This window comes from Streptomyces sp. NPDC002835 (assembly GCF_053591995.1).
In genome coordinates this window covers 55,981-112,264 of record NZ_JBSFUW010000004.1, presented here as the reverse complement: position 1 = coordinate 112,264, position 56,284 = coordinate 55,981, and the positions used below count along the sequence as shown (strand labels likewise).

General features: G+C 70.4%; 55 protein-coding genes and 1 pseudogene (1 of these 56 cut by a window edge). 24 read left to right on the top strand and 32 right to left on the bottom strand.

The features are described from left to right. The gene (locus ACWD01_RS06130; RefSeq protein WP_451158586.1) at positions 1–534 is read left to right on the top strand and encodes an alkyl hydroperoxide reductase; all 534 of its coding nucleotides are present in this window, start codon (positions 1–3) and stop codon (positions 532–534) included. A 67-nt stretch (positions 535–601) separates the two neighbouring features. Here ACWD01_RS06130 and ACWD01_RS06125 read toward each other — a convergent pair whose 3' ends face one another. From ACWD01_RS06125 to ACWD01_RS06105, 5 genes are all read right to left on the bottom strand, one after another. After that, positions 602–1,372, bottom strand: coding sequence for a hypothetical protein (locus ACWD01_RS06125; protein WP_451158584.1), 771 nt, complete (start codon positions 1,370–1,372; stop codon positions 602–604). Then, on the bottom strand, positions 1,369–2,736 hold the full coding sequence (locus tag ACWD01_RS06120; protein WP_451158582.1) for an AI-2E family transporter: 1,368 nt from the start codon (positions 2,734–2,736) through the stop codon (positions 1,369–1,371). The genes ACWD01_RS06125 and ACWD01_RS06120 overlap by 4 nt, the downstream gene beginning before the upstream one ends. Before the next feature lie 160 nt (positions 2,737–2,896). Continuing rightward, positions 2,897–3,598, bottom strand: coding sequence for an aggregation-promoting factor C-terminal-like domain-containing protein (locus ACWD01_RS06115; RefSeq protein ID WP_451158580.1), 702 nt, complete (start codon positions 3,596–3,598; stop codon positions 2,897–2,899). Positions 3,599–4,016: 418 nt separating this feature from the next. Next, the gene (locus tag ACWD01_RS06110; protein ID WP_451158578.1) at positions 4,017–5,339 is read right to left on the bottom strand and encodes a PhoH family protein; all 1,323 of its coding nucleotides are present in this window, start codon (positions 5,337–5,339) and stop codon (positions 4,017–4,019) included. Positions 5,340–6,062: 723 nt separating this feature from the next. Further along, positions 6,063–6,824: an isoprenyl transferase gene (locus tag ACWD01_RS06105; protein WP_451158576.1), complete on the bottom strand. Its 762-nt coding sequence runs from the start codon at positions 6,822–6,824 to the stop codon at positions 6,063–6,065. A gap of 109 nt (positions 6,825–6,933) precedes the next feature. Here ACWD01_RS06105 and mgrA point away from each other — a divergent pair, with 109 nt between their 5' ends. Together mgrA and ACWD01_RS06095 are read left to right on the top strand one after the other, a co-directional pair. After that, entirely contained in the window at positions 6,934–7,971 is a 1,038-nt protein-coding gene (gene mgrA, locus ACWD01_RS06100) for an L-glyceraldehyde 3-phosphate reductase (RefSeq protein WP_451158574.1), read from the top strand. Positions 7,972–8,325: 354 nt separating this feature from the next. Further along, a complete protein-coding gene (locus ACWD01_RS06095; protein WP_451158572.1) occupies positions 8,326–9,495 on the top strand; it encodes a winged helix DNA-binding domain-containing protein in 1,170 nt (389 codons plus the stop codon). A gap of 31 nt (positions 9,496–9,526) precedes the next feature. Here ACWD01_RS06095 and ACWD01_RS06090 read toward each other — a convergent pair whose 3' ends face one another. Beyond that, positions 9,527–10,243, bottom strand: a complete 717-nt coding sequence (locus ACWD01_RS06090; RefSeq protein ID WP_451158570.1) for a prepilin peptidase — start codon at positions 10,241–10,243, stop codon at positions 9,527–9,529. Between the two features lie 40 nt (positions 10,244–10,283). On the opposite strand from ACWD01_RS06090, the gene ACWD01_RS06085 reads away from it, so the two are divergent. After that, entirely contained in the window at positions 10,284–10,664 is a 381-nt protein-coding gene (locus ACWD01_RS06085) for a DUF192 domain-containing protein (protein WP_451158568.1), read from the top strand. Positions 10,665–10,727: 63 nt separating this feature from the next. Then, positions 10,728–11,456, top strand: coding sequence for a hypothetical protein (locus ACWD01_RS06080; RefSeq protein WP_451158566.1), 729 nt, complete (start codon positions 10,728–10,730; stop codon positions 11,454–11,456). On the opposite strand, the gene ACWD01_RS06075 is transcribed toward ACWD01_RS06080, so the two are convergent. The 4 genes from ACWD01_RS06075 to ACWD01_RS06060 all read right to left on the bottom strand — a co-directional run bounded on the left by ACWD01_RS06075 (position 11,457) and on the right by ACWD01_RS06060 (position 14,084). After that, the gene (locus ACWD01_RS06075; protein ID WP_451158564.1) at positions 11,457–12,533 is read right to left on the bottom strand and encodes a hypothetical protein; all 1,077 of its coding nucleotides are present in this window, start codon (positions 12,531–12,533) and stop codon (positions 11,457–11,459) included. Between the two features lie 645 nt (positions 12,534–13,178). Beyond that, on the bottom strand, positions 13,179–13,562 hold the full coding sequence (locus tag ACWD01_RS06070; RefSeq protein WP_451158562.1) for a hypothetical protein: 384 nt from the start codon (positions 13,560–13,562) through the stop codon (positions 13,179–13,181). Positions 13,563–13,595: 33 nt separating this feature from the next. Beyond that, positions 13,596–13,769 carry a hypothetical protein gene (locus ACWD01_RS06065; protein WP_451158560.1) on the bottom strand — a complete coding sequence of 58 codons (174 nt, stop codon included), beginning with the start codon at positions 13,767–13,769 and terminating at the stop codon, positions 13,596–13,598. Positions 13,770–13,847: 78 nt separating this feature from the next. Then, complete coding sequence (locus ACWD01_RS06060) at positions 13,848–14,084, bottom strand: hypothetical protein (protein WP_451158558.1); 237 nt, start codon at positions 14,082–14,084, stop codon at positions 13,848–13,850. Positions 14,085–14,235: 151 nt separating this feature from the next. On the opposite strand from ACWD01_RS06060, the gene ACWD01_RS06055 reads away from it, so the two are divergent. From ACWD01_RS06055 to ACWD01_RS06045, 3 genes are all read left to right on the top strand, one after another. After that, positions 14,236–15,177, top strand: coding sequence for an endonuclease domain-containing protein (locus ACWD01_RS06055; protein WP_451158556.1), 942 nt, complete (start codon positions 14,236–14,238; stop codon positions 15,175–15,177). A 1,956-nt stretch (positions 15,178–17,133) separates the two neighbouring features. Next, on the top strand, positions 17,134–17,976 hold the full coding sequence (locus ACWD01_RS06050; RefSeq protein ID WP_451158554.1) for a helix-turn-helix domain-containing protein: 843 nt from the start codon (positions 17,134–17,136) through the stop codon (positions 17,974–17,976). Positions 17,977–17,986: 10 nt separating this feature from the next. Continuing rightward, on the top strand, positions 17,987–18,178 hold the full coding sequence (locus ACWD01_RS06045; RefSeq protein WP_451158552.1) for a hypothetical protein: 192 nt from the start codon (positions 17,987–17,989) through the stop codon (positions 18,176–18,178). A 17-nt stretch (positions 18,179–18,195) separates the two neighbouring features. On the opposite strand, the gene ACWD01_RS06040 is transcribed toward ACWD01_RS06045, so the two are convergent. From ACWD01_RS06040 to ACWD01_RS05985, 12 genes and pseudogenes are all read right to left on the bottom strand, one after another. Beyond that, a complete protein-coding gene (locus ACWD01_RS06040) occupies positions 18,196–18,807 on the bottom strand; it encodes an OmpA family protein (RefSeq protein WP_451158551.1) in 612 nt (203 codons plus the stop codon). Further along, positions 18,804–19,382 (bottom strand): hypothetical protein, encoded by a 579-nt coding sequence (locus ACWD01_RS06035; RefSeq protein WP_451158549.1) that lies wholly within the window; start codon positions 19,380–19,382, stop codon positions 18,804–18,806. The genes ACWD01_RS06040 and ACWD01_RS06035 overlap by 4 nt, the downstream gene beginning before the upstream one ends. A 34-nt stretch (positions 19,383–19,416) precedes the next feature. Beyond that, positions 19,417–20,061, bottom strand: coding sequence for a pilus assembly protein TadG-related protein (locus ACWD01_RS06030; protein WP_451158867.1), 645 nt, complete (start codon positions 20,059–20,061; stop codon positions 19,417–19,419). Beyond that, positions 20,058–20,309, bottom strand: coding sequence for a Flp family type IVb pilin (locus ACWD01_RS06025; protein ID WP_451158865.1), 252 nt, complete (start codon positions 20,307–20,309; stop codon positions 20,058–20,060). Before ACWD01_RS06025 ends, ACWD01_RS06030 begins: the two co-directional genes overlap by 4 nt. A 173-nt stretch (positions 20,310–20,482) precedes the next feature. Then, on the bottom strand, positions 20,483–21,373 hold the full coding sequence (locus ACWD01_RS06020) for a DUF5936 domain-containing protein (protein WP_451158547.1): 891 nt from the start codon (positions 21,371–21,373) through the stop codon (positions 20,483–20,485). A 30-nt stretch (positions 21,374–21,403) separates the two neighbouring features. After that, positions 21,404–22,342, bottom strand: a complete 939-nt coding sequence (locus tag ACWD01_RS06015; RefSeq protein ID WP_451158545.1) for a type II secretion system F family protein — start codon at positions 22,340–22,342, stop codon at positions 21,404–21,406. Positions 22,343–22,566: 224 nt separating this feature from the next. Then, positions 22,567–23,901 (bottom strand): annotated as a pseudogene (locus ACWD01_RS06010) (CpaF family protein); the annotation flags it as partial. Then, positions 23,898–24,254 carry a TadE/TadG family type IV pilus assembly protein gene (locus tag ACWD01_RS06005; RefSeq protein WP_451158543.1) on the bottom strand — a complete coding sequence of 119 codons (357 nt, stop codon included), beginning with the start codon at positions 24,252–24,254 and terminating at the stop codon, positions 23,898–23,900. The pseudogene ACWD01_RS06010 and the gene ACWD01_RS06005, both read right to left, overlap by 4 nt. A gap of 119 nt (positions 24,255–24,373) precedes the next feature. Beyond that, on the bottom strand, positions 24,374–24,715 hold the full coding sequence (locus tag ACWD01_RS06000) for a pilus assembly protein (protein ID WP_451158541.1): 342 nt from the start codon (positions 24,713–24,715) through the stop codon (positions 24,374–24,376). 74 nt (positions 24,716–24,789) lie between these two features. Next, positions 24,790–26,028, bottom strand: coding sequence for an AAA family ATPase (locus ACWD01_RS05995; protein ID WP_451158539.1), 1,239 nt, complete (start codon positions 26,026–26,028; stop codon positions 24,790–24,792). A 7-nt stretch (positions 26,029–26,035) separates the two neighbouring features. Beyond that, positions 26,036–26,749 carry a Flp pilus assembly protein CpaB gene (cpaB, locus tag ACWD01_RS05990; RefSeq protein WP_451158537.1) on the bottom strand — a complete coding sequence of 238 codons (714 nt, stop codon included), beginning with the start codon at positions 26,747–26,749 and terminating at the stop codon, positions 26,036–26,038. Positions 26,750–26,803: 54 nt separating this feature from the next. Beyond that, positions 26,804–27,664 carry a hypothetical protein gene (locus ACWD01_RS05985; RefSeq protein ID WP_451158535.1) on the bottom strand — a complete coding sequence of 287 codons (861 nt, stop codon included), beginning with the start codon at positions 27,662–27,664 and terminating at the stop codon, positions 26,804–26,806. Positions 27,665–27,928: 264 nt separating this feature from the next. On the opposite strand from ACWD01_RS05985, the gene ACWD01_RS05980 reads away from it, so the two are divergent. Beyond that, complete coding sequence (locus ACWD01_RS05980; RefSeq protein WP_451158533.1) at positions 27,929–29,635, top strand: chitinase; 1,707 nt, start codon at positions 27,929–27,931, stop codon at positions 29,633–29,635. A gap of 108 nt (positions 29,636–29,743) precedes the next feature. Here ACWD01_RS05980 and ACWD01_RS05975 read toward each other — a convergent pair whose 3' ends face one another. Then, positions 29,744–31,051, bottom strand: a complete 1,308-nt coding sequence (locus tag ACWD01_RS05975) for an Nramp family divalent metal transporter (RefSeq protein ID WP_356897252.1) — start codon at positions 31,049–31,051, stop codon at positions 29,744–29,746. Positions 31,052–31,126: 75 nt separating this feature from the next. Beyond that, positions 31,127–32,383, bottom strand: a complete 1,257-nt coding sequence (locus ACWD01_RS05970; protein WP_451158863.1) for a serine/threonine-protein kinase — start codon at positions 32,381–32,383, stop codon at positions 31,127–31,129. A 180-nt stretch (positions 32,384–32,563) separates the two neighbouring features. On the opposite strand from ACWD01_RS05970, the gene ACWD01_RS05965 reads away from it, so the two are divergent. Together ACWD01_RS05965 and ACWD01_RS05960 are read left to right on the top strand one after the other, a co-directional pair. Continuing rightward, a complete protein-coding gene (locus tag ACWD01_RS05965; RefSeq protein ID WP_451158531.1) occupies positions 32,564–33,910 on the top strand; it encodes a M14 family metallopeptidase in 1,347 nt (448 codons plus the stop codon). Between the two features lie 220 nt (positions 33,911–34,130). Further along, complete coding sequence (locus ACWD01_RS05960) at positions 34,131–34,877, top strand: SCO2400 family protein (RefSeq protein ID WP_451158529.1); 747 nt, start codon at positions 34,131–34,133, stop codon at positions 34,875–34,877. 51 nt (positions 34,878–34,928) lie between these two features. Here ACWD01_RS05960 and ACWD01_RS05955 read toward each other — a convergent pair whose 3' ends face one another. The 3 genes from ACWD01_RS05955 to ACWD01_RS05945 are packed head-to-tail and all read right to left on the bottom strand — an operon-like array spanning position 34,929 to position 37,272. Continuing rightward, the gene (locus ACWD01_RS05955; RefSeq protein ID WP_451158527.1) at positions 34,929–35,333 is read right to left on the bottom strand and encodes a RidA family protein; all 405 of its coding nucleotides are present in this window, start codon (positions 35,331–35,333) and stop codon (positions 34,929–34,931) included. Further along, the gene (locus ACWD01_RS05950; protein WP_451158525.1) at positions 35,330–36,094 is read right to left on the bottom strand and encodes an IclR family transcriptional regulator; all 765 of its coding nucleotides are present in this window, start codon (positions 36,092–36,094) and stop codon (positions 35,330–35,332) included. The genes ACWD01_RS05955 and ACWD01_RS05950 overlap by 4 nt, the downstream gene beginning before the upstream one ends. Further along, entirely contained in the window at positions 36,091–37,272 is a 1,182-nt protein-coding gene (locus tag ACWD01_RS05945) for a sugar kinase (RefSeq protein WP_451158523.1), read from the bottom strand. Before ACWD01_RS05945 ends, ACWD01_RS05950 begins: the two co-directional genes overlap by 4 nt. A gap of 129 nt (positions 37,273–37,401) precedes the next feature. Between ACWD01_RS05945 and ACWD01_RS05940 the strand changes: the two genes are divergently transcribed. From ACWD01_RS05940 to ACWD01_RS05920, 5 genes are all read left to right on the top strand, one after another. Beyond that, a complete protein-coding gene (locus tag ACWD01_RS05940; protein WP_451158521.1) occupies positions 37,402–38,676 on the top strand; it encodes an amino acid deaminase in 1,275 nt (424 codons plus the stop codon). Between the two features lie 407 nt (positions 38,677–39,083). Further along, positions 39,084–40,709 (top strand): N-acyl-D-amino-acid deacylase family protein, encoded by a 1,626-nt coding sequence (locus tag ACWD01_RS05935; protein WP_451158519.1) that lies wholly within the window; start codon positions 39,084–39,086, stop codon positions 40,707–40,709. A 265-nt stretch (positions 40,710–40,974) separates the two neighbouring features. After that, positions 40,975–41,919, top strand: coding sequence for a glucose-1-phosphate thymidylyltransferase RfbA (gene rfbA, locus ACWD01_RS05930; RefSeq protein ID WP_451158517.1), 945 nt, complete (start codon positions 40,975–40,977; stop codon positions 41,917–41,919). An 800-nt stretch (positions 41,920–42,719) separates the two neighbouring features. Beyond that, a complete protein-coding gene (locus ACWD01_RS05925; RefSeq protein ID WP_451158515.1) occupies positions 42,720–43,271 on the top strand; it encodes a hypothetical protein in 552 nt (183 codons plus the stop codon). 234 nt (positions 43,272–43,505) lie between these two features. Continuing rightward, entirely contained in the window at positions 43,506–43,832 is a 327-nt protein-coding gene (locus tag ACWD01_RS05920; protein ID WP_451158513.1) for a cold-shock protein, read from the top strand. Positions 43,833–43,999: 167 nt separating this feature from the next. Here ACWD01_RS05920 and ACWD01_RS05915 read toward each other — a convergent pair whose 3' ends face one another. Both ACWD01_RS05915 and ACWD01_RS05910 read right to left on the bottom strand, forming a co-directional pair. Continuing rightward, positions 44,000–45,274, bottom strand: a complete 1,275-nt coding sequence (locus ACWD01_RS05915) for a glycosyltransferase (protein ID WP_451158511.1) — start codon at positions 45,272–45,274, stop codon at positions 44,000–44,002. Then, on the bottom strand, positions 45,271–45,855 hold the full coding sequence (locus ACWD01_RS05910) for a tetratricopeptide repeat protein (RefSeq protein WP_451158509.1): 585 nt from the start codon (positions 45,853–45,855) through the stop codon (positions 45,271–45,273). Before ACWD01_RS05910 ends, ACWD01_RS05915 begins: the two co-directional genes overlap by 4 nt. An 879-nt stretch (positions 45,856–46,734) precedes the next feature. Between ACWD01_RS05910 and ACWD01_RS05905 the strand changes: the two genes are divergently transcribed. Further along, positions 46,735–46,983: a chaplin gene (locus tag ACWD01_RS05905; protein WP_451158507.1), complete on the top strand. Its 249-nt coding sequence runs from the start codon at positions 46,735–46,737 to the stop codon at positions 46,981–46,983. Positions 46,984–47,146: 163 nt separating this feature from the next. Here ACWD01_RS05905 and ACWD01_RS05900 read toward each other — a convergent pair whose 3' ends face one another. Beyond that, complete coding sequence (locus ACWD01_RS05900) at positions 47,147–47,647, bottom strand: DUF5949 family protein (protein ID WP_451158505.1); 501 nt, start codon at positions 47,645–47,647, stop codon at positions 47,147–47,149. Between the two features lie 963 nt (positions 47,648–48,610). Here ACWD01_RS05900 and ACWD01_RS05895 point away from each other — a divergent pair. Further along, positions 48,611–48,910 carry a hypothetical protein gene (locus ACWD01_RS05895; RefSeq protein ID WP_451158503.1) on the top strand — a complete coding sequence of 100 codons (300 nt, stop codon included), beginning with the start codon at positions 48,611–48,613 and terminating at the stop codon, positions 48,908–48,910. Positions 48,911–49,622: 712 nt separating this feature from the next. On the opposite strand, the gene ACWD01_RS05890 is transcribed toward ACWD01_RS05895, so the two are convergent. Then, the gene (locus ACWD01_RS05890) at positions 49,623–50,267 is read right to left on the bottom strand and encodes a vitamin K epoxide reductase family protein (RefSeq protein WP_451158501.1); all 645 of its coding nucleotides are present in this window, start codon (positions 50,265–50,267) and stop codon (positions 49,623–49,625) included. A gap of 230 nt (positions 50,268–50,497) precedes the next feature. On the opposite strand from ACWD01_RS05890, the gene ACWD01_RS05885 reads away from it, so the two are divergent. Beyond that, entirely contained in the window at positions 50,498–50,908 is a 411-nt protein-coding gene (locus tag ACWD01_RS05885) for a rodlin (protein WP_451158499.1), read from the top strand. A 283-nt stretch (positions 50,909–51,191) separates the two neighbouring features. Beyond that, positions 51,192–51,425: a chaplin gene (locus ACWD01_RS05880; RefSeq protein WP_451158497.1), complete on the top strand. Its 234-nt coding sequence runs from the start codon at positions 51,192–51,194 to the stop codon at positions 51,423–51,425. An 89-nt stretch (positions 51,426–51,514) separates the two neighbouring features. On the opposite strand, the gene ACWD01_RS05875 is transcribed toward ACWD01_RS05880, so the two are convergent. Further along, complete coding sequence (locus ACWD01_RS05875) at positions 51,515–52,306, bottom strand: putative protein N(5)-glutamine methyltransferase (RefSeq protein ID WP_451158495.1); 792 nt, start codon at positions 52,304–52,306, stop codon at positions 51,515–51,517. 360 nt (positions 52,307–52,666) lie between these two features. On the opposite strand from ACWD01_RS05875, the gene ACWD01_RS05870 reads away from it, so the two are divergent. The 4 genes from ACWD01_RS05870 to ACWD01_RS05855 all read left to right on the top strand — a co-directional run. Further along, positions 52,667–53,878, top strand: a complete 1,212-nt coding sequence (locus ACWD01_RS05870; protein ID WP_451158493.1) for a pyridoxal phosphate-dependent aminotransferase — start codon at positions 52,667–52,669, stop codon at positions 53,876–53,878. A 101-nt stretch (positions 53,879–53,979) separates the two neighbouring features. Then, positions 53,980–54,366: an SCO4983 family protein gene (locus tag ACWD01_RS05865; protein WP_451158491.1), complete on the top strand. Its 387-nt coding sequence runs from the start codon at positions 53,980–53,982 to the stop codon at positions 54,364–54,366. A 169-nt stretch (positions 54,367–54,535) separates the two neighbouring features. Further along, positions 54,536–55,657: a hypothetical protein gene (locus ACWD01_RS05860; RefSeq protein ID WP_451158489.1), complete on the top strand. Its 1,122-nt coding sequence runs from the start codon at positions 54,536–54,538 to the stop codon at positions 55,655–55,657. Continuing rightward, positions 55,654–56,284: the 5' portion of a toxic anion resistance protein gene (locus ACWD01_RS05855; protein WP_451158487.1), read on the top strand. Its footprint extends 206 nt past the window's final position; the window shows 631 of its 837 coding nt (coding positions 1–631); its start codon is at positions 55,654–55,656; the stop codon falls past the right edge of the window. The genes ACWD01_RS05860 and ACWD01_RS05855 overlap by 4 nt, the downstream gene beginning before the upstream one ends.

The following is a 56,284-nucleotide window of genomic DNA, read 5'->3' as shown; positions in this document are numbered from 1 at the left end:
ATGGCTCTCGATGAACTCAAGGCCGCCGTACCGGACTACGCCAAGGACCTGAGGCTGAACCTCGGCTCGGTCATCGGCAACAGCGAGCTTCCGCAGCAGCAGCTGTGGGGCACCGTGCTGGCCTGCGCGATCGCCTCGCGTTCGCCGCGGGTGCTGCGTGAGCTGGAGCCGGAGGCGAAGGCCAACCTCAAGCCGGAGGCGTACACCGCCGCCAAGTCGGCCGCCGCGATCATGGCGATGAACAACGTCTTCTACCGGACCCGGCACCTGCTGTCGGACCCCGAGTACGGGACGCTGCGCGCCGGTCTGCGGATGAACGTCATCGGCAACCCGGGTGTGGAGAAGGTCGACTTCGAGCTGTGGTCGCTCGCCGTCTCCGCCATCAACGGCTGCGGCCAGTGCCTCGACTCGCACGAGCAGGTGCTGCGCAAGGCCGGTGTGGGCCGCGAGACGATCCAGGAGGCCGTGAAGATCGCCGCGGTGATCCAGGCCGTGGGCGCCACGCTCGACGCCGAGGCCGTCATCGCCGAGTAGTACGCCCTGCACAGGGGCGACAGAAGGGGCCCGCCGGTCCGGAAACGGATCGGCGGGCCCCTTCCCGCTACGACCCGGAAGGCGTCTCGGCGCTCTTCAGCTCGGCCATCAGTGCCCTCATGTCCTGGACCATGACCGGCTGGACTTCGGACACATCGGTCAGCGGCTCACCGGACTCGTGGTCCCAATCGCTGGTGACACTCAGGGTGAACACCGCTTGGCCGTCCAGGACGTGCAGGGTGGACGAACCGCCGACCTCCTCGTCGGTAATGAAGGCTCGCTCCCCCAGGCCGTCGATCCGCCGCAGAGGAACGGTCTCCTCGTCGCCGGTGTCGATCCGGGCGGCGACCCAGCCCTCGAACTCCGGCCCGGGATCGGTCTTCTTGTGCAGCGTGTAGCTCAGGGAGACATGGGGGAACGACGTCAGTTCGTTGCCGTCCTCGTCCGTCTCCACCACATGACCGGGCGGCCGCAGGTCGGCGTAGCACCAGGCCTCGTGGAGGCTCTCGTGTTCACTGCCCCACCCTCCGGACCCCTCGTCCATGCGCTCGCCCACCGTCGCCGTCAGGCCCTTGAACTCCGCGTCGGCGCAGAGATCCTCGCTCACCCGGTAGCCGCCGAGGTCCGGATCCCCGTGTCCGTACGCGTACAGTCCGGCCGCCCACACCGCCGATGCGACGACCGCGCCGCCGAGGGCCCAGAGCCATGCGGGGCGCGACGGGCGGGGGGCGGCGGGGGCGTCGCCGTCCGCCAGCACGTCGTCGGAGGACGGCCGCTGCTGGGGAAGTTCGGCCGCACCGAAATGCCCGTCGGGCACCATCTCCGGCTCTGAGATCACCGCTCCTCCCGCTCCACGGCAGCGTCCGCCGGCGCGGGCGCGGCAGCAGCGTCGAGGGAGGTCGAACCGTGCGGCGGCGGCGAATGACGCAGCGCCTGTTCCCTCCCGTACACGTTGAGATAGGTGACCACCGTGTTGGTCACGGCCACCAGCGGCACCGCGACCACCGCGCCGCCGATGCCGGCGACCAGGCCGCCGGACGCGACGGCGAGGACCACGGCGAGCGGGTGCACCCGTACCGCGCGGCCCAGGATGAAGGGCTGGAGCACATGGCCCTCGATCTGCTGTACGGCGAGGACCACGACCAGCACCATCAGCGCGGTGAACACGCCCTGGGTGACCAGGGCGACGACGACCGCCAGCGCGCCGGAGACGACGGCGCCGACGAGCGGGATGAAGGCGAAGAGGAAGATGAACACGGCCAGTGGCACGGCCAGCGGGACGTCGAGGAAGTAGAGCCCGAGGCCGATGAAGATCGCGTCGATCAGCGCGACTATCACCGTGCCGCGGACGTACGCCGTCAGGGTGCGCCAGGCGCGCGGGCCGGCGCCCGCGACTCCGGGGCGGGCCACCGACGGGACGAGCTTCAGCACCCACTGCCAGACCCGCTTGCCGTCGTACAGCAGGAACAGCGTGGAGAACATCGCCAGCAGTATCCCGGTGAGCACCTCGACCATCACGGTCACGCCCTGCAGGCCGGCGGTGGTGATCTCCTCCGTGTTGGTGCCGATCGTCTCGCTGAGGTTCTCCGCGATATCGTTGATCTGACTCTCTGTCACATGGAACGGGCTGTCGAGCAGCCAGCGTTTGAGCTCGTCGATGCCGTCCCTGACCCGGTCGGAGAGGTTGTCGAGGTTCTCCATGACCTGCCAGACGACGAACCAGCCGACCAGGCCCATGATGACGAAGCCGAGGATCGCGGTCACGGCGGTGGCCAGTCCCCGCGGCAGCCCTGTCCGGCGCAGCCTGCCCACCGTCGGCTGGAGCATCGCGGTGACCAGCAGGGCCGCCACGAACGCCAGCACGACCAGCTGCACGGCGCTGATGACCCTCATCAGCACCCAGAGGGTGCCCGCCAGGACGAGCAGCCGCCAGCCGGCCTCCGCCGCGACCCGCATGCCCCACGGGATCACGGCCGCCGCGTCGGGCTTCGCCGCGACGGCGGGCGCGTACGCGGGCGGCGGCGGAACGCTCTCCCGGGGCGGTACGGCGCCGGGGAGGTCACCCTCGGTGTCCGCCACGGGCTCCAGGTCCGCCGCGGGGTCCAGCTTCGCCGCGCTCTCCGAGCGGCGCTCCTCCAAGCGCTCGCTCATCCGGGTCAGCCCGGCGCCTACGCGGCCGAGCCATCCTGGAACCTTCGACATGATGCTTCCTCTTCCCCCACGACTCCACCCTGCGCCTGGGGGCGCGGGGTGGCGGCCCCCACCCGGGATCATCGAATCACGACCGTACACGCACGGAGCCCCTCACCGTAGGACGGTGAGGGGCTCCGGAAAGTTGAGTCCCCGGCGGACCGGTACCCGACTAGTACCAGCGGTTGGCCTGCCAGAACGACCAGGCGCCGCACGGGCCGCCGTAGCGGTCCTCCATGTAGTTCAGGCCCCACTTGATCTGGGTGGCCGGGTTGGTCTGCCAGTCGGCGCCGGCCGTCGACATCTTGGAACCCGGCAGGGCCTGGACGAGACCGTACGCACCCGAAGACGGGTTCTGCGCCCGGTAGTTCCAGCTCGACTCGTGGTCCACGATGTTGCTGAAGCACTGGAACTGGTCGGCGGGCACCATCTGCCGCGCCATCGCCTGAACCTGGGCGATCGTGTACGACGACTGCGCGGAGAAGCTGGACGCGTCACGGACGGCGCTGCGGTTGGCCCGCGCCTCCGCCGCCTCAGCCTCCGCGCGTGCCTTCTCCGCACGCTCCTCGGCGGCCTCCTTCTTGGCCTCCGCGGTCTTCGCGGCCTGAAGACGCGCCGACTCCTCGGCGGCCTTCTTCGCTGCCGCGTCCGCGGCGGCGGCCTGGGCGTCGGCCTGCTGCGCCAGGGACGACACCTGGATCTGGGCCTGCTCGCCCATGGGAATGTCCGCGAGGAGCGTCGTGTCGGCAGCGGTCGCCTCGAGGCTGTCGCCCGAGGGCTGAGGGTTGCCCGACGCGACGCCGACGACGGCGCCGACGGTGGTGACCGCAGTCGCCGAGGCGACTGCGAATCCCCGGACCGAGATCCGGCTCACACGGTTTCCTTCCAGCATGCCCGCTTAGGTGACCTCGCGAGCGCAATCGTGCCCCTGGCGCTGGCCTCCCACTGCTTGGGTCACGGGAGGCGCGGACCCGGCGAGGCAACTCCACGGGGAGCTGCCACGTTGTACTCGCGGGCGGCATACGACGGACAAGTCTTGAGTTGTGTGTTGCTGTGCACCGGTCGTGGTGCGGGTGTGTCGCATGCGGGGCCTGACGGAAGCAAGACTCTGCCGGAAGCCGATACCGCAAGGCAATTCTTCGCTGAGTGTGAAAGCTCACACCCCGTTCACACCAGGGCTTTTGAGGGAAACGGCGGACAGCGCGACGCCGCCCGGCTACGCTCGTGCGCTTTGCCGGGCGGCGTCAACCAGCTTGTCCTATTTGCCAGATAGGCCTACTGGTCCTATCGGATCAAAGGTGCACGTCCTCCAGCATTTCGGTCACCAGGGCGGCGATCTGGGAACGCTCGGAGCGCGTGAGGGTGACATGCGCGAAGAGCGGATGCCCCTTCAGCTTCTCGACGACGGCGACCACTCCGTCGTACCGGCCGACCCGCAGATTGTCCCGCTGCGCGACGTCATGGGTGAGGACGACCCGGGAATTCGCCCCGACCCGGGACAGAACCGTCAGAAGCACGTTCCGTTCCAGCGACTGGGCCTCGTCGACGATGACGAACGCGTCGTGCAGGGAGCGGCCGCGGATGTGGGTCAGCGGCAGCACCTCCAGCATCCCGCGGTTCAGGACCTCCTCGATGACCTCGCGGCCGGCCACCGCGGACAGCGTGTCGAAGACCGCCTGCGCCCACGGACTCATCTTCTCGGCCTCGGTGCCCGGCAGATAGCCGAGCTCCTGCCCGCCCACCGCGTACAGCGGCCGGAAGACCATCACCTTCTGATGCTGCCTGCGCTCGAGGACCGCCTCCAGGCCCGCGCACAGCGCCAGCGCCGACTTGCCGGTGCCGGCCCGGCCGCCCAGCGAGACGATGCCGACCTCCTGGTCCAGCAGCAGATCCAGCGCGACGCGCTGCTCGGCGCTGCGGCCGTGGATGCCGAACACCTCACGGTCGCCGCGCACCAGACGGACGTTGCCCTCCGCGGTGACGCGGCCCAGCGCCTTGCCGCGCTCCGACTGCAGCACCAGACCGGTGTGCACGGGCAGCTCGGCCGCCTCCGGCACGTACAGCGTCTCCTCCCCGTACAGCAGGTCCACCTGCTCCGCGGACAGCGGCAGTTCGGACATACCGGTCCAGCCGGTGTCGGTGATGGCGAGCTCCGCGCGGTACTCCTCCGCGAGCAGGCCGACCGAGGACGCCTTGATACGCAGCGGCAGGTCCTTGGACACGACCGTCACGTCGTACCCCTCGGCCTGCAGATTGCGCGCGACCGCCAGAATCCGTGAGTCGTTGTCCCCCAGCCTGAAGCCGGCCGGCAACACGCCGGGATCCGAGTGGTTGAGCTCGACGCGGAGCGTGCCACCGAGGTCGCCGATCGGGAGCGGCGCGTCGAGACGGCCGTACCGGACGCGGAAGTCGTCGAGCAGGCGCAGCGCCTGCCGGGCGAAGTAACCGAGCTCCGGATGGTGCCTCTTGGCCTCCAGCTCCGTGACCACGACGACGGGCAGCACGACTTCGTGCTCGTCGAAGCGGCTCATCGCGTTCGGATCCGCCAGCAGGACGCTGGTGTCGAGAACATAGGTGCGCCTGTCGTTCATACGGCGCTTTGTGCTGTTCACCACGGAAGGACGTACCCCCTCGGACGAGGTCGGGGTGCGACGGCGTCGCGGGCCATGGGTCCACCCGCCGAAGCGGGCGACGGGCCGGGCTCAGGCCACGATGCGCGGGCCGAGCGCCGGCCCTCCGCGTGGTCCGCACCGCTGGTGCAGTCCTTCGTGTGCAAAGGGCCTCCCGGGTGAGCGGTGTCGGCCGCTCACTGAGATACGACGTTCGTGGATCGGACGTCGACCTGCATGGGGTATGCCCTCGAACGAGTGCGGCCATGCCAGGGGTGGGCGGTCACCTCGATGAACAGGAGGTGACGGGGGGTGGGGGCGCGCCGCTGCGCGGGGCCTGGTCCCCACCCCGCCCCTTCCCGTAACTGGGGGCGCTGCCCCCGGGCCCCTGCGCCTCAATCTCCCCCCTATGGCCTAACGGCCATGGGGGGGACCCCCAGGCGGGGGTGGAACTTGCCCCTCCCGTCAGGGCTCCGCCCCGAACCCCGCGCCTCAAACTCCCCCTACGACCTGGCGGCCGTGGGAGGTGCCCCCAGCGAGGCTGAAGTGGCCGGGCAACTCCAGCCCGGTCGGCGATTGAGGCCACCGCGCGGAGCGCGGTACCGGGCCCGGGCGAAGCCCGGCCCACCCAGCGGTCACCGCGCGCGGTGACGGAGCACCAAGCCACGCCCGGGGCGCAGCCCCGGGTTCGGGGAAGGGGCGGGGAGGGGAACACGCCCCGCCCCGCCGTCAGGAGCCGTAGCGCCGATGCCTCGCCGCGTAATCCCGCAGCGCACGCAAGAAGTCCACCTTCCGGAACGCCGGCCAGAAGACTTCGCAGAAGTAGTACTCGGAGTGCGCGCTCTGCCAGAGCATGAAGCCCGACAGCCGCTGCTCCCCGCTCGTGCGGATCACCAGGTCCGGGTCCGGCTGCCCCCGGGTGTACAGGTGCTCCGAGATGTGCTCGACGTCGATCGTCTCCGCGAGCTCCTCGAAGCTCGTGCCCTTCTGCGCGTGCTCCAGCAGCAGCGACCGCACCGCGTCGGCGATCTCCTGGCGGCCGCCGTAGCCGACGGCGACGTTGACCAGTATTCCGGGGACGTCCGCCGTGGCCTGCTCGGCTTCCTTCAGGACGGTCTGCGTGTGCGCCGGGAGCAGGTCCAGCGTGCCCACGTGGTGCACACGCCAGCGGCCGTCCGAGGCCAGGTTGCGCACGGTGTTCTCGATGATCCCGAGCAGCGGGGTGAGCTCCTCCGGCGGGCGGTCGAAGTTGTCCGTGGAGAGGAGCCAGAGGGTGACGACCTCGACGTCCGTCTCCGCGCACCAGCCCAGCAGCTCGGAGATCTTGTCGGCACCGGCCTGGTGTCCCTGTGCTGCCGTACCGCCCGACGCCTTGGCCCAGCGGCGATTGCCGTCGAGGATCACACCGATGTGCTTGGGCACCTGGGCATGGTCGAGGCGGCCTTCCACCCGGCGTGCGTAGAGCCCGTACACCAGGTCGCGCAGGTTCACAGTTCTTTACACCCCTCCGTGCGGCAGTCCCCCGAGGCCGCAACAGTACTGCGGGCCGGTGACAGCGGCCCAACCCGGTGTGTCACAAGTCCGTGATAAGGAGGGAAGCGTGACTGATACCCCTTACTACCGGGCCTCCGCCGACCGCTACGAGTCGATGGAGTACCGCCGCTCCGGCCGCTCCGGCCTCAAGCTGCCGGCCCTCTCGCTCGGCCTCTGGCACAACTTCGGCGACGACCGGAGCCTCGTCCCGCAGCGCGCGATCCTGCGCCGCGCCTTCGACCTGGGTGTGACCCACTTCGACCTGGCGAACAACTACGGGCCGCCGCCCGGCTCCGCCGAGCTGAACTTCGGCAAGATCTTCGCGCAGGACTTCGCCGCGTACCGGGACGAGCTGATCGTCTCCACCAAAGCCGGCTATCAGATGCACCCCGGCCCGTACGGCGAGTGGGGCTCGCGGAAGTATCTGCTCTCCTCGCTGGACGCGTCCCTGAAGCGGATGGGGCTCGACTACGTCGACATCTTCTACTCGCACCGCTTCGACCCCCACACCCCGCTCGAGGAGACGATGGGGGCGCTCGCCTCCGCCGTCCAGCAGGGCAAGGCGCTGTACGTGGGCGTGTCGTCGTACAACGCGGAGCAGACCGAGCAGGCGGCCCGGCTGCTGAAGGAGATGGGCGTCCCCGCCCTCATCCACCAGCCCTCCTACTCGATGATCAACCGCTGGATCGAGAGCGACGGCCTGCTCGACACGCTGGAGACGGCCGGCATGGGCTGCATCTCGTTCGTGCCGCTCGCCCAGGGCCTGCTCACGAACAAGTATCTGAAGGGCATCCCGGAGGGCTCACGCGCCACCCAGGGCAAGTCGCTCGACCCGAACCTGCTCTCCGACGAGGTGCTGCGCCGGCTGCGCGGGCTGAACGACATCGCCACGCGCCGCGACCAGTCGCTGGCCCAGCTCGCGATCTCGTGGGTGCTGCGCGACCCGCGGATGACGTCGGCCCTGATCGGCGCGTCGAGCGTGCGGCAGCTGGAGGAGAACGTCGCGGCCCTGGCCGGCGCGCCGCTCACCGACGCGGAGCTGGAGGAGATCGACACCTTCGCCGTCGACACGCAGGGCACCAACATCTGGGCCGGTCGCAGCTGACCCCTTCCCGGGCCGGGACGGCCGGGGAAAAGAAAACGGGCCGGTCCGTGGGGGGGATACGGACCGGCCCGAGGGGGGGTTTCCACCATAACCCTTCGTAAGCGGTGACGAGTGCCACGCCATGCCGGAAGTCCGCGCCGAATTCGCCGCGGGGCGGTGACGGCGGTGCACCGGACGGCGTGCAGGCGGTGCGGCACCGGCCCGACGCCCCGGAGGCGTACCTCCGACGGGGGACCCCGGCCACGAGGCGCCACGTTGACGAATGCAGTGACGCTCCGTCAACTCCTCGGTAGATCAGGCTGATTGAGCCATAGCGGACGGTTTCTGGCCTATATCCCTCCTACCGTCTTCCCCATGACGACGACCCATGTGACATGGACCCGGGCGAACGCCCGCCGACTGGCCCGCCAGGGCCTGGCGGGCCACCCGGAGAAGGCGGCGCCCGACTCGCCCGCCCGGGTCACCGGCACGATGCTCGGCGCGCACGCCCAAGTGCTGTCCGCCGCGGAACTGTCGGTCGCCCTGCGGCTGCCTGCCGGTACGACCCGGACGGACGTACGCCGGGCGCTGTGGACGGACCGGACGCTGACCAAGACGTACGGCCCCCGCGGCACCGTCCATCTGCTGCCCACGGCGGACCTCCCGATGTGGACGGGCGCGCTGTCCGCGGCCCCGGCCGGGCCGAACCCGTGGCCCGAGGACGTACGGATGACTCCCGAGCAGACCGACGAGGTCGTCGCCGCCGTCCGCGACGCGCTGGCGGGCGAGCCGCTGACGGTCGACGAACTGACGGACGCGATCGTCGACCGCACGGGGCCGTGGGCCGGCGACCACGTCATGGAGGCGTTCCAGGACAAGTGGCCGCGCTGGCGGCAGGCCGCCCACACGGCCGCCCACCGCGGGGCCCTCGCCTTCGGCCCGAACCGCGGCCGCAAGGTCACGTACACGAGCCCCGGCGTCACCCCGACGGACGGCCCCGCCGCCGTGACGGCGCTCGTACAGCGCTATCTGTACGCGTACGGCCCGGCCACGCCCGCGCACTTCGCCCGGTGGCTGGCGGCGCCGAGGACGTGGGCGTCCGGGGTGTTCGGGGACCTGGCCGCCGCGGGCCGTATCGAGCAGGTCACCCTCGAGGGAGACCCGGCCTGGGTCGTCGCCGGCGACACCGACTTCCCCGACACCGCGCCGCCGCCCGGCGTACGGCTCCTCCCCTACTTCGACGCGTACGTCATCGCCTGCCAACCCCGCGAGCGGCTCTTCCCGGGCGCGGCCTTCGACCGGGCGCTGGGAGGGGGCCAGGCCGGCAACTACCCGGTGGTGCTGGTGGACGGGATCGTGGCCGGCGTCTGGCACCAGCGCCGTTCGGGCAGACGCATCGCGGTGACGGTGGAGCCCATCGGCCCCGCGTTCCGAACGGCCCGCGCCCGGGCGGAGCTGGCCGCCCAGGTGGACCGCGTCGGCGAGGTGCTCGAGGGCCGGGCCGAGCTGACCGTGGGCCGGGTGGCGGTGGGACCGCACGCCTGACCGCACGCCTGCCCGGGCGGCCGGGGCGCCGTCAGCCCCGTACGCCGACTGCCCCCAGCAGCAGGCCCAGCCAGGCCCCCGCCAGCATGAACGGCCCGAAGGGGATCGTGCTTTTGCGCCCGGCGCGGCGCAGGAAGATCAGCCCGAGCCCGTACACCGCGCCGAGCAGGAACCCGGCGAACGCTCCCGCGAACAGCACGGCCCAGCCGTACCAGCCGAGGACGACGCCCAGCGGCAGCGCCAGTTTCACGTCCCCGAAGCCCAGGCCGCCGGGGTGGACCAGGAACAGCACGAAGTACGCCGCCCCGAGCGCCGGTCCGCCGAGCAGCGCCGTCGTCCACGAACCCGCCGCGTCCGACGCCAGGGTGGTGACGCCGAGCAGGATCACCGCGCCGGCCGCGAGCGGCAGCGTCAGGTGGTCCGGCAGCCGGCGGACCGTCACGTCCACGAGCGCGAGCAGCACGGCGAAGGGCGCCAGCACCAGCCAGACCGCCGACTCGGGCCGCTCGCCGACCGCCGCGGCGAGCGCGGCGCAGACCAGTGCGGTGACCGCCGGCGCGGCGAACCGCCCCGGCAGCGGGGCGGAGCAGCAGGCCCCGCCCACCCAACCGCCGTACGGGTGCCCGGCCGGGCAGGCCGTACGCCAGGCCTCACCCGGCTCCACGGACAGCCGGTACACCGCACGGGGGCACAACCACCCCGCCCCGGCGCCCCACAGGGCGGCCACGACCACCAACGCTGCTTCCACGCCCCTGACCCTAGGCCGACCAGGCGTTACCGTGAACGCCATGAGGCGGCGGCAATGGCGCGACGGCACCGGCATGTTGACGGTCGACGGCCGCCCCGTGGCCCCCGTCGAGATCGCCGCCCGCTACCGGACCCGCCGCCGTGGCCTCCTCGGCCGGGACGGCACCGACGGCGCGATGCTCCTCACCCCGTGCAACAGCGTCCACACGATCGGCATGCGCTTCCCGATCGAAGTGGCCTACCTGGACGGCGAGTTGCGCGTCCTCGCGGTCAGGACCATGCGCCCGGGGCGGGTCGGGCTCCCACGCCTGCGGGCGCGGCTGGTGCTGGAGGCGGAGGCGGGAAGGCTGTCGGCGTGGGGGGTGCGGACGGGCGCCGAACTGACCGTCACTCCTTCCCGCGGCCCGCGTGCCACGGACTGAGCCGTACGGGTCCGTGCGAGGATCGGTCCCATTGCCCTCTGTTGTTCCGCCGAAAGGAAACCGGTGCTCGCCCGACGCTCCAAGTCCGTCCTCCGCCCCCTGGCCCTCGCCGCCATACTCACCGCTGCCGCGGTCGGCTGCGGAGGCGGTTCCGACACCGAGTCTTCCGGCAAGGACTCCGGGGCCGACGGCACGCAGGCGTCGGCCACGACCCGCATCGAGTCGGTCAACAAGACCATGCGCGAGACCTCGTTCAGCTCCACCGGCACGACGACCGCCTTCGAGGGCGCGACGCAGAAGACGTCATGGGACCCGGAGCAGGGCTTCCGCATGGAGGTCACCGGCGCACCGCAGACGGCCGGCGGCGAGATGTACTGCAAGGACGGCACGAGCTACACCAGCGCCCCCTTGTTCGCCGCCATGCTGGGGGCGAAGGGCCAGCAGATCACCGTCCCGGAGCGGCTGTCCGACGTGTACGTGTCCAGCGAGACCGGCGGGGACTGCGCCGCCTTCTTCGCCCTCGCCCCCACGGGCGAGTACGCCCCGGCCAAGGACACGACGGTCGACGGCAGGAAGGCAGTGGCCATCGAGGTGTCCTCGGGCCCGTCGAACGACACCTACCTCATCAGCGCCGAGGCCCCCGACCACCTGCTCAAGCAGGAGGCGTCCCGGGACGGCAAGACCAGCACCACGACGTACACCGACTTCGGCAAGGAGATGGACATCTCCATGCCGGCGCAGGACAGGACGATGACGATGGCGGAGTTCCGCACGGCGATCGGCGCGGGCTGACTATGGGGCCGATGAGTCGTCCGGAATCTTGATCGTCAGCGGTCCGCAGCCGAGACGTTGGGCCTCTGCCTTGACGTAGGCCGGGAAGACGCGGCGGATGAAAGTGAAGTCGCGGCCCGCCTGGCGTTCCTGCGCCATGAAGAGGACTGCGCCCTTGGGGCACTCGGCGCGGACCGCCGAGAGTGTGGGCGAGTACGCCCCATTGACCTCCGCCTGCCCGGTCACCTCGACCCGGCGTCCACCGTGGATGGAGGCCAGGCCAAGGGCGCCGGTCAGGTCCTCCTCCTCGATCGTCTCCAGCCGGAGCTGGGGCTTGATCGTGTGGCCGTAGACGATGTCGCAGGTACGAACCGGGCTGTTCTCGCCTGCCGACATCCGTATCCGGGCCTCGGATTCGACGTAGTGCTCCGGCAGGACCGCTCCCTGTGCACCGCACAGGGAGCGATCGGCGCCCACCGGCCGGTAGTCGGGTACCGCGGCCGTCGGGCCCGGCTCGGGCAGCGGTTCCGAGCAGCCCAGACGCTCCATGGCGCCGTTCGCGACATGAACGGCCGTACGGGCGAGTGCCGTCTGCAGAGCGGCCCTGGTCTCGGGGTCCTCGCTGTTCGCGATCTCACTGTCACCCATGCTGAGGTCGACGACGGCCGGTCCGCTGAACAGTCCGGGCTTGACGCAGGTGTCCGGCAGCGCGACCCAGGCCCGCGTGTCCGAGGCCATACCGAGCAGTCCGTCGCCCAGGGGCGTCAGCCGCGAGGACAGAAAGTCCTCGGACCAGGGGACGTTGTGGCTTGCTTCGCGACCGCTGAACTGATGGAAACGGATGTCGAGCCGGCGGTCGTCATGGCTGTCGTCATGGCTCGCGATTCGGCATCGGCCGTCCACAAGCCCCCTGCCCCCGCGCTCCGGAGCGATGTGGGAAACCCGGGTCTCCTCGCCGAAGAGCTCGTCGAGATCCTGGTCCGTCACCGACCCCCAGCACGGCGAGTAGTTCAGAAAGGGCAGTGAGTCGCTCTGCCACGCGACGACACCGGCCCCGAGCGCACCCCCGACGAGGGTGAGCGCCACTCCGCTCAGCAAGCGCCGTACGCGACGGCTCCGGGCGGGTATCCCGGAAGGTTCCGCCACCGGCTGCCCCGCGCTCTGCACCCATGGTCCCGTCTGCACGTAAGTCCACTCCCCGTCCCGTCCCCCGATCGCTGTTCGCGCCGGCAAGACCGAGCCTTCCACACCGCGTCGGCCGCACTCGACTCGGTCAGCTTGGCGCACAGCCAGCCTGGCCGATCACAGCCCGTCCAGCAAAAGAGACATCACGAGTCTCAGCCATTTTCAGGTTTTCGATCGCAGTGTCCAATCCTCCGAGGGGAGTGCGCTATCGATTTCACTGCTTTCTATCTGCATCACACGCGAGTCATCCACGGAAACATTCCAGGAAACCGTCCCGCCAGGAGAGAAGGCCTGGCCGCTGGATTCCAGAAGCCCCTCATCAGGGAAAAGCGCTGACAGCTCCTCACCCGCGCCAGGGACCCCGCAAATTGCTTTGGGCACGGCGGATCGGTCATTGGCGAATCCAGCGGTCCCCGCGAAAATAGAAAACGAACGACATGTACGCCTTCGGAGAGTCACACTTCGCCCGGACCACGGCGTGGTCGCTTCCGATCACCGCATCGCCCATGAACGAAACCCTCCCCTTCTCGGCATGCTTGGACGGCACTGATTTCCAGTTCACTGGATCCGGGGGCCGATCCCAGTACTGCAGACTGACGGCCAGAACGGACCCGTGATCGCCTGCGACACCTGCTCCATCCAGCGTGACGCGACCTCGCTGTACTGCCCGAGCCGAAGAGTCGCGCTCGCCGTCTGGCTGCCCCAGTCGCGGAACGCGTCACCGCCCTCGCCGTGCCAGGGCAGGCCCGTGACGTGGGCCCTGATGTCCTCGCCGATCTTCGTAATGGCCGAGGACGCCTTCGCGAGTTTCGTTGCGAGCAAGGAGGCCCCGGACGGGTCGGCGGAGGCCAGCAGTGCGACGAGCTGCTGGTGGGTCATCGACTCGAAGTCCGTGCTCCGAGGATGCGGCTGCGGCGCGCTGCCGCCGGGCCGGTCGGTCATGTTGTACCCCCGTGTGGTTCCGTGCCCAGGCCGTCAGAAGCCTGTCTTCTTGTCCGCTTCCTTCTCGGTGCGCGCGTCCTCGACGAACGGGTCCCGGTTCTTGTCGTAGTACGACTCCACCTCGGCGTTGATCGCCTTCATGCGGGCCCGGATGTCGTCGTCGACGCCCTCGTAGCCGGCCTGGGAGGTCTGGACGGCCAGGCCCATGCCCTCGATCTGGGTTCCGAGGACTTTGGACAGCTTGGTGAGCTCGTCATGGACGACGGCGTACGACTCGAAGAGAAACTAAGCCTCCCCGAGCTCAGGCGCGCCGAGCTGGGCGCGGCGGAGGCGGTCGTCGCCCATCTTGCCGGGCGCGGCCTCTGAGCCGTCGAGCTCGATCAGCAGATTGTCGACCCGGGTCTTGAAGGCCCTCATCTTCTCGGCCTCGATCTTCAGGGCCATTTGCGGATTCACCGCGTACAGGCTGTCGAACGACTGCCCCGTGTCGGGCGATGCCGCTCCGCTTCCTGCGTCAGCCACAGCGCCTCCCCCGCGATCACAACTGCGCCACCGATCATCCTATCCCGCTTACACTCCGGGCTTCACAGCAGCAATTGAGCCATCGTCAGCCGGGAGACCGGAACCGACTTCCCGCCTGTTGTCCACAGAGGGTGCAGACCTGCGTGCCGATATGGACACTTCGCTTGTGCAGGATCTGACGCGACTCACCCATAACGGCCTACTGCTGACCGCATGCGCCCGGGCTGTCGGCTGGTCGGCCGATCGGCTCGCCCGGCGGCTGCGCCATGACGGCTGGTTCCAGATCGAGAGGGGCGCGTGGTCGGCGCCGGGCGTGACCGTGGACTGGCGACTGCGGGCCCGAGCGATGCAGATACTGAGGCCCCACCTGGTTTGCAGTCACGGCACGGCCGCAGCCCTGCACCGGATCGAGCTCCTGACGTACGGCCCTGAGCTCGCGCACCTGGAATTCAGCACAGGGATCCGCGGCTCCACCCGCCGACGCGGTGGCGTCCGCGTACACATGCTGCAGCTCTCCGACGCCGACCGGTGCGTCCGGAGCGGGCTGGTTGTGACCACACCTGTGCGCACAGTCGGCGATCTCCTACGCGCCGGACCTCGTGACGAAGCCGTCGTCGCCGCCGACTCCGCTCTTTCGCCTCGCCGCGTCGCAAACGTGTCCCGCCCGGCGTTGGTGACCCGCGCCGGACTCACGGCCGAGCTCGCCGCACCGCTGCACGGGGCGCAGCAGGCCCGGCAGTGGCTGTGCCTCACAGACCCGGGGGCCGGATCCCCGGCGGAGACGTTCGCCCGTTTGCGGATGCACGACGCCGGGCTGCACCCGGCGTCGCAGGTCGTGCTGCGCACACCCGGCGGGAGGACAGTCCGCCCGGACTTCCTCTTCCGTGGAGAGGGACTGATCGTCGAGATCGAGGGCTACGCCTTCCACGGCACGCGCGCAGCTCACGAGCGAGACCTCCAGCGTTTCAACGAGCTGGCCGGATGCGCGAACGTACGACGGGTGCTGCGCTTCACGGCGCGCGAGGTCTTCCTGTCGCCGGACGCGGTCGTCGCATCGATCCGCCACGCGCTGAAGGACCTGGCCCGGGCGTGAAGCCGCCGGGGCCTTGGAGCGAGCCGGGTTGACGTGTCTCACGGTCCCGGGTGTGGCCGGGTCCGGGATGTCTGGCGTGGGGCCGCCCTCTTGGTCTTGATGGTCGCGGCTCCGGGCCGGGCGTCAAGGGCGCTGCGGTCGTTCCTCCCTCCGCGTCGCTGCGCGATGGGCTGCGCCCACCCTTGACGCCCGCCCCTGCGCCGCTGGTGACGCATTTGGGAGGGCGGCCGGGGGAAGGGGGCCCAAAGGGTCCGTCTGTCCCGGGCCGCCGTGGGGGCCTGCCGCCCCTTGGACCCTGCGGGGCACGCGGCAGTGGAGTGGGGCGGCCCGGCTCGGCTCAGCGACCGGCGGTGAGGAATCGGCTTGGCTTCATGCCCGGCTGGTCACCGCCCAGGGAAGGGAGTTGAGGACACGGAAGGGTGCCGCTCCGTCGCCCCGGCTGCGGGCGGGGCGCGCCCGGGAAGGAGGGGTCGCTGGGGCGGAGGGGCCCGCCCTGGCGTCAAAGTGTCGACATGACAGGGCGGGTTGGAGCGCCGCTCCAGAGTTGTGAGCACTTAAGGGCACATTCGTGTCCGATTCGCCCCGATGTAAGTGCTCCTTCGTGATGACAACTTCCCTTACAGGGTCCGAAACCCCTACGGCACAGGGGCATATCCGCCGCATTCCACCTCGCCTCCCGTCCCAGGAGCCCCGGGCCCGGGGGCGCACCCCGAACCGGAGGAATGGACCCGATCCCGAGGGCCGGTGCGAACCGAACCGGGGAGCGAACCCGCCCCCGGAACGGACCCGCACAGCCGACGGCAGTGACCAGCGGGGCATGGGCTGCCCATCCGCCTCGGTCAGTCGCCGAGTCGAGCCGGGCCGCCCCATGCAACTGCCGCGCGGCCCCGCAGGGCCCACCGGCTCGCAGGCCCCCACGGCGGCCGGCTACGAACCCACCCGACGGGGAGCCCCTCCCCCGGCCGCCCTCCCAAGAGCGTTAACAGCGGCGCAGGGACGGGGTCAAGGGTGGAGCGCAGCGGAATCGCCGCAGGCGACGCGAGGGAGGAACGACCGAGCGCCCTTGACCCACGGACCGGAGCCGCGACCATCAAAACCAGGAGGGCGGCCCCACGCAAGCCGGACAACCGGGCAAAGAGGGAGAGCGTTCCCCGTCGCGCCCGCGGGTGCGCCAACGTCGGACACTCCTCGGCGTCAGGGGCATCATCTGGGCAGGAGAACCCAGGTCTTGGCACCTCGGTGGGGTGGCTGGGTCCGGCAGATGCCCCACTTGCCGCCCCAGTCGTCCACGACGGCCGCCAGCAGCCAGAGCGCGCAATCGGCGTTCCTCGCAGCGGGAGTTGGTGACCGGATCCGCGTGGCGGGGGTGCTGGTCCCAGACGGCGAGACGCAGGGGCGTCGCCCCGCTGGCGGAGGAAGAGGTAGGCGTCGTCGCGTGGCGTCAAGCGGGTCGCGACGGCGACCAATTCGGAGGCGGCCTGGACGGCGGAGAACGTGAACGCCTCCAGGCCGCGGACGCGAAGGGCCGACGCCACGGCGGCCCGGGCCACGCTCGCGCTGCATGCGTCGCCGGGGACGGTCAGACTCAGCACGGAACCGGGCCGACGGTGCCCGTCGGGATGTGCGGCGGTTCGGGTGGGGCGTGGAGGGACAGGGCAGAGCGAGACCGGTCGGAGGATAGGCGTCATGGCGAACTCCTGTGTCGAAGGCTGCTTCCGGCTCGTGTGAGTGGTGGCCTGTCTCCCTGACGCGCGCCCGCCCCTCCCAGGGACGGAGTTTCGGGCGGGCACGCGTGATGCACTTCCGACTCGGTAGCAAATAAGCGGTGCAGTACTCAACGTAGACAGGTCGTGGCACATGTGCCACGACTTCATGGGCAATTGCCACTATGAAGTGGACCGGTACACATGTACGGCTGCAGACTGACCCCCGACCGACCGCCCACGAAGGGGCAGCATGCCGACTCGACCGACTCCGACTGAACGTCAGAAGCGACTGGGCGCCGAGCTCAAGAAGATGCGCATAGCCGCCGGCGTCACGACCGAGTACGCGGCAGGGCTGCTAGGGATCGACCGAACCAAGATCTCCAACATGGAGGCCGGCGTTCGGCAGTTCACACCCGAGCGGGTACGGACGCTCGCCTGCAACTACGAGTGCGCCGACGAGCCTTACGTGGACGCGCTGATTCACATGGCATCAGCACGCGAGCGCGGTTGGTGGGAGCAGTACCGCGGCACCCTCCCGCAAGGCATGCTCGACATCGCCGAACTCGAATGGCGTGCTGTTCGGCTGCACACCATGCAGGTTGTTCACATACCTGGCCTGGTGCAGACCGAGGACTACGCCCGCGCGGTTTTCGGCGCGGTGCTTCCGCCGTTGTCCCGGCTGGAGGTGGAACTGCGTATGACTCATCGCATGCAGCGTCAGCAAGTGTTGGAGCGCCTGCCCTACGTCGGGTACATCCACGAGGCAGCGCTGCGGATGCACGTCGGCGGCACCAAGGTCATGAGGGCACAGCTCGAGTACCTCTGCTGCATGTCCGAGCGGGAGCACATCATGCTGCGGGTTGTTCCGGTCGAGAGCGGAGCCTTCCCCGGTGCGGGACACGCCATCCTCTACGCCGAAGGCGGCGTGCCCCAACTGGACACCGTGCAGCTCGACTCCGCCCATGGACCCGACTTCATGCATGCCGAGGCCCAGCTGGCCAAGTACCGAACCCACCTGAGCTGGATGGACTGCGCTGCACTTCCGGCCGACCGGTCGCGGGACTTCATCCACTCCGTCGCACGCCAACTCTGACAGGGACGACATGACTGAGATCAACTGGGAAGACGCCTTCTGCGGCGAGGGCAACAACTGCTTCCGCATAGGCACGGATGCCGAAGGCAACGGCTATATCGCCGTAGCCGGCCAGGAGGACCGTCCCCTCACCGACAGCCGCGAGGCGCTGCGGATCCTGATCCGCGAGATCAAGTCCGGCAAGGTGGACCATCTGCTGTAGCGGCCCGTGCGCGTCGGTCACTCCCGGGGGAACGACACCTCCACGCGGCGGTTCTTGCGGCGGCCCTCCTCCGTGGCGTTGCTGGCGATCGGGTAGTCCTCGCCGTAGCCGCGGATCTCGTACGTGATGCCCGCGCCGCTCAACTGTTGCGAGAGCACGCTGTGCACCGCGTCCGCGCGCTCCTTGGACAGTTTGTCGCCGTGGGCCTCGGTGCCGAGGTCGTCGGTGAAACCGAAGACGCGGATCTTCTTGGCGCTCTGCGTCTTGATCTCGGCGGCGATGGCCGCGATACGGGACGCCGCCTCGTCCGAGAGCTTCGCGCTGTTCTTGCCGAACAGCACCTCGGCCTGGAGCGCGAACTTGATGTCCGAGTTGGTCTCCTCGCGGCGCTCCTCACCACTGATGTCCTCGACGACGGACTTGATGTCGATGACCTTCGGCTCGGCGAGCGTCGCGCCCTCCGGGAGCTTGAGGTCCGAGTCCCTGGCGTCGATCCTGACCGGCGCCGCGGCGGGCGGCGCGGCGTACGGGCCGTCGTCGGCGAACGCGTCGCCCGCGCCGAGGAGGCCGAGGGAGAGCACACCCGCGAGAACGGCGGCGGTCGCGGTCCTGGTCGTGGTGGGGGTCATGACAGCTCGATCGTGGTGCTGGGGAAGCCGGGCAATTGGAGCGCCAGCTGAGTGGTGTCGGCGGGGGGTGCGGGGAACTGCGCGAAGAAGGCGAGGCTGTCGCCCGCCTTGATGAACGGCGCATAGGCGTAGGTGGTGAGCGGCCGGTTGTCGGTGTCGCGCAGCACGTAGTAGCGCTTCTTGCCCTTGGAGTCGACCAGGGTCATTCCCGCGAAGGAGCGCCCCGTGGCTGCGACGGACTGTTCCATGCCGTTCCAGCGGACAGGGGTGGTGAACCCTTCGGAGGTGGCGTTCTTGATCTCTCCGTCGATCGTGAGGAATCCACCCTCGTCGCGCTTCGCCGAAAAGACCGACATCTCGACCCCCTTTTCACCCCTGGCCGCTGCGATGGGCTGGCTCGGCGTGGTGGCCGCGGCCTCCGGTGCGGCGTTGCCCTCGTCGCCGCTCTTGGTGCCAGGGGCCGACGAGGAGCTGCTCGGGTCCGGCTCGTCGCCGCTCCCGCCGCAGGCCGACAACGTAAAGATCAAGGCGGCCGACAGCACGGCTGCCGCCCCGGCCCGGCGCATGGTGCTCATGTGCCGCATGCTCATCAATCCTGTTCCTTTGCGCTCATCGGGCTCGTGCCTCGGCCAGTCTGACGGTGAAGAGATCTGCCATGTCGGGCAGTAGATCCAGGTTCTCGGGGTCTATGACCCAGTCCTCGGAATCACAGAGCAGCTTGCCGGGTGAGGGCTTCTCCTTGTCGTCCTCGGCTCCCTCGTCATCAGGGTCCGGCGCTTCGCTCTCCTCGGGCGCGAACGTGCAGCGTGGTTCGACCACGGCGGTGGCCGTTGCCGTGGCGTGCTTGGTCCCCGTTCCCTCGATGACGCTGTCGCCCATCGATTCCCGGGACCTCACGTTGACCGTGAAGCCCCAGCGTCCGTCGTTCAGCGGTACACAGTCGTTGTAGCCGGCCACCGCGTCGTTCCTCGCAGCGAAGTCCACCGCCCGCGTACAACCGTCCGGGGTGTCGACCGGCATCCGGCCGCCGAAGATCGCTTCCAGGTCGTCGATGACGTCCTCTAGGTCCAGCTCATCCCTCGACTGCTTGGCCGCTGCCAGAGCGGCCGCGTCCGCCGCCGTCTGCGTGCCGTTGCGGGTCACATCGGCCTGCCCGAAGGCCAGGTACACAAGGACGAGGAAGAGCAGGCCGACCACGGCGGCCATGTAGATGGGGGTTGCCTGACCGCGATCACCGGCGGGCGAGCGGCTCAGCCTGCACCCCCGCCACCGCCTCCCCCGCCGCCCCCACCACCGCTGTTGAGGACAGAGTTGATCTTTTCGGTGAACGTGTCGGCGATCGACGCGCCCAGATTCGTGTTCAGCAGCAGCACCACAATCGCCACCACCAGGATCGTGATCCCCACGTACTCGATCGACCCCTGCCCTCGATCCCCACGCAGGTGTCTGCGGAGCCTCGTCGCAGCAGCAGCCGTGACCCCGAGCAGGCCGAAGTCCTTCATGGCTTACCCCTCGTTCCCCTTCGACGGACCGCTCGTACATGTCGGTCCGGCCTCCCTCGCCGCTGATCACTCCGTGGAGTCTCCCGGCTACACCGGGGCCCCGGAGGAAATCTCCCACATTCGCTTGCGTGAGCGAAGACACTTGGGTCAATCATCGCCAAGTCAACACCTGGTCAACCCCCGAAGATGGCACCGAAGTCGACGTCGGCCGCGTAGTAGAAGCCGGCCACGATGAGGATCATCGTGCCGGGGAGCATGAAGCTCGTGACGATCAGCGTCGCTTTCGGGACCGCCTTGGCGGCCTTGCGGCGGGCGTTCTGGGCGTCGGTGCGGCGCATGTCGTTGGCGATCTGGATCAGGGTGTCGACGATGGGGGCGCCCAGTTCCTCGCCCTGTTGCAGGGCGGAGACGAACATCGAGACCTGGTCCGACTCGTTGCGGCGGCGCAGTTGTTCGAAGGCCTCTCGGCGGCCCATGCCCATGTCCATCTGGCGCAGGGTGATGCGCAGTTCGTCGGACCAGGGGCCGTCGTACTTCTCCGCGACGCGTTCCAGGGCCTGGCGGAAGCCGAGGCCGGCGGAGACGACGACCGCGAGCACGTCGAGGAAGTCCGGCAGGGTGCGTTCGATGTCGTCGCGGCGGCGGGCGATGGCGGCCCGGAGCAGGACGTCCGTCCAGAACAGGCCGTAGAGGAGGAAGAAGACGGCGAAGACGACGTGGCCGTTCATCAGCATCCCGAAGGCGACGAGCGTGCCGAGGAACCCGTACACGGCGCGGCGGGCCGCGTAGCGGTCGACCGTCAGGCCGCCGGGGTTGCCCGCCATGTCGAGCCTGCGGCGGACCCGGTCGACCCGGCGCGGGCCCATCAGCCGCAGCACCGAGGGCGCCCAGCGCATGCCGAGGCGGTCGATGGCCATGCCCGGGTAGCTGGTGCGGGTGGCGCCGATCTCGAGGGCCACGGCGAGGTCGCCGGGGAGCTTGGCCTCCGCCCGGTACATGCGGATGCCGTGGAAGACGCCGAGGACGGCGAGGCCGAGTACGGCGGCCAGGGCGAGTCCGAGCATGTGTGCCTCCCTCCAGGTTCAGATCGGGCGTCAGATGCGGACGCGGGTGAGTCGGTTGATGAGGGCGAAGCCGAGGGCGTACAGCCCGGCGGCGACGAGCACGGCGAGCCGGCCGCCGAGCGCGCCGGTCATGGCGTCGAGCGCGCCGTCCCGCATGCCGCTGATGACGAGCAGGAAGCCCAGGCCGAGCACGGGGACGGCCACCGCCGTCACCTTGACCTGGGAGAGCAGGGTGGTGACCTCGCGCCGTGTCTCCTTGCGCTCCTCCAGGGTGTCGGTGAGGTTGCGCAGCGAGGTGACGATGGTGCCGCCCGCCCGGTTGGAGAGGATCAGCGTGGAGACGAGCACGGTCAGTTCGCGCGAGGGCAGGCGTTCCACGAGGTCGCCGAGGGCGTCGTCGAGGGAGCGGCCGAGGGCGAGCTGGTCGGCGACGCGGCGCAGTTCCTCGCGGGCGGGGTCGTCGAGTTCCTCCACCGCCATGCCGATGGCGGTGCGCAGGGCGAGCCCGGCCTGGGTGGCGTTGGCGAGTACGCGGGTGAGCTCGGGCAGCTGGTTGATGAACGCCTCGGTGCGTTTGGCGCGCTGCCAGTTGAGGAATCCTTGTGCGCCCCAGAGCCCGATCAGTACGGCGAGCAGGCCGAAGAAGGGCGCGAAGACCGAGCCGACGACGAAGTAGAGGGCGAGCAGCGCGGCGGCGGCGTAGACGGCGTACTCGCCGGTGGTGAGGTCGAGCCCGGTGGCGGAGAGGGAGCGTTCGATGCGCCGGCCGAGGCGGGTACGGCGCAGCCTGCGGTCGAGCCCCGCGAAGCGTCGCCGGCGGCCGCCGGCGACGGCGAGTGGGCCGGTCTGCGACATGCGGTCCACGAGCGCCTGGTGCTGTGCCTGGCCGGCCGACCAGCTGCGTACGCCGAGGACGGCGAGTACGCAGCCGAGCAGGGTGACGCCGAGCGTGAGGAGCGGGAGGTTCATCGCGGCTGCCGGCCTTCCGGTGACTGGCCCGGCCACGGGCCCTCAGGCGGCGCGAAGCCCCCAGCGCCCGGCCCGGCCCACGGGTCGCCCTGCGGCGGCACCGGCCCCGGCCACGGGCCCTCAGGCGGCGCAACCGCCCCCGGCTCCACCCGCGCGCTCGCCCCCGCCGCGCCCGCCCCCGGCCCCACCCGCGGGTCCGGGACCGGGCTCAGGCCCGGCGGGACGCGGGTCGTCAGCTCCAGCGGCGTGTCCCCGACCCCGAAGGCCGGGGGGATCGCCTCGCCCGCCATGTAGAGGCGTTCCGCGACCCGCCTGGGAAGCGGGAAGTACCGGAAGCGGCCGTGTACGCGCCCGTCGCCGGCCGGCGGTTCCGCGTCGAAGCGGCAGACGGTCACGAAGCGGTAGTCCTCGCGGCCGTACGAGTCGACGACGGCGATCTCGGTGATCTTGCGCGCCCCGTCGGCGTGTCGGGTGAGCTGGACGATGATGTCGACGGCGCTGTTGATCTGGTCGTGGATGGCCGCGAACGGCAGCTCGACCTCGCTCATGGAGCTGAGGGTCTGGAGCCGCATCAGCGCGTCCTCCGCGCTGTTGGCGTGGACGGTGGCGAGGGAGCCGTCGTGGCCGGTCGACATGGCCTGGAGCATGTCGAGGGTCTCGCCGCCGCGGACCTCGCCGACGATGATGCGGTCGGGGCGCATGCGCAGGGAGTTGCGTACGAGGTCGCGGATCGTGATGCGGCCCTTGCCCTCGACGTTGGCCGGGCGGGACTCGAGCGTGATCACATGGTTCTGCTGGAGCCGCAGCTCTGCCGAGTCCTCGATGGTGACGATGCGTTCGCCGTCCGGGATGAGCCCGGAGAGGGCGTTGAGGAGAGTCGTCTTCCCGGTGCCGGTGGCGCCGGACACGATCACGTTGAACTTGGCGCGGACGAGCCCCGCGAGCAGCATCAGGATGTGCTCGTCGAGCGAGCCGAGGCCGATCATCTCCTGGAGGGTGTAGGCGCGGGGGAAGCGGCGGATGGTGAGGACGGGGCCGGTCAGGGAGAGCGGCGGGATGATGACGTTGACGCGCTCGCCGGTGGGCAGCCGGGCGTCGACCATCGGGTTCGCCTCGTCCACCCGGCGGTTGACGGTGGAGACGATGCGTTCGATGGTCTGCATCAGCTGATCGGTGGAGGAGAACCGCAGCGGCAGCTGTTCCAGCCGGCCGCCGCGCTCGACGAAGACCTGCTCGGGGCCGTTGACCATGATCTCGCTGATGGACGCGTCCTCGAGGAGCGGTTCGAGGATGCCGAGGCCGAGCGCCTCGTCCACGACGCGGCGGATGAGGTGCGAGCGTTCGCCGCCGGACAGGACGGGGCCCTCGCGGCTGATGATGTGGCCGAGTACGCGCTCCAGCCGTTCCCGCCGTTCGCCGGCGGCGAGGGCCGACATCTCGGCGAGGTCGATCTCCTCGAGGAGCTTGGCGCGGTAGACGCCGACGAGCCGGCTCTCCTCGCTCTGGCCGTTCGCCGGGTCGGGGCCGTCGATGCGCTGGATACGGGCGCGCAGACTCATCGTGTCGACTCCTCGTCGAGGGGCATCGTGGCGCTCTTGGTGACGCTGCCGAAGCTGACGCCGGGGACGACCTGGGGGATGACGACGGTGACGTCGGCGGTGACCGCGTCGCCGCCCTCCCGGGTGACGACGCCGGCCTCCAGCCAGGAGCTGAGCGCCTGTTGTCCGGCGGACTCCCCGCTGGTCGTCGCGTCGGGCTGGGACGCCACCCGCGCCGCCGCGCGGGCCGCGGTGCCGGCCTGCTGGGCCGCGTACACGGCGAGGCCGACCTGGACGGCGACCGTCATGACGAAGAGGAGCAGGAACAGCCAGCCGCCATACTCGATCGCGCTCTGCCCGCGGTCGCCGCGCATCGCCCGCCACCGCGCGACGCGCCCCGACGAGACCGGACCGCCCCGTCGGCCGACGCGCCCCGACGACGCCCCGCCGCCCCGCCGGCCGACGCGCCCCGACAAGGCCAGGCGGCCCCGCCTCATGGCGTGTCCCGCCGCTCGGTCGCCGCGCCCGCCCGGCCCGTGATCGTGATCGGGAGGTTGACGCCGGGGAACAGCAGCGGCACGTCGAGGGCAACCTCGGCCGTGTACAGGTCGCCGCCCTCGCCGCAGGTCACGGCCGCCGACCAGCCGCCCGTGACGTCCTCCCGGGCGGCCCGCGCGCACGCCGCCGCGCCGCCGCCCTCGGCGCGCGCCCCGGCGGCGACCGCCTTGTCGGCGGCGTTCCCGGCCAGCACGAAGGTGTAGCCGACGAGCGCCGACTGCCACAGCACGGCCAGGGTCACCAGGATGATCGGCACCATGCCGGTGAACTCGATCACCGACTGGCCCCGGTCCCCGGACGCCCGCCGGGTCGTTCCGTACGCCCCCCGGCCCGTTCCGTACGCCCGCCCGGTCATTTCGCGCGCCCGTGCCGTCGTCCGCCCCCGAAGCGGCCGCTCTGCCCGGCGTCCGCCTGGGCGTCCTTCACCAGGCCGAGTTCACCCGCGAGGGCCCACATGGCCTGCTTGACGGAGGACTTGGCCTCCAGGTCCTGCATCCGGCCGGCGTCGACGGCACCCTGGAGTTCGCGGAAGTTCGCGGGGATCGCCGACCGGGCCACCCGGGTCGCGGTGATCTTCGAGATGAGCGGGGGCTGGATCTCGCTGCCGCGCGTATGGCGGTTGACGACCGTGACGGTCTCCTCCGCCTTGCGGATCTGGAGCCGGTCCCAGAGCCGCACCATCCGCTTGGTGGCCCGCACGGTCACCACGTCCGGGGTGGTGAGCAGCAGCGTGGTGTCGGCCATCTCGATGGCGGCGGCGTTGGCGGTGTCCACATGGGTGCCGCAGTCGACGACGACGGTCTCGTACCGCTGCTTCAGCGCGCCGAGGGTCTGCCGTACGAGCCGGTCGCTGACGTCCTCCGCCCGTTCGCCCTCCGCCGGGGCGAGGAGCAGCGCGACGCCCGTCTCGTGGTTGAAGACCGCGTCGGCCAGCACGCGGGCGCCGATGTCCTGGATGGCGGCGAGGTCCACGATGGAGCGCCGGAACTGGACGTCCAGGTAGGAGGCGACGTCGCCGCCCTGGAGGTCGAGGTCGACGAGGGCGGTGGAGCGGCCGGAGGCCGCCGACGCGAGGGCGAGCTGGATAGCCGTGACGGTGGTGCCGACGCCGCCCTTGGCGCCGCTGACGGTGACCACGGTGCCGCCGGGCCCGCCGAAGCCGGTCTCCGGTCCGTGGCCGAGGTGGCGGCGTACGCCCGCGGCCCAGCCGGCCGCGCCCTGGACGCGCTGCGCCAGTTCCTCGTACGTCAGGGGCAGGGAGACGAGGCCGCGGGCGCCGGAGTCCATCGCCGCCGAGTACAGGCCGGGGCTGGTGTCGGCGGTGACGAGCACGACGCCGACGGCGGGGAAGCGCAGGGCGACGTCCCTGATCAGTTCGAGCGCGGGCAGCGGCCCGATCCGTTCGTGGACGAGCACGACCTCGGGCAGTTCGTCGAGCGACTCGGCGGCGAGCCGGGCCAGGGTGTCGACGAGCGAGGTGGAGTCGCCGACCGGGCCGGCCGGTTCGGCGTCGGGGAGCCGGCCGAGCAGGCTGCCGATGGACCGGGCGACGTCGGGGTCGCCGACGGCGGGGAGGATACGCGTCGTCATCCGGCCCTCACTTGTTCTTGTCTTCTGAGAGGTCGTAGCTGCCGTCGCCCGGCCGCAGGGTGGTGGTGCTCCCGTCGGGCAGCAGGGCGAGGCGCACGTGCTCGGCGAAGGACTCGGCGTAGGCGACGCGCTGGGCGTCGGCGGTGTCCAGGGCGAAGGTGATGGGGACGGCCTCGCGGGGGCCGGTCGCGCGGTCGCCGCTCCTGCGGTCGAGGGCGGTGAGTTCGCCGACGTCGATGACCTTGGCGCCCACGACGATGAGCCGGGACTGGTCGGTGCCGGAGTCGTTCTGCGCGGCGAAGGTGGCGAAGATGTTGACCAGGTTGCCGGGGCGGATCTTGCCGGCCACTCCGGTCGCCGCGTCGATCATGATGGCGATCTCCTGCTGGCCGCTCTCCAGTTGCGGCTTCTGCACGATCATGTCGCTCTGGAGGAGCGATCCGCTGCGCAGCCGGGTGACGGCGATCTTCCCGCGCAGTACGCCGAGGTCGGTGACCGCGCTGTCGGACAGCCAGCGTTCGGGTATGGAGACCTTCTCGAACTGGCCGGCGTCGAGCGGCGTGTACGGGGCTATGTCGGCCTTGACGCGGTACGCGGTGGTCTCCGGTCCGACCTTGGAGTTCACGTCGGCGATCACGGTGAGCACGCCGGCGAACGCGGCGATGCCGCAGACGACCGAGAGCAGAATCAGGAGAACGCCGCGGCGCTGCCGTGAATTCATGGGTGGGGCGACCTCGTTCGATGGCGTATGGGGGAGTTCAAGGAGGGCCGGCCGTCAGTGGCCGGCGGTCAGGGCCCTGGGCGCGCCCGTGCGGCTGGAGGCTGCGGTCAGCGGCGCGGAGCAGAAGCCGCAGCGGTCACCGATCAGTTGGATGCCGCACCATGTGCACACCTCTCGCCGGACGGAAGAGACCAGTTGGTACAGGACGGAGACGTCCGGCAGGAAGGCGGCGAACTCGATCAGCCGGGCCGTGCCCCACCAGCGGGCGGAGTCGGCGGGCAGCGGCGCTTCGTGGATGTGCTGCACGTGCCAGGCGGGTGCGAGGGTACCGGTCACCCACTCGGACTGGAGCTGGCCGCGGGCGACGACGAGCTGGGTGGCGTAGTCCGGGCCGGCGAGTTCGCCGCTGCCGGTGCGGACCAGCTGGGGCTTCGGGTGGGCCAGTACGCCGAACTGGGTGCCCGGCATCCACGACTTGGCGTGGGTCTTCAGGCTCACGGGTATCCGGTCGAGCCGGGCGACGGAGCCGAGCAGGGCGCCGGCGTGGATGTAGTGGGAGAGCAGCCGGGCGGCGGAGGCGACGATCCCGGCGCTGAAGTCGCAGATCGACAGCTGCCGCAGCTGCCGGGCGAGTACGGCGACGCCGAGCGGCGGCAGGTCGACCTTGAGAAGGGCGATGCGGTCGCTCTCGAGCACGGCGCGGATCGTGTGCAGCCGGCGTTCGTGGGCGGCGGGGAGCGAGGCCGGGTAGAGGGCGACGACGTAGCCGTGCTGTTCGAGCAGCACGCTCATGTCGCTGACCGCGGCGTCGAGCGGCTGGTCGGCCGGGGCATGGAGCAGGGCAGCGGTGGGCGTCTGGTGATCGCTGGGCGGCAGCACCAGGTCGGCGCTGGTGACTGCTATTGCGGTCGGCACGCTGTTCCCCGTTCAGCTCCGGACACCGGGGTTTCCGGCGGCCGCAGGTCCCTATGCTCCGTGCTCCTGCTGCTCCGTGTCCGCTACTCCGTGTTTCTGCATGAGCACTTTAGCGACGAGGGCGCAGGCAGAGAACACCGAACCGGGGACCAATCACCGCCAGAGGTCTTGACAACCTGATTGGTCTGGACCAGCTTTACGCCACACGGTGGTCACCGTACGAGATCCCCGCCCACCCCCCAACTCCCCCACCGGAGGCCGTAAGTGGACCGCACGACGACACGCTCTCGTAGATGGCTGGGCGCCGGTCTGGCGCTGGCCGTCGGCACCGGGCTCACGCTCATCGGCACGGCAGGGACCGCGCAGGCGGCGGACGTCAACGTCGCCAAGAACGCCGGTTTCGAGTCGGGTCTCGCCCACTGGAACTGCTCCGGCGGCAGTGGCGCCGCGGTCTCCTCCCCTGTGCACGGCGGGGCCTCGGCGCTCAAGGCCACGCCTGCCGGCCAGGACAACGCCAAGTGCTCCCAGTCCGTGGCGGTGAAGCCGAACTCGACGTACTCGCTGAGCGCATGGGTCCAGGGCAGCTACGTCTACCTGGGCGCGAGCGGCACCGGGACGACCGACGTGTCCACCTGGACACCCGGTGGCAGCAGTTGGACGAAGCTCACCACCTCGTTCACCACCGGCGCGAACACCACCTCGGTGACCGTCTACACGCACGGCTGGTACGGGCAGCCCGCCTACCACGCCGACGACATCAGCGTCTTCGGCCCCGACGGCGGTGGTGGCACCGACCCGGACCCGGTGGTCCCCGCGGCGCCCGGCGCGCCCTCGGTCGGCGCCGTGACGTCCTTCTCCGTGGCCCTGAGCTGGGGCCCGGTCTCCGGCGCGACCGGCTACAACGTCTACCGCGACGGCGCCAAGGTCCAGTCGTCCTCCGGCACCTCGGCGACGGTGACGGGCCTGAGCGCGGACACCGCCTACCGGTTCCAGGTCACCGCCACGAACGCGGCGGGCGAGTCGGCCAAGTCGGCGGCCGTGACCGGCCGCACCAGCGCGGGCGGCGGTGAGCCGGACCCGAATCCGTCGGTGCCCCGGCACGCGCTGACCGGCTACTGGCAGAACTTCGACAACGGCGCCACCGTGCAGAAGCTGCGGGACGTGCAGGCGCAGTACGACATCATCGCCGTGTCGTTCGCCGACTCGACGGCCACGCCCGGCCAGATCGTCTTCAACCTCGACCCGGCCGTCGGATACGCCTCCGTCGCCGACTTCAAGGCCGACATCGCCGCGAAGAAGGCCGCAGGCAAGTCCGTGATCATCTCGGTGGGCGGCGAGAAGGGCAACGTCACCATCAACAGTGACGCATCCGCCACGGCCTTCGCGAACAGCGCCTACGCGCTGATGCAGGAGTACGGCTTCAGCGGTGTCGACATCGACCTGGAGCACGGCATCAACTCGACGTATCTGACGAAGGCGCTGCGCCAGCTGTCGCAGAAGGCGGGCTCGTCGATGGTGCTGACGATGGCGCCGCAGACGATCGACATGCAGAACACGGGCACGGAGTACTTCAAGACGGCGCTGGCCGTGAAGGACATCCTCACCGTCGTCAACATGCAGTACTACAACAGCGGTTCGATGCTCGGCTGCGACGGCAAGGTGTACTCGCAGGGCTCGGTCGACTTCCTGACCGCGCTCGCCTGCATCCAGCTCGAAGGCGGCCTGGCCCCGTCGCAGGTCGGCCTCGGCGTCCCCGCCTCCACCCGCGGCGCGGGCAGCGGTTACGTCAGCCCGACCATCGTGAACAACGCACTGGACTGCCTGACCCGCGGCACGAACTGCGGCTCCTTCAAGCCCTCGAAGACCTACCCGGGCCTGCGGGGCGCCATGACCTGGTCCACCAACTGGGACGCGACGGCCGGCAACGCCTGGTCGAACGCGGTGGGACCGCACGTCCACAACCTGCCGTAGCCACCACGCCTGCCCCGAACGCCACCCCCGACCCCCTGGGCCGGGCCCGCGCCGCCGCTCCCCCGCCGGCGCAGGCCCGGCCCGTGGGCCGTTCCGGGGTGTACCGGGCTACCAGGGCAGTTCGCGCACCTGCTGCACGCACAGCACGACGAAGAGCAGCCCCGCCGCCGAGAGCATCACATTGCTCAGCGGACCGTTGCGCCACTCCGGCGGGGTGCGCGAGGAGTTGAGCAGCCAGACCAGGGTGAGCGCCAGGAACGGCATGAAGAACGCCCCCAGCACGCCGTAGGCGATGACCAGCCCGAAGGGCCGGTCCAGGAAGAGCAGCGCCATCGGCGGGAACGTCAGCCAGAGCAGATACGCGCGGAAGGGCAGCGAGTGCTCCTTCTTGCCGGCCGCCACCTCCTCGACCGTGCCCTCGTCCGCCGGCACGCCCTTGCGGTCGCGCTGCAGCCGCTCGACGAAGTCGGCGAACATCAGGCTCACGCCGTGCCACACGCCGATCAGCGACGAGAACGAGGTGGCGAGGAAGCCGATCAGGAACAGCTTGGCCGTCGTCGCGCCGTACTTGTCCTCGAGGACGGCGCCCAGGTCGATCAGGCCCCGGTCGCCCGAGGTGAGCGCGATGTTCGAGGCGTGCAGCAGCTCGGCGCCGACGATCAGCATCGCGACGACGAAGATGCCGGTGGTGAGGTAGGCGACCCGGTTGTCGAGGCGCATGACCTTCATCCAGCCGGTGTTGGTCCAGCCCTTGGCGTTCACCCAGTAGCCGTACGCCGCCATGGTGATGGTGCCGCCGACGCCGCCGACGAGACCGAGCGTGTAGAGCAGCGACCCGTCCGGCAGCACCGGCACGAGGCCCGCGAAGGACGCGCCGATGTCGGGCGAGACGCGGATCGCGACGTACACGACGACGACGAACATCACGCCGACGAGCACCGTCATGACCTTCTCGAAGACGGCGTACCGGTTGAACCAGACGAAGACCAGGCCGATCAGGCCGGTGATCACGGCCCAGACCTTGAGGTCGGGCCCGTCGGGCCAGAGGGCCACGATCGGCAGGGCACTGGAGGACATCGCGGTCGCGCCGTAGACGAACCCCCAGACGACGACGTAGATCGCGAAGTAGACGCCGGTCCACTTCCCGAGCGAGCGCCAGCCCTCGAAGAGGGTGCGACCGGTCGCCAGATGCCAGCGTCCGCAGGCCTCGGCGAGCGAGATCTTGACGACGCAGCCGATGACCGCCGCCCACATCAGGGTGTATCCGAACTTGCTGCCCGCGACGAGGGTCGCGACCAGGTCCCCGGCACCGACCCCGGTCGCCGCCACGACGATCCCGGGCCCGATGTACTTCCAACTGGACTTGCGCGGTACGGAGAGCGCCCCGTCCGGGCTGTGCTCGGTGGTGCCTGCCATGGCATGCCGCCTTCCCACTCGTCCCACCTGTGACCCGTGTCACCAAAGCGGTGCGCGGGTGATCGCGCAAGAGGGTCAGCGTCCGTCGCGGTCGGCGGGGGCGGGGAAGCAGTGGGACAGGATCCGGTCGAGCTGTCCGGTCAGCTCGTGCAGTCCGGCGGACCGGCTCAGGTACACGCGGGAGCGGTACGCCTTGCCGTCGTAGAGGGTCACGGTGATCTCGAACCGGGTGCCGCGGGGGTTGGCCGCGTACTCGACCTGGCCGACCTCGTCCCAGCCGAACTCGGCCTCCGCGTCGTCCACGGCCAGCAGGATCCCGGCCTCGTCGGCCGTGACGGACCCGAACCGGTCGGCGACGTGGAAGACGGGCACGGGTGACGGCGGTTCGGCGTCGGCGGGCGAGGGAACGGCCCCGGCGGACAGCGGCACGGCGTCGGCCGGCGCGGGCTCCGCGTCGGCGGGCGGCGGCACGGGCCGGGCGTAAGACGGCGGCGCAGAGGGCGGTGTCGCGGGTGACGGCGGTGCGGGTGACGCGGGCGCGGGATTCCTGACGGCCGCCGCGTACGCGGTCGGCACCCGGTCCTCCGGCTCGGCGGCGGCCGTCGCCGCGTGCAGCGGCGCGAGCGCGTCCAGCAGCGCCGCCGGGCCGGGGCGCTCTCCGGGGGACTTGGCCAGGCAGGCGGTCGCCGTCTCCCGCAGCCCCGCCGGCACCGCGGACACGTCCGCCGGCTCGTGGACCGAGCGGTACATGAGCCCCATCGGTGTTCCCCCGCCGAAGGCCCTGCCGCCCGCGGCCGCCACCAGCACCGCGCCGAGCGCGAAGACGTCCGCCGCGCCGGTCACCTCTTCGCCGAGCGCCTGCTCCGGCGCGAGGTAACCGGGAGTGCCGAACGCCGTTCCCGTCGCCGTGAGCCGGGTGGACTCCACGGCGCGGGCGATGCCGAAGTCGAGGACCCGCGGTCCGTCCTCGGCCATGATGATGTTGCCCGGCTTGAGATCGCGGTGGACCAGGCCGCAGGCGTGGACGGCGATCAGCGCCTCCGCCAGCGCGGCTCCCAGGGTGCGCAACGACGGCTCGTCCATGGCGCCCTGAGTGGTGATCAGGTCGGCGAGGGTCGGGCCGGGTATGTAGGCGGTGGCCAGCCAGGGCGGGTCCGCGTCCGGGTCGGCGTCGACCACGGGCGCCGTGTGGAAGCCGCCGACCTTGCGGGCCGCCGCGACCTCCGCGCGGAAGCGTTCACGGAAGGAGGGGTCGGCGGCCAGTTCCGGTCGTGCGACCTTCACCGCGACCGGGCGACCGCCACGCGAACGGGCCAGGTGCACCGTGCCCATGCCGCCCTCGCCCAGGCAACGTTCCACCAGGTACCCGCCGATGCGCTCCACGGGCCACAGTATGGCCCGAATGACCGGCCAGCACCTTGACCTGACCATGTCATTTAGTCACGATTGCACGACCACCCGCACGTACGTCGCACCTGAGCACCCCCCACAACTCCCCACCCAGGAGACAGCATGCGACTTCGCATCCGGGCGAACCGCGGGAAGGCCGCCACCCTCGCGGCCGTCCTCGCGCTCGCCGTGGCGGCGCCCATCAGCGCCAGCGCCTCGCCCCCGCCGGACCGGACCGCCCCGGCCCCGGCCGCCGCCGAGGAGAAACAGCAGACCAGGCAGTACCTGATCCACGGACCCGACACCGTCGCCGACCGGACCGCCATCGCCCGCACCGGTGTGTCGATCGACGAGGCCGACGACCACACGGTCGTCGTCAGCGCCGACGCCGCGCAGGCCAGGCGTCTGCGCGCCCTCGGGCACACGCTGGAGGCGCTGCCCGCGCCGCCCCTGCGCACCGCGGCGGCGGACGTGAAGCCGTTCGACTTCCCGTCGGCCGACTCCCGCTACCACAACTACGCCGAGATGACGGCGGAGATCAACCAGCGTGTGGCGCAGTACCCGAACATCATGAGCAAGCGCGTCATCGGCAAGAGCTACCAGGGCCGCGACATCGTCGCCGTCAAGATCAGCGACAACGTGGCGGCCGACGAGAACGAGCCCGAGGTCCTCTTCACCCACCACCAGCACGCCCGCGAGCACCTCACCGTCGAGATGGCGCTGTATCTGCTGCGCGAGTTCGGCGAGGACTACGGCAGCGACCGGCGGATCACCGACGCCGTGAACGGCCGCGAGATCTGGATCATCCCGGACCTCAACCCGGACGGCGGCGAGTACGACATCGCCACCGGCCGCTACCGCAGCTGGCGCAAGAACCGGCAGCCCAACTCCGGCTCGTCGTACGTCGGCACCGACATGAACCGCAACTGGGACTACAAGTGGGGCTGCTGCGGCGGCTCCTCCGGCTCCGCGAGCTCCGACACGTACCGCGGCCGGGCCGCCGAGTCCGCGCCCGAGGTGAAGGTGGTCGCCGACTTCGTCCGCAGCCGCGTCGTCGGCGGGAAGCAGCAGATCGCCACGGGCATCGACTTCCACACCTACAGCGAGCTGGTGCTCTGGCCGTACGGCTGGACCTACTCCGACACCGCGCCCGGTATGACCCAGGACGACCGGGACGCCTTCGCCGCCGTCGGGAGGAAGATGGGCGCGAGCAACGGATACACGGCCGAGCAGTCGAGCGATCTCTACATCACCGACGGGTCGATCGACGACTGGCTGTGGGGAGACCAGCGGATCTTCGGCTACACCTTCGAGATGTACCCGTCCGGCTGGGGCGGCGGCGGCTTCTACCCGCCCGACGAGGTGATCGAGCGCGAGACCGCCCGCAACCGCGACGCGGTACTCCAACTGCTGGAGAACTCGGACTGCATGTACCGGTCCATCGGAAAGGAACAGCAGTACTGCTCCTGACCTAGGCCGGCCCGGCCCCGGCCGGAGCGTCGGCGCCGTCGTGCGGCGGGTCCTCGCGAGGGGCCCGCCGCCAATCTTTCCAAAAGCGTCACAGGGACTGCGCACCGCCTGCGGGACCCGCCGTTAGCGTTGCTCGCCGACCGGCCCGGCACGCAAAACGTGAAATCGGTCGCCGACGCCAGGGCCCGCACGGCGGCGCAGTCAGCACAGGAAGAAGACCATGGACTACTGCTCCACCTGCCGGCGCCACCTCAACGGGGCCCTGGTGTGCCCCGGTTGCGGCGCCTACGCACCGGACATAGCCCCGCCGCCCGTGCTGTCCGCGGCGACGGCCCCGGCGGCGGAGCCGTACGACTTCGAGGAGGCGCCGGCCGCCCCGCCGACCGCTCCCGCCCTGGCGCCCACGCCGGCCGGACCGAGCGGTGAGGGCCGGGCGGCCCGGCGGCGGCAGCTGGCCCGCTGGAAGAAGAACAAGCGCCGGGCCGCCGCCGGTACGGTGATCGCGCTCGTCGGCGGCGCGCTGACGGTCGCCGCGCTGCCGACGGACTCCGGCAGGGGCAACGCCGACGCGGCCGCCGCACCGGACACGGCGCTCCGGGACGCCGCCGTGGCGCACCGGCCCACCACGGCGTCGGCGCGGCCGGCGGAGCGCGCGTCCCGTCCGGCGCGGGAGGCGGCCCCGTCCGCGACGGCGCCGGCCGCCCCGCGACAGCGGACCGCGGCTCCTGCCACGGCCGCGCCGGCTCCCACCCGTCCGGCGCGCACGGCGTCCGCCGCGCCCGACGCGCCCAAGCCGCCGAAGGCCCCCGCCGCACAACCCGCCACGACGGCGCCGGCCGCCCCCGCGGAGCCGCCCGCCGCGTCCGCTCCCGCGCCGGACGAGCCCCAGGCCCCCCAGGCTCCTCCGGAGCAGACGGCGACCACCTCGCCCACCCAGGTCTGCCTTCTCGTCCTCTGCCTCGGCTGACCCCGCACCGCCGCCCGGCGCCTGTGCGCGGGCGGCGGTGCGGTGCGGCGGTCAGTCCAGGACCGCCAGGGCGTCGATCTCGATGAGCAGACCGGCCGGAAGGCCGACGTACACCGTCGTACGGGCGGCCGGGGCCACCGTCAGACCGGCGAAGTACTCGTTGTAGATCTCGTTCATCTCGGCGAAGTGGGCCGTGTCCGTCAGGTAGACGCGGATCATCATCACGTCGTCCCAGCTCGCGCCGCCCTCCTCGATGATCGCCTTGACGTTGGCGAGGGTCTGGAGGGTCTGCTCACGCAGCGTCGGGCCGGCCGGGGTGGGCGCCTGTCCCTCCACGGCGGGCAGGAAGCCGACCTGTCCGGCGACCTGGAGGATGTTGCCCTTGCGGACCCCGTGGGAGAACCGGGCGGGCGGTGCGGTGTGGGTGCTCGGAGTGAGGGCGGTCTTCTCGGTCATGCGCGCGCTTCCTGTCGGGGTGTCTGTCCGGAGTACTCCCGGGTGACGGCGTCGGCCGTGCGGCGCACCAGCGGGAGGAGGGTGAGAAGTTCGTCGGCCGTGACGACGACGTTCGGCGCGGACACCGACATGGCGGCGACGACCCGGCCGTCCGCACCGCGGACCGGGGCCCCGATGCAGTTGATGGACTCCTCGTGGCCACCCAGGTCGGTGGCCCAGCCCTGTTCGCGCACGGTCGCCAGTTCCTCGAGGAAGGCGGCGGCGTTCGGGATCGAACGGGACGTGTACATGGGGAAGTCGAGCATCTCGGCGAGTGCCCGCCGCTCGGCCTCCGGCAGATCGGCGAGCAGCAGCTTCGCCACGGCCGCGACGGTGATCGCGACGGGCTTGCCGATACGGGAGTACATCCGCACCGGGTAGCGGCTCTCGACCTTGTCGATGTAGAGCACCTCGCTCTCCTCGTACACGGCGAGATGGACGGTGTGCCCGGTCTCCTCGTTGAGGGCGACGAGATGGGGGTGGGCGATCTCGCGTACGTCGAGGTTCTCGACGGCCTCCTGCGCCAGCGCGAACAGCCGGGCGCCGAGGCGGTAGCGCTGGTCCTGCTGGCGGTAGACGAGACCGTGCTCGTGGAGGGTGCGCAGCAGCCGCAGCGCGGTGGACTTGTGGACACCGAGACGGCCGGCGACCTGTCCGAGGTCGGCCGGCCCCTCCGCGAGCAGCGGCAGGATGCTCAGCGCACGGTCGACGGTCTGGCTCATGACGTACGTACCTCCTGGTCGTCCCCCGGCCACCCGGGGCCGAGGTGCAGTCTCCCCCAGGCGTCGTCGTCCAGGGCGACGAGCCGGTCGGCGTGCGCGGCGGCGGGCGGCGCCGCGAGGTCGCCGGGGACGGCGAGGGCGGCGGCGGCCCACAGATGCCCGTGCCGCAGCCGCTCCCGCGCGTCCAGCCCGCGCAGCGTCGCGGCCAGGAAGCCGGCGGCGAAGGCGTCACCGGCGCCGACGGGGGCGGTGACGGTGACGCGGGGGGCGGGGGCGTGGACGACGGTGTCGGTGGCGGCGGGCGACGCGGGCGCGGGGCCGCTGCGCGAAATCAGCCCGTCCGGCGTTTGAGGACACCGCGCGAAGCGCGGTAAGGGGTCCGGGGCTTGTCCCCCCACGCGGCGGAGCCGCACATCCGGTACAGCGGGAAGGGGCGGGGAGGGGAACACCCCCCGGGTGAACGACACCGCGCCCGCCGCGCCCCGTTTCACCACCAGGACCGCAGGGTCCGGCAGTGCCGTCCGGATCGCGGCCGGGCCCCGCAGGCCCCATGCCTCCTCCGCCTCGTCCTCGCCGACGAAGACGACGTCCGCCCCGCGCGCCAGGTCCAGCAGGACCCGGGCGTCCCGGGGGTCGCGCCACAGGGCGGGGCGGTGGTTCACGTCGAACGAGAGCAGGGGGCGGTCCTCGCGCGGGGCCGTCAGGTCGCGCATCAGGGCGAGGCAGTCCGGGGACAGGGCGGCCGTGATGCCGGAGACGTGCAGCATCCGGCCGGACCACAGCGCGTCGTACGGCACGGTCGCCGGGGCCATCGCCGAGGCCGCGGAACCGGCGCGGTAGTAGAGGACCTCGTGTCCGTCCGCCGCGCGGTCGGTCGAGGTGCGGAAGTAGACGCCCGTCGGGCGCGACGGGTCACGGGCCACCGCCGACGTGTCGACCCCGTACGCGCCGATGGCCTCCACCAGGTGCTCGCCGAAGCCGTCCGCGCCGACCCGGCCCACCCAGCGGGTGCGGTGACCCGCGGCCGCGAGCGCGCAGGCCACGTTGGACTCCGCGCCGCCGATGCCGCGCACGAACGACGGCACGTCGGCGAGGCGCCCCGCCCGGGTGGGCAGGAACGTCACCATGGACTCGCCGAGGCAGACGACGTCCACGGGCCCGTACACGCTCGCGGTCATGATCGCGTCAGGCTCCTCGCTGGTCGGCCGCCGGGCCCATTGACCCCCGTCGGCTCGGATGTTAGACAGCGGTGAGCGATATACGCAATGGGTGTTGCATAGATTGCAACGCCGTAGAGGAGGGCTTCCATGGCAGCCGACAACGCCGTCGCACGGCTCGCCGACGAACCGGTCGACCACCGCTTCAAGGCGCTCCCGCCCGACGCGGCCGGCCTCACCGTCGGCGAGCTCGCGGCCTCCCGGCGCAATCTCTTCACCGGCGGCTTCACCACGCCCGTACTGGCCCTGTCCGCCGAGTCTCTCGAACACAACCTGGCCCTGCTCGAGACGTACTCGCGGCGCCACGGCCTCGCCTTCGCGCCGCACGGCAAGACGTCGATGTCGCCGCAGCTGTTCGCGCGCCAACTGGAGCACGGCGCCTGGGGCATCACCGCCGCCGTCCCCCACCAGATGCGCGTCTACCGCGCCTACGGGATCCGGCGGATCTTCCTCGCCAACGAGGTCGTCGACGCGGCCGCGCTGCGCTGGATCGCCCAAGAGCTCGACGCCGACCCGGAGTTCCGGCTCATCTGCTACGTCGACTCCGTCCGCGGCGTCGAGCTGATGGACGAGGCCCTGCGCGGAGTGTCCCGCCCGCTGGACGTCGTCGTCGAACTCGGCGCGGGGGACGGCGCCCGCACCGGGGCCCGTACGGAGGCCGACTGCGCGGCCGTCGCCGCCGCGGCCGCCCGGACGGCGACGCTGCGCCTGGTCGGCGTCGCGGGTTACGAGGGCGAGGTCCCGCAGGCCGACGGCGATCGCGTACGCGACTGGCTGCGCCGGCTCGTCGCACTGGCCGCGGACCTCGACAAGGCCGGACGCTTCGACGACACGGACGAGATCGTGATCAGCGCGGGCGGCAGCGCGTGGTTCGACGCGGTCGCCGAGGTCTTCGAGGACGTCCCCGAACTCTCCGCGCCGGTCCTCAAGCTCCTCCGCTCCGGCGCGTACGTCTCGCACGACGACGGCCACTACCGGCACCTCACCCCCTTCAACCGGGTCCCGCGGGAGGGCACGCTCCAGCCGGCGTTCCGGCTGTGGGCGCAGGTCGTCTCACGCCCCACCGCCGAGCAGGCCTTCGTCAACGCGGGCAAGCGGGACGCCGCGTACGACCTCGACCTCCCCGAGGCCCAGGTCGTCCGCTCCGCCCGCACGGGCGCCACCCGCCCCGCCGACGGCATCACGGTGACCGGCCTCTCCGACCAGCACGGCTGGCTCCGGACGGAACCTGGCGCGGAGCTGGAGGTCGGCGACTGGGTGGGGCTGGGGTTGTCGCATCCGTGCACGTCGTTCGACAAATGGCAGCTGATTCCGGTGGTGGAGGGCGACGGGACGGTGGCGGACTTCGTCCGCACGTTCTTCTGACCGCGGGGGTCGTGTTCCCCACCCCGCCCCTTCCCGCTGTACCGATTTGCGGCTCCGCCGCGTGGCGGGCAGGCTCCGGACCCCGTACGGCCTTCGGCCGTCCCCTCAATCACCGGCCGGGCTGGATTTCGCTCCGCGAAATCAGCCCCGCCGGGGGCACCTCCCACGGCCGCCAGGCCGTAGGGGGAGTTTGCGGCGCGGGGTTCGGGGCGGAGCCCCGACGAGACCGGCAAGCTCCAGCCCCGCCGGCGTTTGAGGCGCGGGTCCGGGCAGAGCCCGGTTACGGGAAGGTGGGGGTCCCCCCGCGGCCGCCAGGCCCAGGGGGAGGGTAGGGGAACACGTCCGCCGCAGGCGCCACCCACCCGCACCCGCAACGCCCCGCCCCGCCCCCGAAAGGCGCGCCCCCCATGGACCTCGTCATCCGCGACGCCCGCGTCATCGACGGCACCGGCGCCCCCTCCTACCGCGCCGACGTCGGCGTCCAGGCCGGCCGGGTCGCCGAGATACGACGCGACGGCCCGCCCCTCGCGGGCCGCCGGACGCTCGACGCGCACGGCCTCGTCCTCTCCCCCGGCTTCATCGACATGCACGCCCACTCCGATCTCGCCCTCCTCCGCGACCCGGACCACTCCGCCAAGGCCGCGCAGGGCGTGACGCTCGAAGTGCTCGGGCAGGACGGGCTGTCGTACGCGCCCGTCGACGACACGACGCTCGCCGCCGTACGGCAGGCCGTCACGGGGTGGAACGGCGACGGGTCGGACATCGACTTCGACTGGCGCACGGTCGGGGAGTACCTGGACCGGCTCGACACGAACTTCGGCGGCCGGGGCATCGCCGTCAACGCCGCGTATCTCATCCCGCAGGGCACCGTCCGGATGTACGCCATGGGCTGGGAGGACCGGCCGCCCACCGACGCCGAGCTGGCCCGGATGAGGCGACTGGTCGCCGAGGGCATGGCACAGGGCGCGGTCGGCATGTCGTCAGGGCTGACGTACACGCCGGGCATGTACGCGAAGGACTCCGAGCTCGCCGAACTGTGCCGCGTCGTCGCGGCGTACGACGGCTACTACTGCCCCCATCACCGTTCGTACGGCGCCGGCGCGCTCCGGGCGTACGCGGAGATGGTGGACCTGGCCCGCGAGGCCGGCTGCGCCCTGCATCTCGCGCACGCCACCATGAACTTCGGTGTGAACAGGGGCAGGGCGCCCGAACTGCTCGCGCTGCTGGACGCGGCGCTGGACGGCGGCGCGGACATCAGTCTCGACACGTACCCGTACACCCCGGGCTGCACCACGCTCGTGGCGATGCTGCCGAGCTGGGCGGGCGAGGGCGGGCCGGACGCGGTGCTGGCGCGGCTGCGCGACGAGGAGACGGCGGAGCGGATCCGGCACCACCTGGAGGTGACCGGCTCCGACGGCTGCCACGGTGTGCCGATCGAGTGGGAGACCGTCGAGATCTCCGGCGTGAGCGACCCGGCCCTGGCCGGCCACGTCGGCCGGACGGTCCGGCAGACGGCCGACGAACGCGGCGAGGCGCCGTGGGCGACGGCGCGGCGGCTGCTGATCGAGGACCGGCTCGGTTCGACGATCCTCCAGCACGTCGGCCATGAGGAGAACGTGCGGCAGATCATGCGCCACCGGGTCCACACCGGCGGCAGCGACGGCATCCTCCAGGGCGACAAGCCGCATCCGCGGGCGTACGGAACGTTCCCGCAGTACCTGGGCAGGTACGCGCGCGAGCTGGGCATCCTGTCGCTGGAGGAGACCGTGGCGCATCTGACCTCGCGGCCGGCCGCCCGGCTGCGGCTGCCCGACCGCGGGATGGTCCGCGAGGGGTACCGCGCGGACCTGGTGCTGTTCGACCCCGGGACGGTGGCGGCGGGCTCGACCTTCGAGGAGCCGCGCAGACTGCCGGCCGGCATTCCGTACGTGCTGATCGACGGCCGGTTCGTCATCGAGGACGGGGCCCGCACGGACGTGCTCGCAGGCCGGTCCGTACGCCGCACGCCCTCCACATGGTCTCGCGCGCGGTGATGTCGCAGGCTGGAGCCGTGCTGCTGGTCGGGACCGTCCCGGAGTGTCCGCTGCCTAAGCGCCTCTCCTGGCGTAGGCGCACTCCATCGTGGCGTACACAGATCGACCGCGTCAGGGCCAAGCGACGCAGTCAAACCGAGTACGCGTATTCAGCACAGCCGTCCCCCGCTCGGAAATGATTTCTCGCCGGGCTCACGCCTGCACACACCACTGCGCGCCGCGCCAGTGCCGCCCGATTCAGAGGCAGTTCGTCTATGGTGACGCCATGCGAGGAATTCTGCTGGCCGGCGGCACCGGCTCGCGACTGTGGCCATTGACGCGGGCTGTATCCAAACAATTGCTGCCGGTCTTCGACAAGCCCATGGTCTATTACCCGCTTTCCACGCTGGTGATGGCGGGGATCAGGGAAATTCTGATCATCACCACCTCCGAGGATCAGTACCAGTTCCGTCAGTTGCTCGGCGACGGCGGTCAACTGGGGCTGCGGCTGGAATACGCCACGCAGGAGCGCCCGGCGGGCATCGCCCAAGCCTTCGTGCTGGGTGCCGACTTCATCGAAGGCGAGTCGGTCGCCCTGATCCTGGGCGACAACATCTTCCACGGCAGCGGCCTCGGCACACAGCTGGCCAACCGGGGCGACATGAAGGGCGGCAGGGTATTCGCCTACCAGGTCGCCAACCCCGAGGCCTACGGCGTGGTGGAGTTCGACGAGCTGGGCCGAGCACTGTCCATCGAAGAGAAACCGGCCAGGCCCAGGTCCCGGTACGCCGTGCCCGGACTGTACTTCTATGACAACCACGTCGTGGACATCGCCCGAAGCCTGCGCCCCAGTGCGCGTGGCGAGTTGGAGATCACGGACGTCAACCGCGCCTATCTTGACTCCGGGGCGCTGCACGTCACCCGGCTCGACCGAGGCACAGCCTGGCTGGACACCGGAACCTTCAGCTCCATGGTTCAGGCCTCGGAGTTCGTCCGGGTGATCGAAGAGCGCCAGGGCTTCAAGATCGGCTGCATCGAGGAGGCGGTCTGGCGGGCCGGCCTGATCGACGACGACCGGCTCCAGGCACTGGCCCGGCCGCTGCTCAAGAGCGGGTACGGCCACTATCTGCTGGGACTCCTGGAAGACTCCCGACCTGCCGTCATGCGCCAGAGAGGAAGCGAATCGCTTCAAGACGAACTGCTACGAGCAGGACCGGCCGCTCCCGTGTGATCCCCGAAACCTCGCTGGGATTCGCACCGCGGCGCGATGACGGGCACCCGATCGGCGCCGCCCTGCCCGGCGCATCCGGGAAACGCTGCCTCTCCACTGCGCCCGCAACCTGCTCACCAGTCCCGAGACAGGCCCGGCCATGACCCGCGACCCTCCTGCGGACCCGTCTTCGAACAGTCCGACGCCGAGGCGCGGTCCACGCCCGATGACGCCGCCCTGGCCGCGCTGGAGGCCGGTCGCGCAAGACGCAGCCCCTTGTACGTCGCCCAGCACGACCTGTTGGATTCCAACGTCTCCCTGCGAGATGTGGTGCCATGTCTGATCCCACAACCCATGGAACGGCTGAACCAAGAAGTCACCGCCGCAACCAGTGCCGTCAGAACTCTCCCCCGACCGCACTGCCCTCATCCGCATGGACGGCCAGGCCTGGCCGAGGAGAACAAGGAATGGACCGATGTCCGCCGCATGGATCCGGAACTCCTCGCCAAGGCCCGTCTGCCCTCACTCGGAATTCCATTGGTCTTCATGCCGGTGCGTGGGAAATTGCGCGGCCGCTCGGGTGATCTTCATCCGCGACACGGGCCAACTCGTGAATATTCGGTGGCCGGATGTGAAGGATGGTTCTGTCCGTAGCCGAGGGCGACGTGACCCGCAGGCGAATCAAGCGCACTTGAGAAGTGGGCACGCTTGCGGTGTGATCACTCCAGTTCCGCGAGGAAGGTTCTCTTGTGAGCCGTAAAACGATCCGAAGTTCCCGCATGAAGTCTGCAACCCTGGTTTCGGCGGGAACCCTTGCCGTTGTGCTCAATGTCGTCCCGAGCACAACGGCCGTCGCCGACGCGATCCAGCGGTCCGGCACCCAGCACAGCATGGGGCTGCCGGGCCCCAATGGCGCCACCAGCGCCAGTGCCGACCGCGACCGTGGCCCTAAGGGCGACCGAGGCACGAAGGGCGACCGAGGACCGCAGGGCCCGCAGGGCTTCCAGGGTGCGCCGGGTACGCCGGGCGAGGAGGGCCCGCAGGGCCCGCAGGGCTTCCAGGGTGCGCCGGGTACGCCGGGTGCGGAGGGCCCGCAGGGTGCACAGGGTGCGCCGGGTGCGCAGGGCCCGCAGGGCTTCCAGGGGGCGCAGGGCTCCACGGAGCTCGAGACCTTCGTCGTGACCGGAGTCCAGGGGCCGCAGTCGACTGCCCTCTGCCCCGCTGACGACGTCGCCACCGGCGGCGGGTACGAAGCGTTCGGGCTGACCGTCAACGTCACCCAGAGTGCGCCGGTCGGCGACCCTGCCACTGGATGGCAGGCCTCTGCCACCCTCGGCGAGGTCGTCGCCTTCGCTGTCTGCCACGACGCGTAGGAATCCCGGGAAGGAGTGGGCGGTGCCACGAGGCCTCGGCCTCGTGGCACCGTCCGCATCCCGAGGCGCCACGGACCCAGAGCACGCGCCCCCGCCATCCGGGCTTCAAGCCCCGCACGTCGCAGTGGCCCCGCCGAAAGCGGGGCCACTGCCTTGTGTCGATGACGGTGCGTCGACATCGCCGGCGAGCTGCCGCGTGGTTCCCGGCCCAAATCACGTTCGCTCGCATGGGGGATGTCGCCGGTCTACGCGAACCGCAAGGCTCTGACCTGCAGTCCTGTGTTCACATCCGGCTGCTTGAAAGGGGTTGAGGGCGTGCCAAGGGGAACTGTGAAGTGGTTCGGCCCGGACGAGGGGTACGGCGTCATCGTGAGGGACGGCGGGGAGCCGGACGCCGTTGTGCAGTTGTCTGCCATCCAGGTGTGCTGTCGCGCCCGTGGACTGATGGCGGGCGACGGGGTCAGCTTCGACGTCATTGCAGACTCGGACGGGATCCGGGCTGAGAACGTCCGCCGGACAGACGCTGGTTGCCGGGCATCGCGAGTGGGTGACTCTCCATGAGTGGTGACCCACCTGGCGTGAGCAGGTGGGACGGTGGTGCTGACGCATCGTGCAGGTCGTGACAGCAACCGATCCCGCTCGCTGCTGCGCCCCGCCCCGTCCGGAAGGAAGGCGCCCGGCAGGAGCTGACAGCCCGCCGGGCGCCTTGCCGAGATTCCGGGGCAGCCTCAGACCCGCAGCGGTCCGCCGCACCGCGCGGCGCCCTCCTTCACCGCGATGAGGTTCGCCACGACGTAGGAGATGTTGTTCTTGGAGTGCCAGTCGGTCGGGTAGTAGGTGACCAGCCGTGAATTCTGGAACCGGGCCTGGATCTCGGGCACGAAGGTCCGGTACTGGTTGTCCGTGTAGTACCAGAAGGAGTTCTCGTTGTAGAAGGCGACGTGCGTCGGATCCTGGTATGCGCCACGGCCGTCGGCGCTGGGGGTCATGGTGAGAAGCATGCCCCCGGGCGCCAGCAGCCGGTACAGCTCGTTGATCAGCGGCACCTTCGCGGGTACGTGCTCCAGGAAGTCCACCGCCCGCATCAGACCGACGGAGTTGTCGGGCAGGTCCAACTTCCCCGGCAGGGTCGCGACGATGTCGACGCCCTCTCCCGGATACTGGTCCACCCCCAGGTAGCCGGGCGGCTTCCGGTGGGCCGCGCCGAGGTCCAGCGCGTACAGTCCGCGGCGCTGGGTCCAGGCCAGGGCGTTGGCCTCGACGTACTTGTCGTAAAGGGCGACCGTCTCACGCTGGATGTGCGCGTTGACCTCAGGATCGCGCTGTGTGTTCGCGGGGTGGATCCGCTGGAGGTACAGGCAGCGAGGGATGTGGTGGAAGTCGCCGGCCTGGAAGAGGCGGCACATCAGGTCCTGGTCGTCGAGGACCGTACGGGTGGCGTCGTATCCGCCGACCTTTTCGTAGACGTCCTTGCGGAACGCCCGCACGTGGTTGGGCGCGTACCAGATGTACGAGACGTTGTGCGGCGTCGGAGCCATGGACATTGCTTGCATCAGCCGCCGGCCGTCGACGTCCACATCTTCGTAGTGCCAGCCGTGCGCCTCGTTGAAGCGGGTCTCGTCGCGCTTACCGTCCTCGGTGATCTGGGCGGTGTTGCTGTAGACGAAAACAGCGTCGGGATGAGCGTCGAATGCCTCGGCGAGTTCCGCCAGGCACCCCTTCGTCAGCAGATCGTCGTGGTCGAGTTCTACGAGGATCTCACCACGCGCCAGTTCACAGGCCCTGCGCTTGGCCGCCCCGACGCCGTGGATTTCGTCCGCGATCTCCACGCGGACACGCTCATCGGGGCGCTCCGGCCGCCACCGGGCGCCGTTGTTGAGCAGGACGATCCACTCCCAGTCCGCGCAGGTCTGCGCCTGCAGGGACGCGAGGCACTCATCGAGGAATCGCGGCCTGTGGGTCGGAGTGAAGACGGAGAACCTCGGTGTCGCGGTAGACGTCATCTGGTGGCACCTGCTTGACTCGTTGACGGTGATGGGCTTACGGAATCCTGGAAGGATTCCGGAACGAGAGAGTGCAGCTCGGGATCGATCGCAACGGCACGACGGAATGCGTCCTCGGCCTCGTCGTCGCGACCTTTCTTCGCCAGGACCCGCCCGAGGCGCAGGTAGGCCGTGGATGCCTTCGGGTCGGCGGCGACAGCACGCTTCAGGAGCGCGACAGCCTGGTCGGGATCGCTCGACTCGACCAGCACTGCCTCATTGAAGAGGGCAGACGCATAAGTCGGATCGATCTTCAATGCCTTGTCATAGGCCTCACGGGCATCAGCCGTCCTGCCGTCACGCTGTGCGATGACACCCAGGTTGTACCAGGCCAGTTTGTTGTCCGGATCCAGCTCCAGAGCGCGCCTGAAGGTGCGGGCCGCCCCAGAGAAGTCCTGGTACTGCGACTGCACAAGGCCGGCCTGAACAAGCGCCTGCGCCTCCGAAGCGGCGTGGGTCGCTGACTTGCCCTCGGATTCCGGGTTCGCGGTCGGCTGGGAAAGAACCGCCCATGCCGTTACCCCAACGGCGACCATCACCATTACGGCGAACCCTGTCCACAAACGACTACGTTTCACTTGGTCACATCTCATGGAGTTGGTGTGGGAAGGCGTGGATCCGGCCGATGCCAGGTGGCTGACATGAGGCTTTGAGAGCGGCGCCGAAGAAACCGGAGTCCGAACCCCCTTCATTGTCACCAAAGTTAGAGGTGACAGTTAGGACATCACCCGGTTGTCGGGCACTTGGGCCACACATACCACCCGAACGTACGCATCAGAGCACAGCTCGCAGAGGCCGATGTCGCGAATCCCCGGAAACCACAAGGTGCTTGGGCGAGATTTCGTTTCATTCGTCCGCTGATAATCCAGCATCGTGATCGCTCGGGGTCGATATGGTCGTGGTCGAATGCCAATCCGATGAGCCTACGGTGAAATCGGCCGGGGCCACGGCCAGTTCACCCGGCCCAGGCGTGCGGCCAGGTCCGCAAGTCCCCCGATGTACTGTCGGCTACGTCCGAAGGACGCTTACTCGTCCCGCAACCATGTTGCCGACGCACGGGGTTGACGGAGGACCAGCGCGCTCGCTCCCCTGGACTGCCCTCCGAAGTCCGGAGGCCTCTGTCGCGGTGCCGCACACGCCCACGGCCCGGCGACCGAGATGCTGCCCATTTCTACTTTCAGGGCCACGCTCGCCATGAACTGCTGGGTCCTCGGCGACGAGGGCCTGCACGCCGCCGGTCGATGCAACCCTCGACGTTGTTCCTGCTCGGTCCCGTCCGACCGCTTCCCGCGCAGGGTGTCGAGGAAATCGTTGGTGTGTGACTTTGCGGTGATCCGTTACCGGCGTCCGGTTTCCGCGTTGAGCGGGACGTCAAGGCCGCAACACCTGCGGCCGCCTCTTCGTCTTGCAAGGAGAAGTTGATGTCGCGTATCGCGAAGGCCGCCGCCGTCGTCGCCGGCACGGGTGCCATCCTCGTCGGCGGTGCCGGCATGGCCGCCGCCGACGCCGGAGCGCTCGGTACGGCCGCCGGTTCCCCGGGTGTCCTCTCGGGCAACGCCGCCCAGGTTCCCGTCCACGTGCCGGCCAACCTCTGCGGCAACACGGTGGACGTCGTCGGGCTGCTCAACCCGGTCTTCGGCAACGGGTGCACCATCTCCGACGGCGCCTGAGCACCGGACGGCGGATGAACGCTGCGGCCTCCCCTGCACCACGCAGAGGAGGCCGCAGTCCGTAGGTGTGCGGGCCGCACAAGAGGGGGCCGGCCGGCGATTCCCGGCCCCTGCGACCTGAACCGGACGTAGCCGACGGCTGCGTACGGGGCCGTCAGCGCTGTCAGCGTCGGAGCTGGGACACCGGCAGCAGCACGTGGGCGGTGGCGTTGAGCGCGTCCTCGTCGCCGAGGTGTGCCTGCAGAGTCTCCTCGGTGACGGGTACGCCGGGCTTCGCCTCCGGCCACGCGCGTCCGGAGATCATGAAGTGCACATGGCCCCGCCGTTCGGCGGCTGCCAGCCACTCGGCGGGGACGCGGCACTGGGCGTTCAGATAGCTCATGTTGACGACGGCCTGCCCACCCTGGACGAGCAGCTGGATCGGGGAGGCGCCTTCGCCGGTGTGGTCGTGCATGACGTCACCCGTGGTGAGACCGAGCTCTTCGATCATCGCCAGGGAGGCGGCGGCCGCCGCCTTGCCTCCGCCGGTGCCGTCACCGAGGAAGTATGCGATCAGATACGGCGTGTCGTGGCCCTGGGCCGGGTCACCGGTCCAGCCGAGCAGGGCGACGGTACCCAACTCGGCTCGGTCGACGGTCGTTTTGGGGGGTTTGGCAGTGGTCATGGCTCGGCACCTTAGTGCCCTGCCACCTCTCGGCCACTGCTCCGTTCACCTGCCCGGGTGAACGGGCTCCGGTCCGGGCCCTCACTGGGGTCGGCGGCGTTCGACGGTTCCGACGGTGCAGTGCAGGCCGTACGGGGCAGGCGCCGTGTGGCCTCTCGAACGCCCGTCGGCAGTCACCGTGCTCGCCGACTACCAACGCCCGTACGGCGAAAGGCGAACCGAAAATGTTCGCCGAAGCGGTTGCCGCCGGCGTCGCAGTGTCGCCGACACCTGCGGCGGGCTCACCGCGCTGGGCGACGGGCTCGAAAGGCCGTTCCTCCCGTACCCCAGCGCCCACGCGTGGCAGTGACCTCCGGTACCGCGTGCGCGTTGACCGCGGCATGGCAAGGACTATCGCACCGGCTCGTTGGCAGCGTGTGCAGACGAGAACGGATCCCGCACCGTCGGCAGCGCCACCCGACAGCAGCCCGATCTACGACCAGCTGACACGCGAGTGGGCGGCCGCGGGCCGGACCATGCCCGGTCGGCCGGACGGGGAGTGGACACGGCTCGTCCTGTTCCCTCCCCCGTCGGTGGAGGAACAGCAGGTCCGCCCTACTCCCCCACCACCGCGCCGGGGCTGGCTCCACGACCGGCACATCGCGTGGCCCCCGTCCGACCCCGGGCACCGACCGCTGCCGGCCACGGTCAACCGCCCTGGCGCCGACGGGTCATGGCCGGACAACGCCTGATGCCACCGGTCGACGAGCGAGGGAGTACAGCGTCCCGCCCGGCAAGGCGGCGAGGAGTGCGGCGCCTGGACGGTGGCCGACCTGCGGGAAAGCCGTCCGTGGCCCCGGCGAAACGAGCCACTGCATCGTTTCCTGCGCATGACAGACACGAGAGCGAGAGGGTTTCCCGTACGAGCACGGCTCGTTACGCCTGTCGACGGCGGGGAACACCGCCGGGAGAGGAATACGAAACATGAAGTACTCGAGGGCCGCTGTCATCCTTGCCGGTTCCGCGGCAGCGCTGGGAGCGGCCGCTCCCGCGTTCGCCGCCGACTCGGCGGGCATGCCCCCCATGAGCCTGAACGGCGGTCTCGGCGAGGTCGTCTCCTCCGCCCCGCAGTTGGAGGACGGCACCCACGCCGTGACCGCCGTCGGCCAGGCGGGCGAGGTCGCCACCGGCCTGAACGACGTCAGGGGCAAAGTACCCGAGCAGGTGCTGGAAACTGCCGCCGCGGCCACCCCCATGCTGGGCGGTCTCTCGCTCGGCGGCTGATCCGCACCCTGCCCGCGACGCATCGTGATCGGCCGAGCAGTACGGGCCCTGTGACACAGAGCCGCCGGAGGGGGCCGCGACGTGCGTCGAGAACTCCACCCGGGCCAAGGGTGACGAGCCCCTGTCGCACAGAGCAGGAGCCCCGGAGCCGTGAGGCTGTCGGGGCTCCTTTGTGAGCTGCCCAGAGTTTCGTAGAGTCCGGTGATCTTGTTTCGGGCGGACTGGGGTGCTTGTTCCTGGCTCTGCCGGAAGACGCGTTCGTACTCGGCGGTCGGTACGTGGTCGGGTGCGAAGTGGAGACGTTCGTCGTTGCACACCAGGTGATCCACTGGAAGATCGTCCGTTCGACCTGGTCGACGTCCTTCCAGGGGCCCTGCACATCAGCTCCTCGTCGTGGAGCCGACGGGCCGACTTCGGCCGCTTCCTGCGGGCGAAGTACGTCGACGGCGACAGCTGAAGCACACGGCAGACGGACTCGACCCCGAGACCTCTGTGACGCAGGTGGTCCATCGCCTGCTCGGCCTCGTCCGGGGACGGTCGATCTCCTGGGCAAGAGACCGAGGCAGCTTTGAGGATCTCGTTCGCCCGCCTCAACTGCGCGACCTCTTGGCAAAGTTGCCTCAGTTCGTCCTGCTCAGCGGTCGTCAGCCGATCGTTGCGCTCGCCGCGGTCCTCCGGGTTACGCGCGCGTCGGCGCTCACGTACGCAAGGATCAGCCGGTCCAGAAATCCCACCAGCGGGTCAGTACCAGCACGCCGATGATCCCGATGTGCAGCACGGGGAGCACCCAGGTGAACTCGCCGAAGAAGCCTCGCAGCACGGCCGGGGCGGGCAGGATGCCGTTGCGGACGTTGTGCGAGGTCACATACCAGAGCATGATGATCGTGGCGACCCACGCCAGCGAGCACCACAGGCAGAGCGCGTTGATCTCGTACAGCGACTGGTGCTGCAGCCAAGTACAGAAGACGACGCCGCACCCCGTGCCGGCGTTCACGCCGAGCCAGAACCACCTCCGGTAGCGCGCTCCCGCGAGCAGCGCCACTCCGATCGCGATCACCATGCTGTAGGCGACGAGTCCCAGCATCGGGTTGGGGAAGCCGAAGACGGCCGCCTGTTCGCTCTTCATGATGTTGCCGCACGAAACCACGGGGTTGAGGCTGCAGCCCGGCGTGAAGCCCGGGTCCTCCAACAGCTTGAACTTGTCGATCGTGAGGACCCACGCCGCCAGTAGTCCTGCTGCACCGGTGGCCACCAGCATCCAGGCGAAGGCCCGACCCGCGCCGACCGCGTCCCGGCCGGGTTCCCTGACGGCCCGCCGCCTCCCTCCCTGCTCGGCGGACAGATATCCGGTAGACATAATTGTCATATTTAGTTCACCGCTCGTTCGGTCGGATTGATTCGCCTATTGTGCCGCAACGGAAAGCAGCCCCCGGGCGGAGAATACATTCGCCAAAACGGGTGAACACAACACGCCAATGCCACATCGGCGACGTGCGGCATTCGAGTGAACAGCCGAAACCAAACCCCCGGGGTTCCGTTGACCAGACTGCACCGCGTTCGCGCGTTCAAACGAAAAGGAACAAGTAAGTGATCAAGAAGATTCTGAAGACGGCCATGGTCACCGCTTCGATGGTGGGCGCCGGCGCGGCGATGGCCCCGCAGGCTCTGGCTGTCGGCGACGACCAGAGCACCACCACCGCAAGTGGGGTCGGCGCCATGCAGCAATACGGCAACTCTGCCACCTACGGCACCATGAGCCCGCAGATGAGCCTGATCCAGGGCTCGCTCAACAAGCCCTGCCTCGGCCTGCCCGCCAAGGCCAACCTCGGCTCCCTCGTCGGCGTCGTTCCGGTGGCCGTCGAGGACATCCCGGTCCTGTCGGCCCCGCAGAACCAGCAGTGCGTCGAGAACTCCACCCAGGCCAAGGGCGACGAGCCCCTGTCGCACATCCTCAGCGACATCCCGGTCCTCTCGGGGAACGGCGCCTCCACCCGCTGATCACCGGGCCGAAGGGCTGCCGCCGTCCGCGTCGCGGACGGCGGCAGCTTCGTGCCGCAAGGGACTCTCGGAACCGGGGATTCCCTCTGCGGATTCCGCGCATCGGTTCGACCAGTTACCACGATGCATACGAGTGACTTTTCGAACCGGTAGTCGCGCGGCGGTTTCCCAGCGGGAACCGATTCGTTACTAGTTATGGGGAGGCGCATGTCTGCATGGCTGAAATGCAGCTTCGCGACACGAAGGCCGTACCGCGTACAGCGCCCCTTCTGAAAGGATCAAAATGAAGTACACAAAGGCTGCAGCCGTTGCCGCCGGTCTCGTCGTGGCGCTCGGCGGCGCCGCGCCCGCCATGGCCGACGCGGGCGCCGAGGGCATTGCCACCGGTTCCGCGGGTGTCCTGTCCGGCAATGTCATCCAGCTGCCGGTCAGCGTTCCGCTGAACCTCACCGGTAACTCGTTGAACGTGCTGGGTCTGCTGAACCCGGTGAGCGGCAATACCTCCATCACCGGCTGACACTCCGTGCGGCGCCCCTCGGGCGCGGTGACGGAACGGCCCCGGGGAGCGATCGCTCCCCGGGGCCGTTCCGCTGTTCGCCTTCTCGGCTATTCGGGCCTGGTCCCGATCACCACAGTGGCGTCCAACTCGTCGTGAACAGTGATGCGGGTGCGGAGACCGTGATCGGCGAAAGCGGCAACGGTTCGCGGGGCCTGCCGCTCGCTCGTCTCGATGAGCAGCGCACCGCCGGGCGCGAGCCACCGCCGGGCCTGGGCGGTCACCCGCCGCTGGATGGCGAGCCCGTCACCGCCGCCGTCCAGGGCGACCAGCGGCTCGTGGTCGCGTGCCTCCGGGGGGAGCAGCCCGATCTCGCCGCTCGGCACGTACGGAGCGTTGGCGATGAGCACGTCGACGCGGCCGGCCAGCCGGCCGGGCAGCGGTGCGTAGAGGTCGCCCTCGTACACCCGGCCGCCGACCGGCTCCACATTGCGGCGGGCACAGCGGACGGCGGCCGGCTCGATGTCGGCGGCGTGCAGCTCACCGGCCCCGAGGGCGTGGAGCACCGCCGTGCCCAGGGCTCCGGAGCCGCAGCACAGGTCGACGACGACGGGGCGGGGCGGGGCGAGCGCGAGGGCCCGGTCGACGAGGAACTCGCTGCGGCGGCGGGGGACGAAGACGCCGGGGTCGACGGACACCCGGCGGCCGTGGAACTCGGCCCAGCCGAGGACATGTTCCAGCGGGAGGCCGATGACGCGCCGCTCGACCATGGCAGCGAGTTCGCCGTGGTCGCGGGCGGCGGAGACCAGGAGGTCCGCCTCGTCCTCCGCGAAGACGCAGCCCGCCGAACGCAGGGCGGAGACGACGGAGGAGTGGGACGGGTACAGCTCGGAGACCGACATGAAAGCCTTTCGGGGCACCAACGAGGGCGCCCTCGCGGTCACCTGTGCCGGTGGACCGTACGGCTGTCGGATGAGAGCGCCCAGCCTGCTGTAGCGGGAATGGGTCTCACCTCCTCGGTCACGAAGGCAGCGTCCCGGACCACCGGGAGCACTGCTCGGGCGAGCAACAGTACCGCACGTGACGAGGGCAACACCCGTGTCCGCGGCCGCCGGTTTCACAGGCGGCGGGTGCTCCTCGCTGCGGTTTCGAAGGGGCGGGGGCACCGCCACCCCGGAAAGCACAAAGCGGACATTCGCACTGTGCCCCGGGCTGCCGGAAATACGGAGCGATCATCCTGACGCGCCCGTAAGCTCACGGACATGCAGGTGATCCAGTCCACGAAGCTCGCAAACGTCTGTTACGAAATCCGGGGCCCGGTCCTCGAGGAGGCGATGCGGCTGGAGGCAGCAGGTCACCGCATCCTCAAGCTCAACACCGGCAATCCGGCCGCCTTCGGGTTCGAGTCCCCGCCGGAGATCCTCGAGGACGTCCTCCGCAACCTCAGCACCGCCCACGGCTACGGGGACGCGAAGGGGCTGCTGTCCGCTCGGCGTGCGGTGATGCAGCACTACCAGACCAAGGGGATCGAGCTCGGCGTCGAGGACATCTATCTGGGCAACGGCGTCTCCGAGCTGATCCAGATGTCGATGCAGGCGCTGCTCGACGACGGCGACGAGGTCCTCGTGCCGGCCCCGGACTACCCGTTGTGGACGGCGTCGGTCTCGCTGTCCGGCGGCACGGCCGTGCACTACCGGTGCGACGAGCAGTCCGACTGGATGCCCGATCTGGCGGACATCGAGCGCAAGATCACCGACCGCACCAAGGCGATGGTGATCATCAACCCCAACAATCCGACCGGCGCCGTCTACGACGACGAGATGCTGCGCAGCCTCACCGAGATCGCCCGCCGTCACAATCTGGTGGTCTGCTCGGACGAGATCTACGACAAGATCCTCTACGACGGCGCCACGCACACCCCCACCGCCGCGATCGCCCCGGACCTGATGGTCCTCACCTTCAACGGGCTGTCCAAGAACTACCGGGTGGCCGGCTACCGCTCCGGCTGGATGGCGGTCTGCGGCCCCAAGGCGCACGCCTCCTCCTACATCGAGGGCCTGACGATCCTGGCCAACATGCGCCTGTGCGCCAACATGCCCTCGCAGCACGCGGTGGCCACGGCGCTGGGCGGCCGGCAGTCGATCGAGGACCTGGTGCTGCCGGGCGGGCGGATCCTGGAGCAGCGGGACGTGGCGTACGACCTGCTGACGCAGATCCCCGGTGTGACGTGTGTGAAGCCGAAGGGCGCGCTGTATCTCTTCCCGCGGCTCGATCCCAAGGTCTACAAGATCAAGGACGACCGGCAGATGGTGCTGGACCTGCTGCGGGCCGAGAAGATCATGGTCGTGCACGGCACGGGCTTCAACTGGCCGGAGCCCGACCACTTCCGGATCGTGACGCTGCCGACGGCGAAGGACCTGGCGGACGCCGTGACGCGGATCGGCACGTTCCTCGACGGATACGGCCAGCCGTAGCCATACCCCCCGCCCGGCACCGGCACTTTCCTGACCAGACTCAACTTTAGACTGAATCCAATGTAGGATGGTCTCCTGACCGTGAGCAGGAGGCCATCCCCATGTACGAGCCGATCCGCACCAAGTCGGTCCACTCGATGGCCGACGAGGCGCAGTACCCGCACCGCACCCGCGAGGAGGAGCTGGACATCCAGCTCGCGGGCCATCTCGCCGCGCTGCTGGCCGTGACCGACGAGCTCGGGCTGGACCGGGCGGCCGAGGCCATCGCCGAGCAGGTCTCCCGGCTGCGCGGCACCCCGCCCGCCCGTCACGCGAGGCTCAGCGACGCCGACCCGGCAGCCCTGCACCGGCGCGCCCACGCACTCGCCGGCCGCGCCCTGGTCGTCGCCGCCTCGCGCGCCGACACCGCCGCCGCGATCCTGTCCGCCGAGCGGATGGACGCGCACACCGCCGCGCTGAAGGACCAGCAACTGGTCGGCGCCCCCTGACCGCCCCGGTTCACGGGCCGGGGAGGCGCGTGGACCGGGGCCACCAGAGCGACACCCCGTAGACGCGCGGGCCGGCCCGCCCGGCTCGGCGCCGCGGCGGACATGGCCGGTTCCGGTTGCATACCGGGATCGGCCATTCACCTTCCGTACATCGGACGCCGCCCGGATTGTGGGTTTCCGCGAGCAGGCTGCCCCTGTGAGACGCATCGTGGGAATCGTCCTGGCGGTGCTGCTGATCGGCGGCGTGGCATACGCCGTCGTCGCAGGCCGCGAAGGTCAGGACCAGGGCACGGCGACGAAGACCGTGCAGGGAGTCATCGGGTCGGAGAAGGCCGAGTTCTTCGCCGACCCGTCGGTGGTGGAGGCCCTCGCCACCCATGGGTTCACCGTGCGGACGGAGACGTCCGGATCCTGGGCCATGGACGAACAGGCCCTGCGGGGCAAGGACTTCGCCTTTCCGTCGTCCAAGGCGCCGGCGGACGCGCTGCGGCCCGACCCGGCGGTCACGGGCGGGCCGATCCGGCCCTTCTACTCGCCGCTGGTCGTCGTCGCGCACAGCGCCGCCGCGCGGGTGCTCGCGGACAACGGGCTCGCCACGCTGACCGGGGCCTCGACCGGGACGCTGCGCATGGACCCGTATCTGAAGGCCGCGGCCGACGACCGGACCTGGCAGCAGCTCAAGGGGTCCGCCGAGCACGCCGAGCTGTCCGGGACCGTGTTCATCACCAGCACCGATCCGGTCACCTCCAACTCGGGCGCGCTCTACCTGGCCGCAGCCTCGTACGTCGCGGAGGGCGGAAAGGTCGTCGCGGACGACGCCGGCATCAAGCGCACGACGCCGCTGCTGCGCAAGCTGATCAGGGTGCAGGGCGCCCAGCAGACCAGCAGCGACGCGCCGTTCCGCGACTTCATCAGCGGGGTCGGCAATCCGCTGGTCCTCGTGTACGAGTCGCAGGTGGCCTCGCTGCTGCTGCAACAGCAGCAGGACGTGGGCGACCTGGTGGTCCTCTACCCGGACACCACCGTCTCCAGCGACCACACGCTGGTGCCGCTCACCGAGGAGGGCCGCGCGGTCGGCGAACTGCTGCGCACCGACCCGCGGTTGCGCCAACTCGCCGTCCGCCACGGTTTCCGGCCGCAGGGGGCGGCCGCCGAGTTCACCGCCGCGACGGCCGACCGCACCGACCACCTCAACCAGAAACTCACCGGCGTGCGCCAGGCACCCGTGCCGACCGCCGCCGTGCTGACCACGATGGCCGGGCTGGCCCGGTCCCAGGGGGATGCCGGATGACCGCACAGCACAGCGCCTCGGACACGTTCGTCCTCGCCCCGCCGGAACCGGTCGCGCCGGTCAGGGCCGAGCAGGCGTCCGGGATTGTGCCGCTCGACCCCTCGATGCACGCCGAGACGGCGCGCCGGACGTCCGAGTACGTCGAGTCCTTCGCCGGACTCGACGCCCGCTCCCCCGAGTTCGCGAGGCGCCTCGGCGAGATCGCGTCGCTCGGCGCCGCCGACCTGCGCGGCGCGGCCCAGCAGTCCAACCGGATGCTGGACAGGGCCGTCCGCTCGCCGGCGGCCGGCGGCGAGGACGCCCAGGCCCGGGTCGGCTCCGCACTCGCCGAACTGCGCCGCACCGTCGAGGACCTGGACCCGCGCGACGCTCCGGGCAAGGGGGCCCGGCGGCTGCTGTCCAGGCTGCCCGGCGGCAACCGGTTCCGCGACCACGTCGCCGAGTACGCCACCTCGCAGGCGGCCCTCAGCAGGATCGTGGGCTCGCTCCGCGGCGGCCAGGACGAACTGCGCCGCGACAACGCCGCGCTGCACACCGAGCGCCCGCGGCTGTGGGAGACGATGGGCAAGCTCCAGGAGTACGCGGTGCTCACCGAGGAGCTCGACGCGGCGGTGGGGACACGTATCG

Bases quoted from the DNA above. Each gene is read 5' to 3' on its own strand.
- ACWD01_RS05890 (WP_451158501.1), bottom strand. From the start codon at position 50,267: ATGTCTACCGGATATCTGTCCGCCGAGCAGGGAGGGAGGCGGCGGGCC.
- ACWD01_RS05975 (WP_356897252.1), bottom strand. From the start codon at position 31,051: ATGGCAGGCACCACCGAGCACAGCCCGGACGGGGCGCTCTCCGTACCG.
- ACWD01_RS05870 (WP_451158493.1), top strand. From the start codon at position 52,667: ATGCAGGTGATCCAGTCCACGAAGCTCGCAAACGTCTGTTACGAAATC.
- ACWD01_RS06035 (WP_451158549.1), bottom strand. From the start codon at position 19,382: ATGAGCACCATGCGCCGGGCCGGGGCGGCAGCCGTGCTGTCGGCCGCC.
- ACWD01_RS06015 (WP_451158545.1), bottom strand. From the start codon at position 22,342: ATGAACCTCCCGCTCCTCACGCTCGGCGTCACCCTGCTCGGCTGCGTA.
- ACWD01_RS05880 (WP_451158497.1), top strand. From the start codon at position 51,192: ATGAAGTACACAAAGGCTGCAGCCGTTGCCGCCGGTCTCGTCGTGGCG.
- cpaB (WP_451158537.1), bottom strand. From the start codon at position 26,749: ATGAATTCACGGCAGCGCCGCGGCGTTCTCCTGATTCTGCTCTCGGTC.
- ACWD01_RS06050 (WP_451158554.1), top strand. From the start codon at position 17,134: ATGCCGACTCGACCGACTCCGACTGAACGTCAGAAGCGACTGGGCGCC.
- rfbA (WP_451158517.1), top strand. From the start codon at position 40,975: ATGCGAGGAATTCTGCTGGCCGGCGGCACCGGCTCGCGACTGTGGCCA.
- ACWD01_RS06005 (WP_451158543.1), bottom strand. From the start codon at position 24,254: ATGCGCGGCGACCGCGGGCAGAGCGCGATCGAGTATGGCGGCTGGCTG.
- ACWD01_RS05895 (WP_451158503.1), top strand. From the start codon at position 48,611: ATGAAGTACTCGAGGGCCGCTGTCATCCTTGCCGGTTCCGCGGCAGCG.
- ACWD01_RS05915 (WP_451158511.1), bottom strand. From the start codon at position 45,274: ATGACGTCTACCGCGACACCGAGGTTCTCCGTCTTCACTCCGACCCAC.
- ACWD01_RS05960 (WP_451158529.1), top strand. From the start codon at position 34,131: ATGGACTACTGCTCCACCTGCCGGCGCCACCTCAACGGGGCCCTGGTG.
- ACWD01_RS06045 (WP_451158552.1), top strand. From the start codon at position 17,987: ATGACTGAGATCAACTGGGAAGACGCCTTCTGCGGCGAGGGCAACAAC.
- ACWD01_RS05910 (WP_451158509.1), bottom strand. From the start codon at position 45,855: ATGGTGATGGTCGCCGTTGGGGTAACGGCATGGGCGGTTCTTTCCCAG.
- ACWD01_RS05970 (WP_451158863.1), bottom strand. From the start codon at position 32,383: ATGGGCACGGTGCACCTGGCCCGTTCGCGTGGCGGTCGCCCGGTCGCG.
- ACWD01_RS06065 (WP_451158560.1), bottom strand. From the start codon at position 13,769: ATGGGCCTGGCCGTCCAGACCTCCCAGGCCGGCTACGAGGGCGTCGAC.
- ACWD01_RS05875 (WP_451158495.1), bottom strand. From the start codon at position 52,306: ATGTCGGTCTCCGAGCTGTACCCGTCCCACTCCTCCGTCGTCTCCGCC.
- ACWD01_RS06130 (WP_451158586.1), top strand. From the start codon at position 1: ATGGCTCTCGATGAACTCAAGGCCGCCGTACCGGACTACGCCAAGGAC.
- ACWD01_RS05995 (WP_451158539.1), bottom strand. From the start codon at position 26,028: ATGACGACGCGTATCCTCCCCGCCGTCGGCGACCCCGACGTCGCCCGG.
- ACWD01_RS06120 (WP_451158582.1), bottom strand. From the start codon at position 2,736: ATGTCGAAGGTTCCAGGATGGCTCGGCCGCGTAGGCGCCGGGCTGACC.
- ACWD01_RS05865 (WP_451158491.1), top strand. From the start codon at position 53,980: ATGTACGAGCCGATCCGCACCAAGTCGGTCCACTCGATGGCCGACGAG.
- ACWD01_RS05950 (WP_451158525.1), bottom strand. From the start codon at position 36,094: ATGAGCCAGACCGTCGACCGTGCGCTGAGCATCCTGCCGCTGCTCGCG.
- ACWD01_RS05940 (WP_451158521.1), top strand. From the start codon at position 37,402: ATGGCAGCCGACAACGCCGTCGCACGGCTCGCCGACGAACCGGTCGAC.
- ACWD01_RS05965 (WP_451158531.1), top strand. From the start codon at position 32,564: ATGCGACTTCGCATCCGGGCGAACCGCGGGAAGGCCGCCACCCTCGCG.
- ACWD01_RS05935 (WP_451158519.1), top strand. From the start codon at position 39,084: ATGGACCTCGTCATCCGCGACGCCCGCGTCATCGACGGCACCGGCGCC.
- ACWD01_RS06040 (WP_451158551.1), bottom strand. From the start codon at position 18,807: ATGACCCCCACCACGACCAGGACCGCGACCGCCGCCGTTCTCGCGGGT.
- ACWD01_RS06020 (WP_451158547.1), bottom strand. From the start codon at position 21,373: ATGCTCGGACTCGCCCTGGCCGCCGTACTCGGCCTCGCCGTCCTCGGC.
- ACWD01_RS05900 (WP_451158505.1), bottom strand. From the start codon at position 47,647: ATGACCACTGCCAAACCCCCCAAAACGACCGTCGACCGAGCCGAGTTG.
- ACWD01_RS06095 (WP_451158572.1), top strand. From the start codon at position 8,326: ATGACGACGACCCATGTGACATGGACCCGGGCGAACGCCCGCCGACTG.
- ACWD01_RS06025 (WP_451158865.1), bottom strand. From the start codon at position 20,309: ATGAAGGACTTCGGCCTGCTCGGGGTCACGGCTGCTGCTGCGACGAGG.
- ACWD01_RS05920 (WP_451158513.1), top strand. From the start codon at position 43,506: ATGTCGCCGGTCTACGCGAACCGCAAGGCTCTGACCTGCAGTCCTGTG.
- ACWD01_RS06070 (WP_451158562.1), bottom strand. From the start codon at position 13,562: ATGACCGACCGGCCCGGCGGCAGCGCGCCGCAGCCGCATCCTCGGAGC.
- ACWD01_RS05945 (WP_451158523.1), bottom strand. From the start codon at position 37,272: ATGACCGCGAGCGTGTACGGGCCCGTGGACGTCGTCTGCCTCGGCGAG.
- ACWD01_RS06085 (WP_451158568.1), top strand. From the start codon at position 10,284: ATGAGGCGGCGGCAATGGCGCGACGGCACCGGCATGTTGACGGTCGAC.
- ACWD01_RS06055 (WP_451158556.1), top strand. From the start codon at position 14,236: ATGGACACTTCGCTTGTGCAGGATCTGACGCGACTCACCCATAACGGC.
- ACWD01_RS05905 (WP_451158507.1), top strand. From the start codon at position 46,735: ATGTCGCGTATCGCGAAGGCCGCCGCCGTCGTCGCCGGCACGGGTGCC.
- ACWD01_RS05955 (WP_451158527.1), bottom strand. From the start codon at position 35,333: ATGACCGAGAAGACCGCCCTCACTCCGAGCACCCACACCGCACCGCCC.